This is a genomic window from Roseovarius carneus, from assembly GCF_020141465.1.
Classification (GTDB): Bacteria; Pseudomonadota; Alphaproteobacteria; order Rhodobacterales; family Rhodobacteraceae; genus Roseovarius; species Roseovarius carneus.
Map to the genome: position 1 here is coordinate 1 of NZ_JAHSPD010000001.1, position 56,445 is coordinate 56,445.

The following is a 56,445-nucleotide window of genomic DNA, read 5'->3' on the forward strand; positions in this document are numbered from 1 at the left end:
TATCTTCGTCGTTATGCCACCACGAGAACGCCCCCTCGCGGGCAATGGATGGCCTGGCAAAGAGTCCCCCTTTTGCGCCCTGACCCGAGCGGTGAACCTTCACAATCGCTCCGTCAATCATCGCGTATTCCAAGTCTGCGTCTGAAGTCATCTCTTTGAACAGGCAATGAAAAGCGCCCGCTTTGACCCACCGTTGCTGACAGGTGAATGGGACATTCACCGAGAGGGACGGAACCGCTTGAACACGCTGTTCCATTTTCCGAATTCGTCCGGCAACTCACGGTTGCCCATCGTGGCGCCATTGGTTCGAGCCCAATGGGCGACGCGCCCCGGTGCGGACAATCCACAGGACCGCTTCAATGAACAAGCGGGGATCACGCCCGGTTTGTCCCGGATCGGATAACTTCCCAAGGCAATACGGTTCGTATGATGGTCCACTGCGCATCGGTCAAAACTCTTCCGGTCAAGGCTGCTCTCCTCTGTTTGCAACCTTGAAGCAGAACTCAAATGCGTTGGGAATCCTGAACGTCAACAGTCCCTAATCTGATGCTCAGATTTCATGCAAAATGCTCGTAACAGTCCCGGACGGCGGGCGCTTTAGCAGTCATTCATCTACGCTGCGGCGGATGTCTTGTTCGGGCCGATATATCAACTGCTGCAAACTGCGCAGGCGGCCGCGGCGGGCACGAACAAGACATTCGTAACGTGCATCAAGGACTGCACTCCGCGTTCTAGTTTTCGGTGTCCAAATAGTCTTCCATCGGTGGGCATGTGCAGGTCAGGTTCCTGTCACCCCAGACATTGTCTACTCGGTTAACCGACGGCCAATATTTATCAATGCGAAATGCACCGGGGGGAAAGCAAGCCGTTTCTCTAGAATATGGCCTGTCCCAGTCCTTAACGAGATCTTCCATCGTATGCGGTGCATTCTTCAACGGACTGTTTTCAGCATCGACGCTGCCGTTTTCAATGTCTGCGATCTCAGCTCGGATGGCTAACATCGCATCACAAAAACGGTCAAGCTCGGCTTTGGTCTCGGACTCCGTTGGCTCAATCATCAGCGTGCCTGCCACTGGCCAGCTCATTGTCGGCGCGTGGAAGCCGCAATCAATCAGGCGTTTTGCGATATCGTCCACTGTGACGTGGGCGGTCTCGGCAAAAGGACGCGTATCAATGATACACTCATGCGCAACGCGTCCAGTGGGGCCTTTGTAAAGGACGTCAAACGCCCCTTCGAGCCGTTTGGCTATATAGTTGGCGTTGAGGATCGCAACGCGTGTCGCCTGTGTCAGCCCTTCGCCCCCCATCATCAAGCAATATGCCCAGGAAATCGGCAGGAGCGAAGGCGATCCGAAAGCGGCGGCAGAAACAGCGCCCTCACCCGATGTAGGATCGCCCGGAAGATGCGGGATGAGGTGGGTCTTGACTCCAATCGGCCCCATGCCGGGGCCGCCACCGCCGTGAGGAATACAAAACGTCTTGTGCAAGTTCAGATGGCTCACGTCCCCTCCCAGATCACCGGGACGCGACAGTCCGACCATTGCATTCATATTTGCCCCGTCGATGTAAACTTGACCGCCGTGATCATGAACGATCTTGCAGATATCAATCACGGTCTCCTCAAAAACGCCGTGGGTGGAGGGATAAGTGATCATACAGCCAGCAAGGTTGTCGGCATGCATCTGCGCCTTTGCGCGAAAATCATCGACGTCAATGTCGCCATTGAGTGCCGATTTTACCGGGACGACTTGCCAGCCGACCATATGGGCCGAGGCCGGATTGGTGCCATGCGCGGACATCGGGATCAGGCAGATGTTGCGATGCCCTTGACCATTCGCACGGTGATAGCCCGCAATCGACAAGAGGCCTGCATATTCACCTTGCGCACCGGAATTGGGCTGCATCGAGATTGCGTCATACCCTGTCACATCACAAAGCTTCGCAGAAAGATCATCGATCATTTCGATGTAACCTACGGCTTGATCGCGGGGGATATAGGGGTGCAGCAGCGAAAATTCATCCCATGACACCGGCATCATTTCAGCGGCGGAGTTCAGCTTCATCGTGCATGACCCCAGCGGGATCATCGCACGATCAAGTGCGAGGTCGCGGTCCGCAAGACGGCGCATATAGCGCATCATCTCGGTCTCAGCGCGGTTCATATGGAAGACGGGATGGGTCAGGTATTCGGAGGTTCGGATCAGGTTTTCCGGCACATGATAGTGCGGCGTATAATCCTTGTCTTCGCGGTCTATGCCGAATGCACGCCAGACAGCTTCAATCGTTTCGGCACGCGTGCGCTCGTCCAGAGTGATGCCCACTTGTGTCGTGCCGACTGCACGCAAGTTAATACCTTCATCTACTGCTGATTTGAGCACCGCAGCCTGAAGGGGCCCAACCTCAACAGTAATCGTGTCAAAAAATGTCGCAGGACGGACGTCAAAGCCTGCGCTTTTGATCCCCTCAGCCAGTCGTGCTGTCTTGCGATGTATCCGTTGGGCAATCGCCTTAAGCCCTTCGGGTCCATGAAAGACGGCATAGAACCCCGCCATAACAGCCAACAAGGCCTGTGCTGTACAAACGTTCGAAGTCGCCTTTTCACGCCGGATATGCTGTTCGCGGGTTTGCAGCGACAGTCGGTAGGCCCGATTGCCGTGGCTGTCGATGGAGACGCCAACAAGGCGGCCCGGCATGGAGCGTGCGTAGTTTTGCTTGGTCGCCATATAGGCAGCATGAGGCCCCCCATAGCCAACAGGCACACCAAACCTTTGCGTGCTGCCAACCGCAATATCTGCGCCCATCGCCCCTGGCTCCTTGAGCAAGGTCAGCGATAGCGGGTCCGCTGCGACAATGCCGATGGCGTGTGCCTCGTGTAGCTTCGCAATCAGCGGCGTGAAATCGCGCAGATGTCCATATGACCCCGGATACTGAAAGATCGCCCCGAAAACGGTGGCGGCATCCATGTCATCGGGCTTGCCTATAACGATCTCGATCCCCAAAGGCGCGGCGCGCGTTTTCATCACCGCAATGTTCTGCGGATGGCAATTTTCGTCGATGAAAAAGCCTTTAACTTTCGTTTTGGCCACGCGCTGCGCCATTGTCATCGCCTCAGCGCAGGCCGTCGCCTCATCCAGCAAAGATGCGTTTGCGATTTCCAGCCCCGTCAGGTCAGACACCATGGTCTGGAAATTCAAGAGAGCCTCAAGCCTGCCCTGAGAAATCTCGGGTTGATACGGCGTATAGGCCGTGTACCACGCAGGGTTCTCAAAGATATTACGCTGGATCGCAGGCGGCGTGACTGTACCGTGATAGCCCTGCCCGATCAGCGAGGTCAGAACCTTATTTTTGGACGCGGTGGCTTTCATATGGTGGAGGAGTTCGCGCTCTGACATCGGCTTGCCAAAATCAAGCGGCTTGGCCTGTCTGATTTTTGCGGGAAGCGTATCAGAGATGAGCGCCTCCAGATCGTCAGCCTCCACCACTTTCAGCATCTCCGCCATTTCATGAGGCGATGGTCCGATGTGACGCCGATTGGCGAAGTCATAGGGCAGATAGTCGGTGGGGGTGAAGGTCATGTCAGGCTCCGAAATTTCAAGCGATGAAGGCGTTATAGGCAGCTTCGTCCATCAAGCCGTCTATCTGCGATACGTCCGACGGCCTGATCTTGAAAAACCAGCCCGCGCCAGTCGCATCTTCATTTGCGAGTGCGGGGGTGTCTGCCAAATCTGTGTTCACTTCGACTATTTCGCCATCAATAGGGGCCAAGATATCCGAGGCTGCTTTGACGCTTTCGATAACCACCACCTCTTCATTTTTGGCGACTTTGGTACCCACCTCGGGCAGCTCGACAAAAACGATATCGCCCAATTGCGTCGTTGCATGCGCGGTGATGCCAACCACAATAACGTCTGCTTCAGGGCGCAGCCATTCATGCTCTTCAGTATATTTCATGTGTTTTCTCCGTGTGTTAGCGTTTGAAGTTTGCAGGTGTGAAGGGAAGCGATGTAATCGTCAGCGGCAGGCGTTTTCCGCGCAGCTCGCCGAAAACCCTGGTGCCGGTCACGGCTTGTGCTGTGGGAACATAGCCCATCGCAATCGGGGCACCGACTGTAGGCCCAAAACCGCCAGATGTGATCATTCCGATGGGTATCTCATCATCGACTTGGGCAAACAGTGGCACACCCTCACGCATCGGCGCACGGCCCTCAGGCAGCAAGCCAACCCGCTTGCGCGCAGCACCATTGCCGAGTTCAGCCAAAATGACATCTGCACCGGGAAAGCCACCCGCACGGTCGCCGCCATTGCGCCGGACCTTTTGGATTGCCCAGCCAAGTCCCGCCTGAACAGGCGTCGTATCTGTATCAATATCGTGGCCGTAAAGACAAAGTCCTGCCTCCAAACGCAGGCTGTCTCGTGCGCCCAAACCAATCGGTGCAACATCCGGGTGGGCAAGCAAGTCTCGCGCAAACGCTTCGGCCTGCGCAGAAGGCACAGATATCTCATAGCCGTCTTCGCCGGTATATCCTGACCGCGACACCCAGCACTCAACCCCCGCAAGCGACAGGGACGCGACATCCATAAACCGCATGCTGCCGGCTTTTGCATTCAGCGTGGACAAGACGGTCTCGGCGGCAGGTCCCTGAAGCGCCAGCAGCGCACGATCGGTGATCTCAGTGACGGCAACCCCGCTCAAACGAGCCTTCAGATAAGCGATATCATTGGCCTTGCAGCCCGCATTGACGACCAGAAAGATATGATCGCCACGGTTGGATATCATCAGATCATCCTGGATACCGCCTGCGTCATTCGTGAAAAACCCGTAGCGTTGCCGATCCGGCTCAAGCCCGAGAATATCAACCGGGATCAACGTCTCCAGCGCGGTTGCCGCTGTTATATAATCGGCACCCTCGACCCTCACCTGCCCCATATGGCTGACATCAAACAGGCCCGCTTTGCTGCGGGTGTGCAAATGCTCGTGCAAGACACCACTCGGGTACTGAACCGGCATGGCATAGCCCGCAAAGCTGACCATCTTGGCGCCAAGTTCAACGTGAAGTGCATGTAGCGGAGTATGGAAAAGTTCGTTCATCGGAGGCCCCTACTGACAACGAGGCGTCCGGATATTACAGATATCCTGAAGCACCACTTTTGTTCGAAAGCAAATGCTTTCTCGCGTGATGCCCCCTCTGTACCTTGGCCTGAGATTGCTATCCCTTCGGCGGGCACGATCTACGTACCACTCTCCAGAGTCTTCGTATCGGCGTCGGTCCTTTTGCCTGAGAGTTTCCGGGGCGGTTGCTCCTTCGGCACCAACTTAGTTGGTTCTCCCGACGTCGATTTGAGGGATAATCGCGCTTTAAGCGTAGGTACGCAAGAGGTTTTTTTATCGATGACAGGGCACTTTTTCGAGCGTTCCTACGCCCTTTTAGACCGCCTGCGCGACTAGTGCTCGGCATCACATTGACCCGCGCCGGGTTTTCCGGAGGCTGATCTTTCTTAGGTATGCGGCTTTTACAAATGGCGCCCCAAGCACAACGGGATAAAAGAGGCTCATGCGAAAACCAAATAACTGTCGCTGAATGAGACGGACGAAAATGCGCCGCTGGCAGCAAAAAAACCAAAGCAACAATGAATCTCAGACTTCGTATCGGGCAGCCTGCGACACGCCCATGATCTCATCGCTGCGTGGCGGCGGGCTGACACCACCCACCAGCGCCCATACGCCAGTCTCGCGGGCCTGACACAGTAGAATATGATGACAGGTCAAATATGGCGTTTTATCCCATGGTTTGATGGTGACGTCCTTTCTCAGGAATGGACGGAAGCATTATGGGACAAATTCGTCATGGGAGCACCACGACCACGCACACAGTCACTCCGCTGGAGCTGCGGCCTTCATCTCCTCTTCAAGCGCTTGTGCGGTTGACGCCCGCGAGGTGGTCAAGCCAGCCACAAGCGCATAAGCGGCAGGCGTCAGAAACAACGTGAACACCGCAGCCAGACCCAATCCACCGACGATGACCCAACCAATTGCGGCACGCGCCTCCGCCCCCGGTCCACTGCCCAAAATCAACGGCAGGCCGGACATAACCGTGCAGATCAATGTCATCGAAATCGGGCGCAGGCGGGCCTTGGCCGCATTGAGGGCGGCATCCGTCGCGGATTGGCCCTGATCGCGCAATTGGTTGGCAAACTCGACCAGCAGAATACCGTTTTTGGCCATTACCCCTATAAGCATGAGCACGCCAATCTGACTGTAGATATTGATCGTGGTTCCCGTCAGAAGCATCGCGTAGATTGCAGCGCAGACGCCAAAGGGCACAGTGATCATGACGACCAGCGCGCTCGAAAAGCTCTCAAACTGTGCCAGAAGCACAAGAAAAACGACCAACAAAGCGATGATATAGGTCGCGGTCAGCGCCGAGGACGTCTCGTCCAGTGAGGCTGCTTCTCCCAGAAAGATCAGGCCGATACCGTCGGGCAGTGTTTCCTGCGCCAGCGCGCGCACATCCTCGATCACTTCGCGCAGGGTGACTTCGGCTCCAATCGACGCATCCACTTCGATGGCGCGGCGTTGGGCATGGCGGTCAAGCTCGGCTGCAACCCCCTTTTCCTCCAGCGTAACAATCTGGCTCAGCGGGATCAGCTCTCCCACATCAGAGCGCACATAGAGGCTCATGAGATCAACGGGATCACGCACCGATCCTGCGGCGGATTGCAATATCACCGGGATGGCCTGATCGTTGATGGTCAGCTCGGCAATCTCATCCTCGTCAATCAGGGCGCGCAGCGTCGTCGAAAGGGTCGACATCGGCACCGACAGGTCCGACGCGCGAGCGCGGTCTACGGTGATGCTCAGCTGCGGTTGTGTTGCCTGATACTGCACACGCACACCCGACAGCCCCTCGACACTCGCGAGCGCACGGGCGAAATCATCGGCAGCAGCGGCAATCTCAGGGTAACTCGCCCCCGTCAACGCGATGCTCAGACCTCCGCCTGATCCGCCGCGCAGGCCGAGACTATTGCCGCTGCGGATGCGGCTCTGCGCGCCCGGAATCATCGTGAGTTGGTCGTCAATCTCGGCCTGAATATCGGCCTGAGACACGGTGCGCTCGCCCCATGGGATCAGGCGCATGCCGATGGCGCCGCGGTTGAGATCGTAGCGCCCCGTTATGGAATAAAGCCCCTGTGCAATCCCCTGATCGACGTAGGGGCGCAAGATATCTTCGACCTGAATGACCTGCCGGTCGGTGTAATCAAGGCTGGTGCCATCCGGCCCCTGTATCCAGACCGAGATCAGGCCCCGATCCTCGGGCGGCACCAGCTCTTCGCCCAGATCATCATACACAAGGGCCGCACCCCCTGCGAGCAGGCTGGCGGCGACAATCGTGATCAGCGGCGCGCGGATCATCGGGCGCACCATGGCCGAATAGAGCGCTGAAAGGCCCGCGCCGATCCCATGAAACAGCGCGTTATTCTTGCCCAGCGGATCACCAAGAGAGGCGAGCATCGGGCAGACTGTGAGGGCCACGAAGGATGAAATCATGACCGTAATCGCAAGCGCAAAACCGAATTCGGTGAAAAGACGCCCCGCATCACCAGGCAGGAACGAGATTGGCACAAACACAGCGATCAACGTTATGGTCGTGGCGATAACGGCAAAGAAGACCTGCGACGATCCGACAACCGCCGCTGCCTTTGGCCCCATGCCTTCTTGCCTGCGCCGCTGGATATTTTCGGTCACGACAATGGCATCATCCACGACCAGACCCGTGGCCAAAACCATCGCCAGAAGCGTGATCAGGTTGATCGAAAACCCCATCAGCCAAATGGCCGCGATGGAGCCGACAAGGGCGATGGGGATGGTGATGGCAGGGATCAATGTGGCGCTCAGCCGGCCAAAAAAGAGCCACATGACCGCGATCACAATCACCAAAGCCAAAGCCAGCGTTTTCATCACCTCCACGATGGAGCCTTTGATAAACACCGCCGCATCATTGGTCACCTGAAACCCCAAATCAGGAAAGCGCAGTTTCAGCCCTGCAATCGCTTCGTTCATCTGATCCGATATGCGCACCGTGTTCGATTGCGCCTGCCGCACGATCCCGAGGCTGACGATCATGCGCCCGTCAAGCCGCGCAACACTCTGCGGCGAGGCCAGCCCGAAATAGACCGCTGCGACATCGCCCAAACGGACGTTGTCGCGCAGCTTCAGATCCTCAATCCGCTCAGGGTCAGAGACGGTCGCATCCGCGCGCACCAACACCTCCAGTGCGCCAGCACCAAAGCTGCCGACAGGCACGTCAAATTGCGCCGCACGCAGAACATCCGCCACTTCGCCAATCGAAAGCTCGAACGCGGCAAGACGGCCCGGCTGCACCTCGACCCGCAAAACACGTGACCGGTCGCCGAAGAGGACCACTTCGGCCACACCGTCCACGGCGGTGAATTCCGTGGCTATCGCGTCCTCGACCAGTTGGGTCAGCTCGTCGATGGGGCGGGTATCGCTCCAGACGGCGATATCAACGATGGGATCGGCATCTTGCTCAGACTTCACCACAAAGAGGTCAGTGACACCGCTGGGCAGGCGGTTTTCAATGCGCGAGACGGCCTCGCGGACATCATTGGACGCGTTTGCCAGATCAACGCCGGGGCTAAACTCAACCCGCATGCGAAAATTGCCTTCCTCGGAGGAGGTCCGCACAGAGCGCACGCCCGCCACGCGCGCAACCGCCCCTTCGACAAGCGAGGCAACCTCGGCATCGACCGTCGTGGGCGAGGCACCGGGGTAATTGGCGCGCACCGAGACAATGGGGCGGTCCACATCGGGCAATTCGCGCACCTCGATCCCCCAGAGCGCGCCGATACCTGCGATCATGATCATCAGGCTCATCACAGCTGCGAGATACGGGCGGCGCACGCTGAGCGCGCTGATCCCCTGCCCGCCAATCATCATGAGCTTGTTCCCTCAGGCGCGTTCAGCACCACGACCGCCGCACCGGGGCGTAACCTTTGGGTGCCCTCGACGACAATCCTGTCGCCCTCGCTCAATGGCCCATCGACAATCACATTGCCGCCGCGGCGCCGGACAAGACGCACCTCAACCCTTTCCACCACATCGTCCACCACGCGCCAGACATGCAGCGTGCCATCGGCAAATTGCAGCGCCAATTCCGGAACCCCCGGGAACATCTGCCCCGGCAGATCCAGCGTTAGGGAGAAAGACGCACCCGGGCGCAGCAAGTCCGCGTCGTTGTTGATGGCGGCACGCACCCGCGCCGTGCGCGTGGCCGCGTTGATCCGGCTGTCGATCACGGCGATTTCGCCGTCGAATGCGCGCCCTTCCGCCGATGGCGTGCTGGCCTTCAACGGTAGCCCAAGCGAAACGCGGCCCAAGAGGGCTTCGGGGAGGTCAAACTCGACCAATATAACGCTGCGATCATCAAAGCTGGCTACGGGATCATCCACCGCGATCCTGTCGCCCACTTCGACAGGGGACAGGCCTGCAATCCCGTCAAAAGGCGCACGCAGCACCCGCTCGTCAAGCTCCGCGCGGGCGCGGTCCACCTCAATCTGGGCGACCGTAAATTCGGTTTGGGTTTCCTCATAGCGCACGGTGGCGGCAGTCCCTGCATTTTGCAGTTGGCGGAACCTGTCGCGGTCAGACGTCGCACGCTCCAAGCGGGCTTGGGCCAAGGACAGCTCAAACTCTTGGTCGGTGTCATCAAGCCGCATCACTATATCGCCCTGCGCAAATCGCGTGCCCGCCGAGATGCCAAGTGCTGTGATTTGCCCACCGGACGGGGCGCGCAGCGTGACGGAGCGGGACGCGAATCCCGTGCCGATTGCGGTGAACGAAAGATCATCTGCAACAATACTGGTCGTGGCTATGATGACGGGCGTGCCTGTTGCCTGTTGGGTCGGTGCAGGGGCGGATTGAACCATGCTGCCTGGCGCGCCCAAAAGCGCGGACAATTCGGCGCGGTACTGCCACGCGCCACCTGCGCAGGCTAATATCACAGCGCAAACAACCAGTTGTTTCCAGAAGGACGTACGTGTCATGTCTTGGATCCCACCTACATTCTCATGGCCTTAACATATAGCGTCATTGGCCCCTGCGTCATCCATCCTCTGAGACGCACCGTCCTCATAGGTGTTATCCCCACGCGAGGGGGAAAGCTCTACATAAATTCCTGACTGAGATTTTTGTGGCATCAGTCCACCTGCATCCACAGAATTTGGAGGCCCACTATGCCGAGCAATATGACCCGCATGTCTTTCAATGTTGTCTCTGGCGCGGTCTCACCACGCGCGGGCAGACACGGTCGCGGTTTTTGGGCCTCAAATATGGGTGTGGACGGTTTCTGGGCCGTGCGGGCGGTGCCGAATATACTTTGGTGCGCGGTCATGACGGGCTTGTTATTGGCGCCTTCAATCAAGCCACCCCCCCTGAGGACGGCGTTGGTGTCTTGAAGCACTTTCATGGCCCCGCAAACCATGCGCCGGTCTTCCCCTGAGTTGATTGGCGGAATGCCCAGATCTTCGGCTTGCTCTGCAATCCAGCGGCACATATTGCCCATGGCAAACGATGTAATTGCCGTGACTGTTTATCAGGAGCGGCATCACGATATTCGGCAACCATATCTTGCCCGCCTCGCCCAACATATAAAAAATGCCCACCTTGACAGGCTCCGTGACTGGCGCGCCCTTGCCCTTCCAATCCGGGCTCAGTGTATCAAGCTCAGAAGGGGCAAGCACAGCCCCCGACAAGATATACGCCCCAACCTTACCCCTTTTTTCAAGGGCCACCACACGATGCAATTGGCGTCCAATTTCTTCGGCCGGATCGCCTGCGACAGGCCAGCAGGCCTCGTCACGCCAAAGATCACCACATCATATTACATCGCGTCGCATATCATGTCTGACATCACAAAATGCCCTCTTCAGGTTGAGCTTTAGCGCAGCCCATCCTCCCCCTTTGCGTCTTCGTGCTTTAGCCCACCAACCCGTGGCAATGGCCTGCCGCTGTCAGTGACGGCAATGGCGACCAGAATCTCTTTTGGCCGGGGTGCATCATTAAAGCGGATTTCAATGCCGTCGAAATGCGACCGCACATAAGCTGCATCTTTGTGGCCCAGCGGTATATCAAGATCCTGACCAAGCCCGCCACGTTTCTTGGAGGACGGGACAAGGGCCGTCCCCTTTTCCACCGCCACGCGCAAAGGCGCGCCCATCTTGGGATGCAAAAGTGCGGCGGCATGTTCCAGTTCGCCATCCTCTCCAACCATCGCAGCCTTGCCATAGCTTTCGACATCAGCGGGCTTGATCCCGAGCGCGGCCACAGCTTTCTCGCCCAGCATCCCGCCCAGCTCTGCGCCAATCTCCATCAGCGGCTCAAGGTCCTCGACATATTGTCCTGCAAAAGGGTTCTCGATGACCGCACAGGCCACGGCCTTGCGGGTTGGTGGCCCGATTGGTTTACCGCCCTCAATATGCGTTTCTTCGACCCAAACGCCAATTTTTCTGATACGCGCTTTCATTTCAAACCATCCTCCCCTTTGATATCCGATGCGTCCAATCCGCCGGAGCGGGAATGGATACGCGGCCCAGTCATCATGACCAACGCAAACAGCAGTTCATTTGTACGGGGCGCATCGTTGAGGCCAACTTCCATACTGTCAAAATGGCTGCGCACGTAGGACGCGTTGATATGGGCAATTGGCACATCAAGGCGGCTGCCGGTGCCGCCAACCTTTTTAGCGGACGGCACAATCGCCTTGGTCCCGCCAATAACTTCGCGCATGGCATAACCACCGGGCGCGTGCCAAAGCGCGCCATGCTCCAGCTCTCCCGCCGCACCAACAAGCGAGCCTTTGCCGTATCCTGAGACCTTGTCGGCCCCGCCGACAGCGGCGGCAAGACGCTGCGCCAATTGCAGGCCAAGTGGGCGAAGATCGTCCATGAACCACTGGATATCCGGCTCAAAACGGCCAGCAAACGGGTTGGTAATCACGGCAAAACAGGCACCGCGCAGCAATGGCACATCAACTGGGGGACCGCCTTCGTGGTAAATCTCTTCGACACTCAAGACGATTTTGCGCACTTCCAACTCTGACATCTTCTAACTCCGTTATGTATTGAGATTGGCTAAACCCCTGGCCAACCGTGATATTTTGACCCTGCAAAAACAGCGCGGCCCCTTTGATCTGGTCCAAGAAAAGCATTGATTGTGCTTGCGTGTGCCCAGCTTCAAGGGCCGCTTTACAGTCTGCCGCCTTCAAGAGAGGGACGCCAGTGACGACAAGCCGCGCGCCAAGATCGCTGTCGGGTGACAAATCACTGGCGGGTTCGCGTATAATATCCGGACAATCGGGCAGATCGACCGCATTGGCGATCAGCGTTGCCGCAACATCGGCTTGCGCTGCGGTCGCGGCAAGCACTGTAACACTATCTGCAACACCAAGCGAATGACTGCGGCCCAGCCGACCGCTAGTGGCGATCCCGCGAATGCCGTCTGCGGATGTGAACCGGATGCGCCCCAGATCGCTGCCATCGACTTGGGCCATTGCAACCAAATACTCTGTGTCCTCTGACAGATGCACAGCAATGTCCCCGCCATTATTCACATAGGCCCGCTGCAACGGGACCGCAGAACACATTGCCGCAAGGATTTCGTCTGCAACGGCACCTGCGACAGCGATCATCGGTGTCACAAAGGACTGTTCACACGAAGGGCCCGCAGCTTGGTACATTCTTTGTGCGACCGGATCAGCAGGCGCAGGCGTCCGGGGCGTCAATTGGCTCCGATGCTGCACGAGCCCCTCTACCAGCCCCTCAAGGATCGTCTGAAACCGCTGATGAGCCGCCTCGAACGCCACCTGACGCGCGCCGGGTTTCTCTGCATCCGCACCTATGATCAGATCAATCGGCCCGTGGTGCAGATGCAGGCGGTCACCTGCACCCAGAATAGCGGCTTGAGGCCCCTGCATGGTGCTCAGCTACCCTTTTTCCATCGGTAATTGTGTTTTGCCGTCGGATCCGCTTCGGGATCAATCCGGCCCACCCGGCGCACAGAACCCAAAATGACGTCTTCGATTGGTCTGACATGATCAGCATGCCCGCCCAATGCCACATAGTCCGATAGGCGCATCGTGAATTCAATGGGCGCCACAAGCGCAGGCGTCGGCACATAGCCAAAGGAATTCGATGGCATATCCAACACATCAGCCATCACAGTAATCCCGCCGCCCGGCCAGACATAGGCATTGGCACCGCCACACGACACATGCGTCAGAGCATCCTTAACCGAATTGGTAAGTTTCACCGGGTTTTCTGTAACCCCCGCCCGCAAAGACCCCCCAGCCCCCCCCATGAACAGGACGGAACAGATCGAGGGTTCGCAATTCTCTGCGATCCGGTCCACTGAAAATTGCAAGGCTTCGGTCAATGGAACCGGCTGCGGCTCAAGGTCCGCGTCTAGCTGAAAATATGCGTATTGCTCGCCCGTTGTGGACACCATCAAAAGTCGGAGCCCCTGCCACGCGACATTTTTATCGGCTGGTTTCAAAATGGTCAGCGGGTCTTCGACATCCGTCCCACCCCAGCCGGTGCCGGGTTGTGCCACCTGAAAATAGCGCCCCGGCGTTGATCGCCGGCCACGGATCTTGATACCCGAAGGCGGCACGTTCAGCATCTTGCCTGCCTGATGCTCCGAGAGGACCCCTGTGATGTGATCATCGACAACAATCACCTCATCCACATGCTGCACCCATTGCGATGCAAACATCCCGATGGCCGCAGAGCCACAGCCCACCCGCATCAGTTTTTCGGCCTGACCATTGACTATAGGGGCCTTGCCCGCCTGCACCACAACACAAGCGCCACCTTCCACAGTGAGCTCAACCGCTTCACCGTTGCACAGCTTCAGCAACGTGTCACAGGTGACGCGGCCTTCCTTCTTGGTCCCACCCGTCAGGTGCTCAACACCGCCCAGCGACAACATTTTTGAGCCGTATTCGCTGGTCATCACATGGCCGACCGGCTCGCCTTGACACAGCACAATGTCACGCTCGTGACCAATGAAGCGGTCGGTGTCGATTTTTACCTTCACACCGCAATAGCTAAAGATACCCTCAGTCACGATGGTGACCATGTCAGTGTCATCAACCTTCTGGCTAACAATGAACGGCGCGGGTTTGTAATCAGGGTATGTCGTCCCTGCCCCAACGGCCGTGATGAACGGCCGGTTGCTTTGAACCAGGTCGCCGTCCCAATCATTGCCGCTATTACCCTTCATAAAGGGCACAGCCTTTGCACCGCTTTCGATGGAATTTGAAATGATCGTCAATGGGTCAAGCCGGACAAGCTCGCCCGCGTGGTTGCCATAGCGATCGCAGGCACCGGATTTCCCATCCGCGATATAGCACAGGACCGGGCAGGCATCGCAGCGTATTTTCTCGGATTTTACGTGAGCTTTGTCAGTCATTTTCTCTACCTTTTAGGGCCGTACCTCCCCAAGGGGGATCACGAAAATAGTGCGGCACCAGAACCCTCACCCGGCACGGTAATCACGCGCCCCCAAACAGCCTCGCCGCTCTGCTTCAAACCAACGCTTGCGCCCAGATTTCTCTTACTCAAACACCCGTCGCCGCAGCCAAAACAAGATGGGCAGCAACAATCCGCAGCTGGCAAGGCATCGTGGGTCTTCCAGCTCAAATCGCTTGCATACTAACATTATTAGTGGACTGTGGGATGTGTCAAATACTAATTGTGGAGCCGATGAAATAGCCAATTAAAGTCAGGTATAGCTGGCGCTTAACTCAGCAGCGACTGACGTAGACATGTGGGATCACACGGCCCCCTCAGCCCAGCCGAAGTTATCCAAGCTTCTTGAGCAATCGCAAAAGCGTGTTTCGCTCAGACGTGGTCAGAGGTGATAATGTCAGGTCCGAGATTTGTCGACCTGCGTCATGCAGGTCCGGCACAATCTCGATCTTTTTGTCAGGTATCGACAGGATTGTACGCCGTTTGTCATTGGGATCAGAATTGACTTCAACCAATCCTTTTTTGCGCAACCTTTCAATCACACCTTTGATCGTAGCAACATCCATGGCTGTGCGCCGCCCCAGTTCGTTCTGGGAGCACTCACCGAGATCAGCCAATCTGACCAGAGCCGCAAACTGGGTTGGCGTCAGGCCAAGCGGGATGACATTCTGAAACAAGGATGAGTGGCGCTGGTTGGCCAAGCGCAGAAGGTAGCCAACTTGTTGGTCAAGAATGTATTTGCCTTCGTTCTCTTCCAAATCTCCGCCACTCCGCTCCTGGTTTCAATCACTGAAAACCGGTGACACCCCGTCTTTTCGGTAAGCGACTTGAGATAAGTTTACAACCCGAGCCCCACGCGGGACGTAGGAGGCAAAGGCGCACAGCTTTTGATCCTCCGCCACGCAAACCGGTGCCAAGTGCCTGTCAAAGATCAGAGAAAAAAGTGGACAGCCGCGCCTCTGTCGTTAGCATACAAACACAAATGCAACACTGGAGACCCCAATGGCGAAGTCAACACGCAAGCTGGTGATCAGGAATATCGGCCTGATCTTGACGGGAAAGATGGAGGCGCCGATCGCCGACGGAGACTGTGTGATTGCGATAGACGGCAAGATTTCAGAATTCGGGTATGAAAAAGATCTCGACACCGAAGATGCGACCACAAAGATTAATGCCCACGGATCGACCCTGGCACCCGGTCTGATTGACAGCCATGTGCATCCCGTCGTGGGCGATTACACCCCACGCCAACAGCAATTGGGGTGGATCGATTCAACATTGCACGGTGGTGTCACCACGATGATATCGGCGGGTGAGGTTCATATGCCTGGTCGCCCGAAAGACATTGTCGGACTAAAGGCGATGTCGATTGCCGCTCAACGGTTTTACGAAAATTTCCGCCCGTCCGGCGTCAAGGTGTTGGCAGGTGCGCCCGTCATTGAGCACGGGATGGAGGAGCACGACTTCAAGGAACTGGCCAATGCTGGCGTAAAATTCTTGGGCGAAGTGGGGTTGGGCTCTGTCAAAGACGGCAAGACCGCCAATCAGATGGTCAATTGGGCTCGTAAATATGGCATTCAATCCACCATTCATACGGGCGGTCCGTCCATCCCCGGTTCGGGTCTGATCGATGCTGATATGGTGCTGGAAACAGGCACCGATGTGGTGGGCCATATCAACGGTGGCCACTCGGCGCTGCCCGACGATCAGATCATTTGTTTGTGCGAAAACTGCGGCAAGGGCTTGGAGATTGTCCACAATGGCAACGAACGCGCCGCCCTGCTGACGCTGAACACCACGCGCGAGTTGAACAAGCTCGATCAGATCATTCTTGGCACTGACGGTCCGGCAGGTTCGGGCGTACAACCCTTGGGCATCATGCGTATGGTTGCAATGCTATCCAGCCTTGGAAATGTCCCTGCTGAAATCGCGTTCTGTTTCGCAACCGGCAACACCGCACGCCAGCGCGAGTTGGACGTTGGACTGCTGGAGCCCGGCTTTTCCGCCGATTTTGTGCTGATGGATCAAGCCCAACACGCGCCCGGCAAGAACATCCTTGAATCCGTCCAGCTTGGCAACCTGCCCGGCATTGGCATGATGATCATTGATGGCGAGATTTGCAGCCGTCGCAGTCGAAATACCCCTCCGGCACAAAACCTTCCCGAAGAGGAAAGCTGACGGTCTCCCTGAGATCTGGCCAAAAGAGCAATCTTACGGCGTTTTCGGGGTTCTTTACTGTGCGGTTTTCGGCCTGAAATTTGCGTCTCGTTAAGGCACCGCTGCTACCCGCCCCGCGCAGATGCGAGCAGACCCGTTCAAGCAATAGGCCCTCTAAGTATCAACATAAAAGCGGGCAACGGACCTACGAAATCCCTTCTAGAGCGTGATACATAGCTATTATCGCCCAGCTTATTTAGGAGCTTGCGAAACCGCCCTGCTTTGCTCGAAGTCAGCTTTTCGATGATTAACTCATCCATCGCCTGCTCTGCGATGAGCTGTTCATCTTCGGCTGCCTTTGCATTGCCCATATCTTCGCTCTTTCAAAATCGATCAGTAATTCAAAAGCAAGAGGGGTAGCACTTCACGTATCGCTCACACCCAAGCGCTTCGGATGCACGAACTGATGTCGATCTAAGGCAAGCCACCGCCCTCTCCTGAAGGGGCTGCCCCATCTTGTGAGAGAGGAAATCACGCTGCCCGCAACATCGCTCAGGCAGACGCTCAGACGCTTGCGGCGGATATCGGTATGAGCTGGGATTTGCGCTGCGGATTTTGAGGTTGGGTATGGCCCGTTGGCCAAGATATCCACGCTCAATTATCAGCGCACGTCTCAATGGCCGGATTTTCCACCGGCCATGTATCAGGCTTTCTCACAACAGGTGCTAAAACCACCCACTGCACGGCAGCAACACCACCCATCGGGCATATCCCTCATTCATAACGGAGGTCGAATTCTATAACCGTACCGTCGGCGCGGGTCAGGCTGCGTGCGTAGATCTCGCGCGGGCCAACCAGATCGTCATCGACAAATCCGTTGACGATCACGAGTTCACCAACATCTGCGGGCACCCAGTTTGGCCCGACATAGACCCGTATGTCGCCACTGGCATCGGCAAGACGGAATTCGTCTTCATCAGTGATCCGCTCAACAGTGCCTTGCACGGTAACCATCGCACCGCGTTGCGCATCGGCAATGGCAGTGATCGTCTGGGCCAGCGCGAAGGGCGTGCTGAGTGAAAAAATGAGGGCGGCAGTTGCAATAATTTTCATTGTTTTGATCCTATGGACAAAAGGGGGCCGGTTAGCGGGTGATGTCTTCAATTGAATTCATCTACTGTGGCGAACGCCGCCCTCGCATCGATGGATGCGAGGGCTGAATGCGTTTTGCGACAACAGACCCTAGTCGAGCGCGATGATTATCAAAACGGCAACCACCGCCGCACCGGCAACGAGCCATTTCTTTTTCACGCGAATTTCGACTTCGCTCGACAGCCATGCGCCGGCCTGCTTGAGGTCAAATTTCTGAACGTGGTCCATATCTGTCTCCTGTATGACTGTGGATCACCCATTGATCCGATGACACAGGTATCCACCACTTGTCTGACGACAGCCTGACGGGACGTATTTATTTTTGCCTGAGCCGTATTTATTTTTCAGCTTGTCTGTAGGTCAGCACGAAAATGCATCCACCGCCTTCGGGTGTATGGGCTTCGATTTTTCCACCCTGACCGCGTTGCACCCGCTCAACAATGGCAAGGCCCAGCCCTGCCCCCCCAGGAACCGCATTCGGCCCGCGCCAGAAGGGTCTGAACATCTCTGCCCCGGCATTCTGCGGCAGGCCTGGGCCGTGATCGCGCACCGTTATGGTCGGGCCGTGATCCACGGTGACCTCCACCGCGCTCGACCCGCCATGCAAGATCGCATTCTCGATCAGATTGGACAGGGCGATCTCCACCCCTTCTGCGTCCGCATGGGCCAAGACCGGATCACCCGGCTGATCGAGTGACAAAACCACCCCCTTTACATGGGCGAAAGGCACGAGAGCGGCCACAACGGTCTGCGCCACATTGCGCAGGTCCAGCCCAGCCCCGTCCGCCACCTCCAGCCGATCGGCGCGCGTTGAGGCCAGCACCTGCGCCACTGTACGCGAAAGTGCGGCCAGATCCGCGCGCAGGCGGTCTGTCGTCTCACCCGGAGGAAGGGCATCGAGACGTGCTACAAGAACAGCGACCGGCGTGCGCAAAGCATGCGCGGCCTCGGCCGCGTTGCGTGTTTCAGCCTCCAATGCCTCGTTCAGGCGATCCAGCGAGCGTTGTGTGGCCTCGACAAGGTCGGCTACCTCGGTCGGAAGCCCGTCTGATGGCAAGAGTGGGATGGACCGGCCCGGATGCAGGCCACGCGCCCAAGCGGCGGCGGCAGCAAGCGGGGTCAGGCCGCGCCGGATCAGCCAGGCATTGGCGCCAAGCAGCAGCAATACCACCGGCAGGATCGGCACTGCGACATGCAGATAAAGCTCCGCCAGAAGCGCCTGCTGCAACAGGCCTGCGGGGTCACCCGCCATAACGAACACCATACGTAGCCCGTCCGTGCGGCCCGCAAACTCGTGTCCTGCTACAATCAGCGGCCCGCTGGGGGTGTTCAGCCGCGTGACCCAATTATCAGCAAAGATATCCGTGGCCACAGGCGGGATCAGGTCTGGGTTCACCTCTTCAAGAACAACGCCCCCGCGATTGACCAACGCAAAGGCGTAAGCTTGCGGGTGTTCAGCGTAAAGATCGCGGACGGCGGCATCCGCTGGCAGCATGCTGCCCTCCAGCGCGGCCTCCATCCTTGCTATCTGACGGGAAATCGCCTCGTCCTCGATCGCACGGCGATCCGACCCATAATAGACCCCGACGGCGATCAAATTCACCAGCACAATAAGAGATGCCATCAGCACCAGCCGCAGGGTCAGGATCTGTGCCAGTGGACGCGCGATCATTCTAGCACCTCGCCCGCCAGCATCCAGCCAATCCCGCGTACAGTCACGATGGGAAAGGGGCAACCGGCCCCGTCAAGCGCGCGGCGCAGGCGCGAGACCGCCGCATCAAGCGCGTTCGGCGTGACCTCATCGTCCAGCGTGTAAATAGCCTCTTCCATCACAGCGCGCGGGGCGACGCGCCCAGCGCTGCGCATCAATTGTTCCAATACGCCCAACTCACGACGGCTAAGCATCACCGGGATGTCATATACGCTGGCGCTACGCGCAACCGTGTCAAAGGTCAGCGGACCAACCCTCAGCACTGTTGCAGAGCGACCGCCCGGCCTGCGCAGGACGGCGCGGCACCGCGAGATCAGTTCAGGCATCTCAACCGGTTTGACAACATAGTCATCCGCACCACCGTCAAGCCCCGCGAGCCGGTCTTCCAACTGATCCCGTGCGGTCAGGACAATGACGGGCACGCGGCCTCCCTGGCGCAGCTGTGGCAGAATTTTCAGCCCATCCCCGTCAGGTAATCCCAGATCCAGCAGGATCAAGGCGATATCCGCGATCCCGGCAGCCTCAATCGCCTCCGCAGCAGTCCTTGCATAATCAACCGTGAATCCCGCACGCCTCAGGGCATCCATGATGGCCTCAGCCAGCGGCGGGTGATCTTCGACAAGCAAAACGCGCATGGATTGAAAGCCCTGTATTTCGATCCCAAGCGTGAACGCTCTGCTCTTTGCCCGCAAGCGAACAATTCTGCTAAATCGCCTTCTGCTTCACCCGCTCTGAAAGCTCGGCTGTGCTTTCTTTGCGTTCGCTGTAGCGGTCCAACAGGTAGTCTTTGGTATCACGGGTCAGTAGCGTGAACTTCATCAGTTCCTCCATAACATCGACCATCCTGTCGTAAAACGGTGACGGCGTCATACGGCCCGCGTCGTCAAATTCCAGAAACGCCTTGGGAGTAGAGGATTGGTTCGGGATGGTCAGCAAACGCATCCACCGGCCCAAGATGCGGAGCTGATTGACGGTATTGAAGCTCTGCGAGCCGCCGCTTACCTGCATGACGGCAAGTGTTTTGCCCTGCGTCGGTCGCACCCCGCCGAGCGATAGTGGTATCCAGTCGATCTGGGTTTTCAGGATGCCGGTCATGGCCCCGTGCCGCTCGGGCGAGCACCAGACCATGCCTTCGGACCATGTGACCAGATCGCGCAATTCCTGCACCTTGGGGTGATCCGCCTCCGGATCATCCGGCAGCGGAAGGCCGGAGGGATGGTAGGTGCGCACATCAGCCCCCAGCCGCGTGAGGATGCGGGCGGCTTCTTCGGTCATGAGCCGGCTGAACGAGCGGTCCCGGAGCGAGCCGTAGAGCAGCAAGATGCGCGGAGCGTGTTTCGCACGTTCCGGCATCAGCAGGCGTTCGGTGTCGATTGTGTGGAAATGCGCCTCTTTGAGGTTTGGGGTATCAGCCAACGCGGTGTCCCTCCGCATCGATCAACAGCGTGCCATCCTCTTTCGACATCTGGCCGGGAGGCAGCCGGTCAAGAAGATCCAACACCGTCTCGCTTGGGCGGCAGAGCCGAACGCCTCTGGACGTGCAGACGATAGGGCGATTGACCAGAACAGGATACTCTAACATCGCGTCAATCAACGTATCGTCATCCACGGATGGATCGAGCAGACCCAACGCTTCTGCCGGGGATTTTGTCACCCGCAGGGCGGTACGGGGCGTCAGCCCCGCTGCGGCGAAGAGCGCCAACACGTTGCGCGAAGTTCCGCAATCTGGGTTGTGATGGATTACGATGCTCATGCCGCATCTTTTTCCGATGGGAACCAGTGCTGCGTCTTGTTGGCAAAGGCGACCAGCGACAGCATCACAGGCACTTCGACCAGCACCCCAACGACCGTGGCAAGTGCTGCGCCGGAGCCAAGCCCAAACAGGCTGATCGCAACGGCGACGGCCAGCTCAAAGAAATTCGATGTGCCGATCAATGCGCAGGGGGCAGCGACGTTGAACGGGATTTTCCACGCGCGCGCCGCTAAATACGCAACAAAGAAGATGCCGTAGGATTGGAGGATCAACGGCACCGCGATCAGGGCGATGACAAGGGGGCGATCAAGAATAACCTCGCCCTGAAACCCGAAGAGCAGAACAACCGTCACCAGCAATCCGAAGATGGAGAAGGGCTGCATGCGGGATTTGAACGCATCTACCGTAACCTCACCGCCTTTGGTCACGAGGGCGCGGCGCGTAAAGTAGCCCGCGATCAGTGGCAACATGACATAGAGGCCAACCGACAGCAGCAGCGTATTCCATGGCACGATAATATCCGTCACGCCCAACAAAAGGGCCACGATGGGCGCGAAGGCAAAGACCATGATCACGTCATTCACACTGACCTGCACCAGCGTATAGGTTGGGTCGCCGCGCGTTAGGTTGGACCAGACAAACACCATCGCGGTGCAGGGCGCTGCCCCCAGCAGGATAACGCCCGCAAGATACGCCTGGGCATCGTCCGGTGGGATCAGGTCCGCGAACACCACCTCAAAAAACAGCACACCCAAGGCGGCCATCGTGAAGGGCTTGATCAGCCAATTCACCACCAACGTCACGACCAAACCTTTCGGCTTGTCGCCGACCTGCCTGAGCGCCCCGAAATCCACGCCCACCATCATCGGATAGACCATCGCCCAGATCAGCACGGCCACGGGCAGGTTGACCGAAGCGACCTCCAGCGCGGCCAGTGCGGCAAAGAGGCCCGGAAACAGATTACCCAAGAGCAGCCCCGCCCCGATGGCAAGGGCCACCCAAACGGATAGCCAGCGCTCAAACGTCCCAAGACCCGCCGCAGCACGAAGCGATGTATCAGTCATGGCAGCCTCCTAACAGTCACAAGCGAGTTCATTGATCACGGGTCGGCACAGATCGGGATTTCCGCCGCAGCAGTCCTCCATCAGGAAAGCAAGCAAGCCGCGCATCCCGTCCATATCGGCGAAGTAGCGGATGCTGCGGCCTTCTCGCGCGCTACGGATCAGACCCGAGCGCGCAAGGATCGACAAGTTTGCCGACATCGTGTTCTGGCGCACGCCAAGCGCGTCGCTGATACCACCGGCAGACATGCCTGCCTCCCCTGCCCTGATGAGCAGACGGAACACATCAAGTCGGGTGGGCTGGCTGAGGGCAGCAAAGGCGTCGAGTGCAGTATTTGTATCCATATTTCATGAAATATAGATACATTGAGCAAGGTCAAGTTCTTTCCTGACTTCAAGAGTGTTTGGCAAAGGGTGGGCAATGCTCCAGCGCCCCACAATGGCTAGGATGTGCCTAGGTCATGGTCCATGCCTAGCGCGCGATGAACCCGGCACGACCACCATCGCAATCAGGCCCGCAAGATCGTCCCACATCTTCATACGCAGCAACAGGCCTCAGACAAGACCGTTCAGACCCGACGCTCTTTCAGCGCGGCAAACACAGCTCTGCCGATGACCACAGCCGTCACGATCACGATCAGAACCACCGATATGGCCGCGATGGCCGGGTCGATATTGTCCCGCAGCCCCTGCCACATGAGGCGCGGAAGGGTGACGGCCTCGACCGAGGTGATGAAGATCGTCACGGCGATCTCCTCCCATGACAGAACGAAGGTCAGGAAGAAGGCGGTGATCACGCCGAACTTGATATTGGGCAGGATCACCTTGAAAACGCGGGTGCCAAGCCCGGCGCCCATGGCCCGCGCCGCCAGATCCATGCGCCGGTCCACCTGCGCCAGAGACACGCTGACCAGAACCACGGCAAAGGGCACGATCATCACCGAATGGGCCAGCGCGACGCCCATCATCGTGTCATATGCAAACACGCCGTTCATCTGGGTCAGGGTGATCAGGAAGAAATAGAGCGTCAGCGCAGAGACCACCGGCGGCGCCACCATCGGCAGCAAGGCGATGCCCATCAACACCCCGGCAAAACGGGGCCGGAACATCCAGATGCCGAGGCTGAAGAACGTGGCCAACGCCGTGGCAAACCCAGCCGACATCAGCCCAACGCGCAGCGACAGCCATATCCCCTCAAGCCATTCGCGATCCTCGTAAAGCGTGCGGTAGTGGCGCAACGAAAGCTCGCCCTCGGGGACCGACAGGAACCGCTTGGGCGTGAACGAGACCGGAATGACAGCAAGCAGAGGCAAAAGCATGAACACCCCGACCAGCACGGCAAGGAGTATGGCGAGCAGTCCGGGGCGCAGGCGGATCATCTGTCACCCCCTTTGGGGCTGAGTTGCTTCAAAAGCAGCGCCAGCAGCGCCGAGATAGCCACCATCAAGATCACGCTCACCGCCGCCGCCAGCCCCCAATCAGGGCTTTGAAAGATGCGCAGGTAGATCAGCTCGGCCACCATCACGCTGCGCCCGCCGCCAAGGATGGCGGGGGTGATGAAAAACCCGATCGCGAAGACAAAGACCAGCAATGCCGCCCCCATCAAGCCCGCTGCCGTCATTGGCACAAAGACCTGCCAGAAGACGCGCGTGCGGCTCGCGCCCATGCCGCGCGCGGCCATCAGGACCCGCTCGTCCACGGTGCGCATGGCCGAGGCCAGCGGGAACACCGCAAAGGGGATCATGAAATGCACCATGCCCACGATCACGCCAAACTCATTGCGCACCAGACGCAATGGATCCTCGATCACGCCCATCCCCTCCAGCCAGCCATTCAGCAGGCCGCGGCTGGACAAAAGCGCCAGCCAGCCAAACGCGCGGGTCAGGACGGAAATCCAGAACGGAATGAGGATGCACAGCTCGGTCAGGGTCCGCACAAGCGGCGAGCCGCGCACCCACAGGAGCGCGAGGATATAGCCCATGATCACCGAAATCACCGTGACCATCACGCAGATGCGCAAGGTGCGCCAAAAGACCGACAGGATCAGCGGATCCGTGAGGGCCGCAGTGTAGTTTTGCAACCCTGGCTCAGGGCGCGTGAAGCTCCAGCCGATGACGCCTGCAAAGGGCAGCATATAGGCGAGCGCAAGAAATATGAGCAGCGGTGCCAGCAGGATCATGGGGCGGAAATAGCGGGTCATGTTCGCGGTCTCGCTGCGGGTCGTTGAGAAGGAGCCGCCCCTGCCCAAATGAGCGGGCAGAGGCGGCAAAGGCGTTGTCAGGCAGAGATGATCGCGAGATACTCATCAAGCGCTGCACCGTAGTTTTCCTCATACCACGCCACATCAATCGCGATCTGCTTGGCGAAGTTATCGGGAGCTACGGGGTTATACTTGCGCTGATCCTCGGGGATCAGATCGTCTGTGGCCGGGTTTGCCGGGCCTTGGGACAGCATGTCGAACATGACCAGCTGCCGTGCGGGGTCTTGCGCGGAGGCGATGAATTTCATCGCGTTTTCCGTGCCGCCCGGATTGCCCTTGACCACGGCCATGGCACCCGGAGACAGAAGCCCGTCCTGCCATGTGAAGCTGACCTCGCCGTCTGTGTCCTGATCCATCAGGCGCGCGCGTGTAGACCAGGCCAGCCCCATTGAGGCCTCGCCATCCAGCATCACGGTCTGGCTTTCGGCACCATTGCCCCAGAAGCTGATCACGTGCTCCTTGAAGCCCTCCAGCTTGGCATGCGCCCGCTCTATATCCAGCGGGTAAAGGTCTGCGGCGGCAACGCCATCCCCCAAGAGCAGCGCCTCCCACATACCGGTGCCCCATTTATACATGGCGCGCTTGCCGGGGAATGCTTCAACATCAAAGAAATCGGCCATCGAGGTTGGAGGGTTATCCCCGAACTTGGTTGCATCATAGACGATGATATAGCTGAAGAAATACGACGAGGCCGAATATTCCCAGCCAAAGCCATCACGCATCTTGGCGCGGTCCACCACGGAATAGTCGATAGGCTCAATCATGCCCTTCTTGCCGAGCGTTTCTGCCGAGAACGCATCCGCATCGACGATGTCCCAGGTCGGGCTGCCGCTTTCAAACTGGGCCTGAATAGAGCCTTCGGTCGGGCCGGAGCCATCTTGGCGCACACGCACGCCTGTCGCCTCCTCAAACGGCTTGCCATAGGCCGCGTCATAGGCGTCCATCGCGTCACCGCCCCAGTTGACGAAGACAAGCTGGCCATCATCGGCAAGTGCGGGAACCCCGTGCGTGGCCAAAGCTGTGGTGCCCAGAAGGGCCGCGCCCAGCTGCGTGAACTTGCGGCGGCTGATCTTGCCCTGACGGGCCTTGTCGGCCAGCAGCTCAAGTTGGTCTTGGGTGAATGCATCGTTACGTTTCATTATGTCTCTCCTTTGTTGGTTATCTTTATGTTAATTGGTTTTGGCCTGCGCTGGGGACGGTCACAGAAGAAATCCCTTTTGCTCGGGCCAACTGGCCCAGATATCGCTACCAGGGGCAAGGCCGCCGGGCAGCTTGTCTGTGGGATGGGTGAGGGTGATCGCTGTCCCCTCGGGCCCCGCCAGATCAATGCGCGTATCCGCCCCGAGATACGTCAGATCGGTAACGGTTGCGGGGATCGCATTGCCAGTCTTGGGCGCGCCCGTGCTGATGGCCATGTATTCGGGCCGCACGGCAAGCGTATGGCCGTCCGCATGGCCCGCCGCGCGCAGGGTGCGCCCGCCGAACTGTCCAGTATGTATGTCGCCGTCGCGGACAAGGCCCGTCAGCGGCAGAAGGTTGATATCGCCCAGAAACTCCGCAACAAAACGGTTTTCCGGCTGCTCATACACCACGCGCGGCGGGGCGAGCTGTTGCAGGCGTCCACGCTCGAATATGGCGACGCGGCTCGACAGGGCCAGCGCCTCGGATTGATCATGGGTGACAAAGACAAATGTGGTGCCGGTCTCGCGGTGCAGGCGGCGCACCTCGTCCTGCATCTGGCCGCGCAGGTTCTTGTCGAGCGCCGAAAACGGCTCGTCCAGAAGCATCACGGGCGGCTCGCAGGCCAAGGCCCGCGCAAGGGCCACACGTTGTTGTTGCCCGCCTGAGAGGGCATCGGGGCGCTTGTGCGCGTGCCCGCCAAGCCCGACCATCTCGATGATATCAGCCACACGCGCATTAATCTGGCTCGCGCTGCGTTTCTGAACCTTGAGCGGAAAGGCGATGTTTTGCTCGACACTCATATGCGGGAAAAGGGCATAGCCTTGGAATACCATGCCAAAGCCGCGCTGCTCGGCGGGCACGGCGGTCATGTCAATGCCATCGAGCGTCATCGCGCCGCGCGTCGGCTCCTCAAAGCCTGCCAGCACCATCAGGAAGGTCGTCTTTCCAGACCCCGAAGGACCGAGCAGCGTCAGAAACTCGCCCCGTCCGATGGTCAGCGAGATATCCTGCAAAGCAGTGAAGCCGCCAAAATCTTTGCCAATGCCCTCAACACCAATCTCAGCTGCGCGGATTTTTGTCGTCATTGAGCATCCCCCTTTGAAGGAAAAGCGTAGAGGGCGGGCACGCACGGGCGCAAACGAATTCTTTTAGTCTATTCGGCAAATTTCATTTGTCGCCTGTCGATTTCTAGCGTTTCGCCCCCGGCAGGACGGAGCTGATCCAGCGGCGAAAGGCGCAGGCCGGCTCCAGCGCCTGTTTTTGAGGCGGAATTCCCAAAAAATAGGAGCTGGATGATTTGATCTGAATGTCGGTGACACGGATCAACTGCCCCGATGCCATCGCGCTGTTGCAGATGAACGCGTCGCCCATCGACACGCCCTGCCCCGCGACCGTCGCGGCATAGACAAGATTCATATCAGCAAAGACCGGCCCTGTGGCTGCGGTGCGCGGCAGGCCTGCCGCCTGCATCCAGCGCCGCCAATCATCTGTGTCGCCCAGATGCAGTAGATCGGCGCGCAGGATATCGGCGGGGGATTTTATACCGCCCAGCCGGTTGGCCAGTATAGGGCTGAGCAGGGGCGCAAACTCGACTTCCTGAAGCAGCTCCACATCGACGCCGGGCATCGCGCCATCGCCAAAGGAAATAAAGATATCGGCCTCGGGGTTCGACACATCGTCAAGGCGGCGCGGCGTGACGATGCGCAGCTCCACCTCGGGGCAGATCGTGCGAAACTCTCCGATGCGGGGTGCCAGCCAGAAGGCGGCAAAGCCCGGCGTGCAACTCACGGTGAGCGTGCCCGACAGGCCGTGGCCCGCATTGCGCACCGCCGATCCGGCAATGGCCGACAGCGCGCCGCGCACATCGCCCGCATAGGCCCGACCGCGCGGCGTCAGCTCGATGCGCGTGCCCACCCGGTTGAAGAGCACAAAGCCAAGATCCCGCTCCAGAAGGCGCAACTGGTGGCTGACCGCGCTTCGGGTCAGGTTCAGCTCATCCGCCGCCGCCCAAACGGTGCCATGGCGCGCAAAACATTCCAGCGCACGTAGGGCTTGGGTGGACGGGATGCGAGACATGGGCGGATTCCTCAGGATCTTTACGAGGTTGGAGAGACCCCTACAATTAGGTGAGTAAATTTTGCCGATGCAAGGAAAAGGTTTCACTATCATGCGGCGGGCGGCGCTGGCTAACTTTGATCACAGGAGAACCGCCATGACACTGACCGACGCCCAGACCCACGCCCTTGCCACCGTTGAGGCCCGTATGCCGGAGCTGTCGGAGTGGTGTGCCACGATATTCGAGCATGGCGAGACCGCGTGGCGCGAGTATCGCTCTGCCGAATGGTATGTGGCGCGGCTGCGCGCCGAGGGGTTCACCGTCGAGGAAGGCAGTGCAGGCATGCCCACTGCGTTCTGCGCCGAATGGTCCAATGGGGATGGGCCGATCATTGGCATGTATGGCGAATACGACGCCATTCCCGGCAATTGTCAGGCCGCCGCCACCCACCGCGCGCCGCGTGCGGGCCTAGGATATCAGGCAGGCGGGCATACCGACCCGCATTCGGGCTTGGGCATCGGCGCGCTTGGCGGGCTGCTTGCGACCAAGGCGGCGATGGAGGCCAAGGGCATCAAGGGCGGTCTGCGGTTCACTGGCGAGCCTGCGGAAAAGGTGCGCGGCTCCAAGCCCATTCACGCGGCCAAGGGATATTATGACGGGCTGGCGGCGATGCTGTCGTTTCATCCGTTCTACATGCTGCCCATGTGCAACACCGTGCGCTGGGATACCCACTGCGGCGCGGCCTATTCGATGATTTATCGCTTCATCTGTGACGCGCCCGAGGCTTGGGGCATCGGGGACGGCGCGCCGATCCCGCAATCGCATTCCGCCATCCGCGCGCCCGGCGCGTCCGAGGCGCTGGTAACGATGTATTCCATGTCCAAATCCCTGCGCGATTCGATGCTGCCACATCAAGGCGGCTGGTCGATCTCCGAGGCCATCCTGACCGCCGGACAGGCAACAGCCGACAATCAGCCCGCAGGTCTGGCAGAGCTGCAATACATGATGCGCACGCCCACAATTGAAATGGCAGAGCAGGTCACGGCAGCGCTGGATCGCAATGCCGCCGCCGTGGCCGCGATGACCGGCTGCCGGTGGGAGCGGCACTGGGTCTGCAAATCACGCCCCGGTCTGGCCAATCACGCCATGGCGGGCGTGGTCTGGGACGCGCTGCAAGCCGCCGGTGCGCCGGAATGGGGTGACGCGGCGATCAAGGTTGCTCAGGAGATCCAGAGCAATCTGGGGCAGCCCCCTCTGGCCGCGCCGTTCATCGACGAGATGAGCCGCTTGATATCGCCGCAAGAGGCCGAAGCGATCCTCCGGCGTGATCTGCCGCCCAGCCAGCTCAACAGCACCAGCGATGATTACACCGACATGAGCTGGCACACGCCGCTGGCGCGGTTCTACATCGCGCGGCCTACCTTGAAGGCGAACGGCGCGCCCTACCCCGCTTGGGTGATGAACGCGTTGGGAGGCATCCCCGCGACAATTGATCCGATGGTGCGTACCGCCGCGCGGGTCTGCGCGTTGTCGGCGCTGCGCCTGCTGGAGGACAAAGAGGCGCGCGATGCCGCGATGGACGAATTCAACGACCGCACCGGCGGCGGCGTGGGCGGCACAAAATGGCTGGCCCCACTGTGTGATTACGACCCGCCAATAAATTTCAGATGGCCCGAATATACCCAAACCCCGCGTGGGCGTGATTGGTGGATCCCCTCCGCCATGCCTGACGCATAAAGAGGAGAGACCGAGATGCTCGACAAAACCACAAGCGAATTCACCCTCCAACGGCGCAAGCGCGGCGGCGGCACCGCCCCGATGCAAGGCTGGAACCTCCCAAACGAGACAGACGCGCTCAGCCATGTCCTGCTCGGCTCGCCCGCGCATCTCAAGCACCTGTCCACCTCCAGCCTGTCGTCCAAGCATTTGCGCGAGAACCCGTGCAACATTCAGGTGGCGCAAAGCCAGCACGCGGAAATGGTCGCCGCCTACGAGCATTTTGGCGTCAAGGTTCACATGCACGCGCCGGAGCCAGAGCTGCCAATGCAGGTCTATGCGCGTGACAGCGCGGTCATGACACCCTACGGCGCGATCATCACGGCAATGTCGCAGTGGTGGCGCCGGGGCGAAAATTACGCGGCCATCCGCACGTTTGAGAGCCTTGGCATCCCAATCTACGACATGGTCACGGCAGGCACGTTTGAGGGCGGCGATTTCAACGTCATCGAAGAGGGCTGCGTCCTTATCGGCTGCGGCGGCGCGCGCACCAATGAGGCAGGTGCAAAGCAGGTCGTCGGGTGGTTCGAGGATGAGGGCTGGGAGGTGAAGCTCGCCTTTATCGACGAATATTACGTGCATATCGACCTGATGGTGGTGCCGATTGCCGAAAAGCTGACGGCAGTCTGCCTTGATTGCACCGATCCATGGATCGTGGATTGGCTGAAGGGCAAGGGGCATGAGATCATTGATGTGCCGTTCCGGGACACGATGAACCTTGGCTGCAACGTGATGAGCCTTGGCAATGACAAAGTGATCGCACCGGCCAAGTCCACGGTGCTTGTTGATGCCCTGCGCGCGCGCGGATTTGAGGTGGCGGCCATTGACACGGCTGAGATTTCAAAAACGGGCGGCGGCATTCACTGCATGGCGCAGGCGCTCAACCGGGGCTGAGCCATCGTTTAGGAAAAATCCGCAAGAGGGCATAGGCTTGGCCTCTTGCGGGCCTCTCAGGCGTCCGCTCGGCACAGGGCTTGGCTGAGGCAATGCACGCCGCCACCCCCAAGGGTGAACATCGACATATCCGGGTCATAGACCTCAAACCCCATGCTGCGCATTTTCGCGTTCAATTCGGTTGCGCCCGCCATCGACAGAACCTTGCCATCGCCCAGCGCGACCAGATTGACCCCAAGGTTTTTTGCCTCACGGTAGGACACATCAACGATCTCGATGCCCCAGCCTCGCACGATATCGACCAGCCATGGCTCCATCGCATCGATGCAGGCAACGGCCAGATTATCGGCCAAAGGCACGATCAGACCGTCCATATGAACAAATTCGCGGCTGATCGGGGCCGTCACGGCCTCCCACCCTTCGGCGCGGACAAATTCCGCAACCTGTTCGCTGCCCGCTTGCTCGGAGCGTTCGCCACAATACCCGATCAGCACCTTGCCCGGCGCGATGATGTTGAAATCACCGCCTTCGAAATGCCCGGCTGTGGCGAATTTCCAGATCGGGATGTCATTCTCAAGGTAAAATTTTATCACCGTCGCATAATCGGCACGGCGGCATTTCAATTGCATATGACAGATCAGCGGCCCCCACGGCGTCATCGCCGAACTGTCGCGAGCAAAGAAATTCCGATGCAGCGCCTCATCCGCGTCAAGATAATGACAGGTTACTCCGTTCTCTTCATAGATCGACACCATTTCCGAGTGCTGCCGCATCGCAAGCTGGCGATCAAAGACCACGCCGGTCCTGTCTGCATTGGCAAGGGTCCTGCCGATCAGCGGCCCGGCCTCGACCCATTTGTAAAACTCAGGCTTACCCAACAGAACATGCGTCAGCTTTGCATGATCATTGTTGATACCCCATTTCACACCACCGCCTGATCCGTCCATCATGTCGAAACCTCTTTGGTTGCATCCACGCGCCAAGGCGCAGATTTACAGGAAAGAAGGTTACGATGAACTACAAGTAGGGAAATCGAAATTTCACTTTCATCAGACAATTAAGATAGCGACAACGCCTCAAATCAAAAGCACCCGCCGGGGCCGTTCCGCGCGCCTTCAGCCAGCTGATCTAAAACTTCTCACGACGCTGGAGCTCAGAAAGGTCATCGCCGCCACGCAGACGATGGAGGGCCCGGCGGGGGTATCAAACACATATGCTGCGCGCAGACCGACCACGACCGACAGCGTACCGATGATACCTGCGGCGAGGGCCATGCCCTCGGGCGTGCGTGACAGGGGCCGGGCCGCCGCCGCGGGAATGATCAGCATCGCCGCGATCAGCAGCACACCCACCACCTTGATCGCCACCGCCACTGTGATCGCCAGCGCCAGCGTCAGAACCAGTTGTTCGCGCCTCGGGTCGATCCCGTTGGCATAGGCCAAATCCTCATTAAGTGTCGCGGTCAGAAGCGCCGACCAGCGCCACCCAATCAGCACCACAACCAGCGCAGCCCCACCCCAGATCACCGCCAGATCGCCGCGCGAGACGGCAAGAATATCGCCAAAGAGATAGGCCATCAGGTCAATCCGGATACCAGACAGAAACGACACCGCCACCAGCCCGAAGGCCAGCGCGGAATGTGCCAGCACCCCCAAAAGCGTGTCCATCGCATAGCCGCGCCCGGACAGGATGCTCACAGTGAGCGCCATCAACAATGCAACCGCCATAGCGCCTGCGAAAACCGACACAGACAGGGCCAGCGAGAGGGCAACCCCAAGGATCGCCGCATGGGCCGTGGCATCGCCGAAATAGGCCATCCGCCGCCACACCACGAAACAGCCCAGAGGGGCGGCGGCCAAGGCCACACCAATTCCGGCCAACGTGGCGCGGACCATGAAATCATCCAGCATTATTGCGCGGCCTCTTTGTGATCGTGATGGTCATGGGCAAGGTCGTCGTGATCATGGCCATGATCATGCTCGTGCCGATAAAGTGCGAGCGCGCCGCCCGTGCCTGTGCCAAAGAGCGCGCGGTATTCCGGGGCCGAGGCGACCACGGCGGGCGTGCCTTCGCAACAGACATGGCCATTGAGGCAGATCACCCGGTCCGAGGCGCTCATAACCACGTGCAATTCGTGGCTGATCATCAAAACGGCGCAGCCTGTCTTTTTGCGCACCGTCTCGATCTGTCGATAGAAGGAGGCCGAGCCGCGCTGATCAAGCCCCTGCGTGGCCTCGTCCAGAAGCAAAATATCCGGCTTGCCGATCAGGGCGCGCGCCAAGAGAACGCGCTGAAACTGCCCACCAGAGAGTTGCGACATCTGCGCCTTGTACAGGTCTGGCACCCCGGCCTGTGCAAGTGCGGCGTCGATCGCGGCAGGTGTGATCCCACCCGGTAGCTTCAAAAACCGCGACACGGTCATCGGCAAGGTCTGGTCGATATGCAGCCGCTGCGGCACATAGCCCAGCCGCACATTGCGCCCGCGCGTTACGCGCCCTTGGGCGGGCTTCACCGCGCCGATGATCGCGCGCAGCAGACTGGTTTTGCCCGAACCGTTAGGGCCGACAATGGTGACAATCTCGCCCGGTGTCACAGTGAGCGAGACATGCGACAACACGGTCTTGGCACCATACCGGATGGTCACATCCTCTACTTGGACAAGGCTCATGCATCCGCCTTTTCGGCACAGGCGGGGCAGACGCCCTCCGCCTCGACCACCGTGCGCTCGATGCGAAACCCGGTGGCGCGCGCCGCCGCGCCGAGCGCGCCACGCGCCGGGGTTGACTGCGCCTCGGCCACGGCATCGCATAACCTGCAGATCATGAAGGCAGGCGCATGGGACGCGCCCGGATGGGCGCAGGCTATGAACGCGTTGAGCCGCTCGATCTTGTGGACCAGCCCATGCAGGACAAGAAAATCGAGCGCGCGGTAGGCCACGGGGGGTTGCGATCCGAACCCGTCCTCGCGCAGCCGGTCAAGGATCGCATAGGCCCCCAGCGCGCGGTGCTCTTGCAGCAAAATCTCCAGCACCTTGCGGCGCACGGGCGTAAAGCGCAGGCCATCGCTGGTGCAGCGCGCCTCGGCAGCGCTGAGCGCATCGGCAACGCAGACCGCATGATCATGTCGGGCGAACCCAACAGGGACGGCGCTGTCGGGCTCTGTCCGCCCGGAATCACTTGTCATGTTATTACGTTTCCACTACACCCTCTATAATGTTATATAATCACATGGGGAACCTAATGTCCAGAAAGCTACTCTCACTCTCTTTGACAGCAACATTGATGGGCGGGACAGCCTTTGCTGACGCGCCCAATGTCGCTGTTGATATCGCTCCGGTGCACTCGTTGGTCGCGCGAGTGATGGAGGGTGTGGGTACGCCCGATCTTATCATTCAGCCCGGAGCCAGCCCGCATGAATACAGCCTGCGCCCGTCCGAGGCGACAGCCATGCAAGAGGCTGATATCGTGTTCTGGATCGGTCCCGACCTGACGCCATGGCTTTCCGGCGCTATCGAAACCCTCGCCACAAATGCTGCTACGACCACGCTTTTGGAGGCAGAAGGAACCATCGAGCTGGAGTTCCGCGAAAGCGCTCTGTTTGAGGCCCATGCACATAATGATCACAGCGGTGATCACAGCGAAAGCCACGATGAGGATCATGAAGGACATGACCACGCGGAGAAAGACCACGATCACGCAGAGCATGACGAGGCGAAGCATGACCACGACGAACACGATCATGGGCATGACGAAGCCAAGCATGACCACGGTGAACATGAACATGATCATGATGACCACGCCAAAGCAGATGATCACAGCGGCCATGCCCATGGCGAACATGACCCCCATGCCTGGCTCTCGCCACAAAATGCGGCCACATGGCTCAATGTGATCGCAGCCAAGCTTTCCGTGGCGGACCCTGACAATGCCGGCGCGTATTTTGCCAATGCCGCCGCGGGCCAAGGTGAGATCGACGCGCTGATTGCTGAGATCGGCACGCAACTGGACCCTGTGCGTGGCGGTCAGTTCATCGTCTTCCACGACGCCTATCAGTATTTTGAGACCGCCTTCGATTTTCCCGCCTCCGGTGCGATCTCGCTGGGCGACGCATCCGATCCAAGCCCGGCCCGAATCGCCGAGATTCAGGCGCGGATTGCAGAGCAGGGCATCAGCTGTGTTCTGACCGAGCCGCAGTTCAATCCCGGCCTTGTCGCAACCGTGCTTGACGGCACAGACGCAAACACAAGTGTTCTTGATCCGCTTGGGTCTGATCTACAGCCCGGATCGGCGCTTTACCCCCAACTTTTGCGCAATCTCGCATCAGCCCTTGCGGAATGTCTCTAGGCACCTGATCTTGGTTAAGATCTGAAACCAAGACCAAGGATTGAGCGCACCCCGTGTCACGTATTTTTCTGAATGTGACTCTCTGCGCCCTTGGTCTTGGCTTGGGCCTGAACACAGCGGCGAAGGCGCACCCACATGTCTTCGTCGATGCCAGCACCGGATTTGTGGTCTCAGACGATGGCGCGCTTCAGGCTTTGCGTATTTCATGGACGTATGATGCCTTCACAACGCTTTTTTTATTCGATGCGCTCGATCTCGATAAGGACCGTGATGGCGCACTGGACGAGGCTGATTACGCGGTGATTGTCCAAGGGGAAACCGATTGGCCACCAGAGTATAAAGGCGATGTCTATCTTGAGGTCGCAGGACAGGACCATCCGCTGGGGCGGCCCGAAAATGCGGTGGCCAGCATGGCGGATAACAAAATCACCGTGGCATTTGATCTGCCCTTGGCCGCGCCCGCGACGCTTGGGGAGGCAGAGGTCATCCTGCGGCTTTATGATCCGGGGTTTTATTATGACTATACGATCCTCCCGGCGTCAGAGGATGAGGGCCTACCGACGGGCTGCAAATCCGAGCTGGTCTCGTTTAAGCCCGACAGCATGAGCAGCGACATGCTGATCATGCTTGGAACCCTGTCGCGTGACGAAATGCCTGCGCAGGATAACGTGGGGCGCTTGTTCACGGATGAGGTGATTTTGACATGCGGGTAAAGGGGATCATCCTTTTTGCAGGCCTGCTTTTGCTTGGTGCGGCCGCGTGGATGCTGCTGCCTTGGGCCGAGATTCAGGCTTGGGCCGCCACCCAGCAGCGCAGCTTTCAAAACGCAATGGCCACGGCTTTGCGCGGTATTCAGGCAGGCGAGCCGCTGGCGGTCTGGACGCTGTGCGCCGCCACGACTGCCTACGGCTTTGTCCACGCACTCGGGCCGGGCCATGGAAAGGTGCTGATCGGTGGTGCGGCTTTGGCCAGTGGCGCCACCTTGCGCCGATTGATGGCGTTGACCGTGCTTTCAAGCCTTGCGCAAGCCGCCACTGCAATCGTGCTGGTGGGCGGTCTTGTCTTTCTATTTCAACTTCGATCGGGTGATCTGACCGAAGTGACAGAGGCATGGCTTGCGCCAGCAAGCTATCTCGCGATTGCTGCCATTGGCGCGGTTTTGATTTTTCGGGGCACCCGGACATGGCGCAATATGAGCCGCCATAAGTCTCATGCCGACGGATGTTGCGGCCATGCCCATGGCCCCAGCGTAGATGAGGTCAGCACGCTCACCTCCACCCGTGACGCCGCCGCCCTTGTGGCCAGCATCGCAATCAGGCCCTGCACAGGGGCGCTCTTCGTTCTGGTGATCGCCGCGCGGTTTGACGCGTTTGCCATCGGCTGCCTCGCGGTGATCACCATGGGCCTCGGGACGGCGGCGTTCACCGTGATCGTGGCAGGCTCGGGCGTGGCGGCACGTGGCCTTGCGGGCTTGGGTGCGCGCGACCACAATGGCGTGCAGGCCCTCTCGGCGGCCCTACACGTCACCGGGGGTACGCTGATCACAGCCATCAGCATCACGATGCTACTTCACTACTTGAGATAGCTTGTTCTTTTTACGATCTAAATGTTATGTCATAACATATTAATGGATTCGAACATGACGGACCCCAAGCCCAATGACCCTTATTGTCGATCGACGCGTGCCCGTGACCCTGCTGACCGGGTTTCTCGGGGCTGGAAAGACCACATTGCTCAACGCTGTGCTGCGCGCGGGGTCCGGTCCCAAGATCGCCGTGATCGTGAACGAGTTTGGCGAGGCGGGTCTGGATCATGACCTGATCGCAGCCGTGGACGAGGAGGTGGTGCTGATGCAATCAGGCTGCCTTTGCTGCTCAATCCGGGGGGATTTGTCACGCACCATGCGCGATCTGATCGAGCGGCGGCAATCAGGGCGTATCGCCTTTGATCGTGTGGTGATCGAAACCACAGGCCTTGCCGATCCCGCGCCTATTCTTCAGACCCTGCTGGTCGATTCCTATCTGGCGCAAAATCTGCGCATGGATGGGGTTGTGACCATCGCGGATGCGGCCACAGGGCCGGGTACGCTGGACCGACAGTTTGAAGCCGTGTCGCAGGTGGCGATGGCAGACCTTCTGGTGCTGAGCAAATCCGATCTGGTTCCCACCACAGAGCGTGACGCGTTCGAGGCACGGCTAAGAGCACTCAACCCGACGGCCCCCATACTGATCGCCGAAAAAGGCGAGGTGCCCACAGACAGGCTCTGGAACCTCAGTGCCCTTACCCAAGATGCAAACGCCGCGCAGGTCCATGCGTGGCTGATGCCGCAAGACACTCCAGTCAGCGCAGCCCCCCTGAGCAACCTTTCCGGGTTGGCCCCACCGCGCGCGCCGGGCGCGGCTGCCCTCTCGCCGCATGATGCGCGGATCGGGTCAGCCTCCATCGTGCTGGACGACCCCATTCCTGAGGTGGTGTTCGATCTCTGGCTGGATACGCTCATCGGCCTGCGCGGGCCCGACATTCTGCGCGTGAAAGGCATCGCCTTTATCGAAGGGATCGAGACGCCGTTTGTCTTTCACGGGGTCCAGCATGTGTTTGACCCACCCGTCCCGATGCAGGGCTGGCCCGGCGGCGACCGACGCTCACGTATCGTGGTCATCGCCCGCGACATGACCAACCCCGACCTCGTTTGCAGCCTCGACATGCTGCGCGCACTCCCGCGCAGCGATGCCGCTCCCACACCTACAAAGGATCTCGTTTCATGACCGATCAACGCCTCCCCGTCACCGTCCTCTCCGGCTTTCTCGGCGCGGGCAAAACCACGCTGCTGAACCGCGTGCTGAACAACCGCGAAGGGCGCCGCGTGGCCGTTATTGTCAACGATATGTCCGAGGTGAATATCGACGCCGATCTGGTGCGCGCCGATACCGAGCTGAGCCGCACCGACGAGACGCTGGTGGAGATGTCGAACGGCTGTATCTGCTGCACGCTGCGGGATGATCTGCTGGACGAGGTGTGCCGCCTGGCCGCCGAGGGGCGGTTTGACTATCTGCTGATCGAATCCACCGGCATATCCGAGCCATTGCCCGTCGCGGCCACCTTTGATTTTCGCGATGCAGAAGGCCATAGCCTGTCGGATGTGTCGCGATTGGATACGATGGTCACGGTCGTGGATGCGGTGAACCTGCTCAAGGATTATTCCAGCCATGATTTCCTGCGCGACCGTGGCGAGACCATGGGCGAAGATGATGAGCGCACGCTGGTTGATCTGTTGGTCGAGCAGATCGAGTTCGCCGATGTTGTGATCCTAAACAAAGTGGCCGATGCCATGCCAGATCAGGTGGACAGCGCGCGCAAGATTATCCGCAGCCTGAATGCCGACGCACGCATCATCGAGACATCCCATTCGGACGTGCCGGCGGACGCAATCCTCAACACTGGCCTCTTTGATTTTGAGAAGGCCCATGAGCATCCGATGTGGGCCAAGGAGCTTTACGGCTTTGCCGATCATGTGCCCGAAACCGAGGAATACGGTGTGGCGTCCTATGTCTACCGCGCGCGCCAACCGTTTGACCCTGCAAAAATCATGGCGGTGCTGAATGGCGATCTGCCCGGTGTGATCCGTGCCAAGGGGCATTTCTGGATCGCGACACGGCCCGAATGGGTGGCCGAATTTTCGCTTGCCGGGGCGCTCTCGTCGGTCAAACCCTTGGGCACATGGTGGGCGTCGGTGCCGCAGGATCGCTGGCCGGATCACGAAGGGGCCCGCGCGTATATGTCCCAACACTGGCAAGAGCCCTGGGGCGACAGACGGCAGGAGATTGTCTTCATCGGGGCCGGCATTGACTGGACCGCGATCAAGGCCCGGCTGGATGCGGCACTGGTACCCGAACATCTGGCCCCCTCGCCCGACGCGTTGCCGGATCTACCCGATCCCTTCCCGCTCTGGCGGCGGGCGGAGGAGGCCGCATGAACATGATCCGCGAGGTTTTGAAAGACGCCACCGCGGGCGTGACCATTGTAGAAACACCACAGGAGCTGACTGCAATCGCCAAACCGGGATGCGCCGCCGCGATCTGGCAGCGCCACCCCATCCCCGGACTTCAGCCATGGATTGACGGGCTGGAGTCGTGCGCTCTTCCCTCGGCTCGGCTGATCCTGAGGCCCGACATGGTACGCGATGCCGCGAGCGAGGCGTGCACCCACGCTGGCATGCCCGACAGCGCCGAACGCGCGCAGCTTCTGGCCGATATTGCGGCCTTAGCCGACAGGTTTGCACGCATTATGCAGGCGCCGTTCCTGCGTCTGCGCCTTGACCGGGTGAGCACAAATGCCTGCCGCCGGTTCCATGTTGATGCGCTGACAGCGCGCCTGATCTGCACCTATCGTGGCACCGGCACGCAATATGGCACCTCAACAAACGGGGCCGATCCGGCCCGCGTTTTTACCGTGCCCACCGGGATGCCAATCCTGCTGCGCGGCACGCTTTGGCCCGAGCAGCCAAGCGCGGGCCTTTTGCACCGCTCACCCCCGATTGAAGGGTCGGGCGAAACACGGCTGTTGCTTGTGCTGGACCCGATCTTCGACCCAGAGGAAGACGCATGAACGGCAATCTGGGCACAACGACGCTCAAACGTCGTCGCCGGGCAAGAGATCCGATGCGCGCCTATGACGGGTTGCCAAAGCCTTTGCGGCACTGGTTGGCCGATGCGGCATTGCCCTGGTCACCGGCATCATGCCTGCGCATCTGGAACCGGGGGCGCCAGAGGGGCCTGAGCCATGAGGATATTCTGGCGCGTCTGGTGCAGGCAGAACAACAGGCCTTAACCCGCGATCAGGTCAGTGCGGTAAGCGCGGTCGGAAGCTCCGTAGCACTCTGACCCGCTCATCTCGACCCGAGCGCAAGACATGCACAGACCTCAGACCGATATGTAGGCTATCCCCTCACCGCCTTCAGATAGGCGGCGCGCAGTCGCAGGGTGAATGGGCCAGGCCGCCCGTCACCCAAAACCTGCCCGTCTATTTTCACAACCGGCTCCAGATAAGTCGATGAGCCGCTCACAAAGGCCTCATCCGCGGCAAGCGCATCTTCAAGGCGTATCTTGGAGGTCCGCACCTCATAGCCAAGCTCGCCTGCCACGCTGAGCATCGTCTGACGCGTGATCCCGTGCAGGATATCATTGCTGACGGGGCGGGCTGTGATGATCTTGTCTTTGATGGTGAAAAAGCTGGTGGAGCCGCCTTCGGTGATGAACCCCACGTCATCAATCATCAGCGCCTCATCCGCCCCGTGACTGGCCCCTGCAACCTTGACCAACACCTGCCCCAGCAGATTGGTGGTTTTGATATCACGCCGTTTCCAGCGCAGATCGACATGCGACCGCATGGAAATACCCTCAGGCAAACTGTCTGCAAGAGGTTTTGTGTGTGGCTGAAGGAACGCGAAGACGTTGGGCTTGAGACCTTCTGGATAGATGTAATCCCGATCCGCCTCACCGCGTGTGATCTGGAGGTAGAGAAATCCCTCGGCCACATCATTGGTCTCAATAAGTGTCTGAAGAATTTTAGTATATTCTTCGTCGCTATGTGGGTTGGGAATACTCAGCTTTTCAAGCGACGCCTTCAAGCGCCCAAGATGTTTGGGCAGATCAGTGATCCGACCATCCAATATCCCCAAGCCTTCATACACTGAATCCGCGAACAAGACGCCACGATCAAAGATGGATAGCTTGGCCTCGCCGCCGGGCATGAACGCGCCGTTCAGATAGACCGCGCGCGTCAGGTGATCATGTTGCTCGGGGGATGCCATCTGGGAGATACCTCTTGGTCGAATGAAAAGATCGGGGGTAGTTGCGGTGCTGTAAGCGTGCGTGTCACGCAGACACTCATTGGGCTCCAGAGACGGGCGGATTTCAAGGCGACTGTGGCCTTATCATCGGGGATAATGTCAACCTCTTTGAGGTCTTGCGAGCCGAGTGTTTGGCCGCTTTCCGCATCGAAAAAGATATGGGCACCGTCCGCCCAAAAACCGCCATGGGCCTGATCGAGCGCGGCTAAAGATCGGACCGTCTCCGACAAAGTTTCAGATGACGCAAGAACAGCACTCTACCGAGCAACGCAGACAAAGATGCGGGCCGCACCTCCAGCCTAACACTTCAAAAAGATCAGACCGCCACGGCGTGGCGTGCGGTGGTGGCGACAAAATACGCGTCGAAAACGGCGGCCACGACACGCACGACAGGCGCGCCTTTTTGCGTCACCGTGATCCGTGCGCCGCGGCGCGTGATCAGGCCATCGGCTTGCAGAATAGCCAGCGCGCCCTCATGCGCGCGGTACCAATCGCGCGCAGCACCAGTGCGCAGCGCGGCCTCATCAAGGTCAACCTCGCCCGCGCACATGATCCGCTCGATCACATGGCCACGCAGGGTGTCGTCCTTGGTGAAGGGCACGCCCTTGCCCACGGGCAGCTCGCCCGCCTCAACCGCACGCGCCCACGCGCCGGTCTCCGACAGGTTCTGGATATAGCCCGACGGCGTGCGCCCGATGGAGGTGGAGCCGACCCCGAGCATCGTCTCGGCGCGGTCAGTGGTGTAGCCTTGGAAATTGCGACGCAGCGTGCCTGCTTGGGCCGCCTTGGCCATTGCATCCGAGGGAAGCGCGAAGTGATCAAGCCCGATCGCCACATAGCCCGCCGCAACCAGAGCCGCCGCCGCGGCTTGCGATTGCGCAAGGCGCGCCTCCACACCCGGCAAAGCAGCCTCATCAATGAGGCGTTGTTTCTTCGCCATCCACGGCACATGCGCATAACCGAAAAGTGCGATCCGGTCCGGCAGCATCTCCACACAGAGGCGGATCGTCTCCAAAAGCGTGTCCACCGTCTGATGCGGCAGGCCATAGATCAGATCAAAGTTGATCCCCGCCACCCCTGCCCCACGCAGACCATCCACCGCCCAGCGCACCATTTCGGGCGGCTGAATCCGGTTGATCGCCTTTTGAACCTTGGGATTGAACTCCTGCACACCAAAGCTCGCGCGGGTGAAGCCCAGCTGGCCAATCCGCGCAATCATCTCATCGGTGAGGGTGCGTGGGTCGCTCTCAATCGCCAACTCCGCATCGGGTGTGACGTAAAAATTGGCGCGTACCGCATCCATCGCACGTTCCAGATCATCCGGCACTAGTGCGGTCGGCGTGCCACCACCCCAATGCAGGTGGGAGATTTCCATCGGCTCCGGCAGGTGCGCGGCCAGAACTGCGATTTCACGGTTCAGCGTTTGGGCGTATTGCGCGACCGGCGCGTCCTTTTTGGCAAGCTTCATATTGCACCCGCAATACCAGCAAAGCTCGCGGCAGAAGGGCACATGCAGGTAAAGCGACACAGGGTCCTTGGGCGGCAAGGCCCGTAGCCAAGCCGCATAGTCCTTCGCGCCCACGTCTTTGGAGAAATGGGGCGCGGTCGGATAGCTGGTGTATCGCGGCACGTTGCGACGCATGTAGGACTTCAGCGTGTCGGTCATAATCGCCCCGTTTTTAGCCTGCCAGTGTCACGGCCGATCAAGGCCTATCCGGTTCACTGTCCTATGCAGATTGGGGGCTGTCTTTGATTTAGATCAGAGATGCGCGACCGCCAGTGTCAGGCGAAAGCGGTCTCGCTGAGGGGCGCTGTTCCTAGCCGTGATGATGGGTCTGCGCCGCGCGGGTCGCGTCTACTGAGGCACGGATGTCTTCGATCTGCGCCGCAATCGCCTCCGCCTTGATCAACCCTTCGGCGCTCAACGTTTCTTCTACCGCGCGCAACCAACAGTCGAAATAGCGCGTCTCGACAGCTGCGGCATCACACGAGTCCGCGCCCCTCTCAGCCTCGGTGATATGGGCCGCAAGCCGCGTCTGAAACGCGCTCCACGGGAAATGTCCGGCTTGCACCAACGCGACGATCAGCGCGAATATCCGCGTCTGCCATGGGGCTTGAAAGAGCGGGCCTGCACCCGCGCCTCCCTGCAACTTTTGCATCTCGGCCAGCATCATCTCAGGCGTGTCAGGGGTATTCAATGTAGGGCTCCCACAGGTCAGCGGCCAGCGTGTCGCTCCCCTCCCCCCAAAGCTCGGCGGCGTCAAAAACCACCGTATAACAATGCTGCGGATCAGGCCCGCGCCCGGCGGCAATCGCATCAGCAAATTGAAACGCGCCCAGTTGCGCCTCGATCCGGCCCAGCCGACCGCGCAGGTATCGCGGCACGCGGGTATGCCCTGCAGGGCCATGGGTGACGATACGCACCTGCGCGCCGACCTTGAACCGCGGTTTTTCGGGATGGTCGGGGAAGGTCATGTCGGCCCCCGCCTTGCAGGCCGCAAGAAAGTCCGCCGCGCCGATGGCGGTGTGCTTGGTTCGATCAATATCGAAGGCTTTGCGTCCCGTGGCCACCTCATCGGCGCTCACCAGCCCCGCGCCTGTCACCAGAGAGGTCGCCGCCAGCATCCATTTCTCGAAATAATCGCGGGTCAGATACTCCGCCGGGGCCAGCCGCTCGATCGCCTGACGGTGTTCGTCCGAGCCATACGGCACGGCAAAGCCCAGTATCTCACACAGCGCAAAGGCGCGCCCCTGCCACGGGTGGTCAAACGTGCCTTCGGCGTTGACCGGCACAGGCCCGAACCCGTGCATCCAGCCCATATCGTGAATCCCGTCCATGCCGTTCTCCTAAAGCGTTTCGTGCAAAACCTGACTCACAACCATTCGCGAAACGCCCACTCCCTTTGAACGTTGCGCGCGCCTCACCTTGACTGAGTGCCTCAAGTTCAAGGAGAGGCGCTTTAGATCAATGCTGTGCCGATCATACCATTGCGCGTTACATGCGCGGCGAGAGCCTCTGGCGTCTCGCCCTCGCTTCCCTCGGGGCGCTGAGGCAGCACCAGATACCGGATCTCGGCGGTGCTGTCCCAGACCTGCACGCGCTGCCCCTCGGGCACGGTCACGCCAAATTCGGCTAAAACCGCGCGCGGCTCGCGCACTACGCGAGCGCGGTAGGCAAGGCTTTTGTACCATGTGGGCGGCAGGCCCAGCACGGGCCACGGATAGCATGAACAGAGCGTACAAACGACGACATTATGCACGGCGTCGGTGTTCTCGACCACGCGCATATGCTCGCCCTGAAACCCGGTGAAGCCCATGAAAGCAATCGCGGCGGAGCCATCGCTGAGAAGCCATTCCTTGAACTCCGGATCGCTCCACGCGCGGGCCACAACCATCGCACCATTACGCGGGCCTGTCTCGGTCTCGTAATATTCCACAATGGCGTCCATCGTGGCGGGGTCGACCAGACCTTTGGCCACCATCAGCTCTTCCAGCGCCCGCACGCGCAGGGCCGCGCCCTGCTCCAGCGGGTCGTGATCGTGGTCCTGATCGTGGTTGTCATGCGGCATCTTGCGTTCCTTCTTACTCCATCGCGCCAAGGATACGGCGCAAATTGGAGAACCGCGCGATCAGCGCGAAGATCAAAATATTTACCGTTACAAACAGCACCGCGATAGACGCGATCACAGGGGTGTAGCCATAGCGCAGCGCGTTGAAGATCTTGATCGGCAGCGTCTCGACCGTGGCCCCCACGGTCATCAACGCGATGATATATTCATTAAGGCTGAGCACGAAGCAAAACGCGAAGCCCGCAAAAGCGAAAGGCGCAGCAATGGGCAGGATGATTGTGCGAAACACAGTGCGCTCGTTGGCGCCCATGGTCTGGCTGGCCTCAATCAGCGCGCGGTCAATACTCTCCAACCCAAGCGATATGGTGACAAGCGGCAGCGCCAGAAGAAAGATCGCATGGGCGATGATGACCGTAATGAGATTGCCATAGAGATTACCCACCGAGGTAAAGAGGATGAGAAAGGCCAGCGCCATGATAACCGGCGGCAAGATAAACGGGGCCACGCCCATCGCCAAAAGCGCCTTTGCGTAGCGCAACCCGTGCCGCCACGCACCGTAGGCGATGGGTAGGGCAATCGCCACCGCAAGCGTGGCCGAGCAGAGCGCTATAAGCAGCGAATTGGTGAGCGCCGCGAACCAGTCGGATGCGACGAATATCTCGGAATACCACCGCAGCGAGACGCCACGCGGCGGAAAGGCCATGAACCGCTTTTCATTCAGCGACACGGCCGCGATCACCAAAATCGGGCCGATCAGGTAAAGCGCGAAGATACTGAGATAAAGCCAGCGCAGCACTTTCATGGCTTATTCCCCCCGGTCAGCTTGGTGACCGCGAAGATCACACTCGCGCTAAGCACCAAAAGCACCATCGCAAGCGCCGAGGCGAAGGACATGTTGAAGTTGAAGATCGCCTGATCCGTGATGAGCACCGAGAGGGTCCAGTGCTGCCGGCGGCCAAGGACCTGCGGGACGATGATCGCGCCTAGCGTCAGCACGAAGATCGTAACGCCCGAGGAGATGATCGCAGAGCGCGTGACGGGAATGACCACCGTAAAGAACGTGCGCAGCGGCGAGGCACCAAGAGTGCGCGCGGCCTCAATGAGGCTTTTGTCCAGACGGCTGAGTGCGGGGAAGAGCAAGAGCACCGAGAAGGGCACGGCAAGATAGACCAATGCGGCCAGCACAGCCCCCGCCGAAGGGGCCATCGAAAAGCTCTTCTCCGCGAGGCCCAGCCAGACAAGGATATTGGCCAGTCCCGACGTGCGCGACAAAAGGATTTGCCATGAGAAGGCGATCAGTACCTCCGACAGCGATAGCTGCGCGAGGATGTAAATGAGCCATGTATTCTGCGCGCGCGGGCCAAACCCGGTGAGCATATAGGTGAACGGGAAGGCGATGAGCAGGCTCAGCACCGCAATGAGCGCGCACAGCCCAGCGGAGAAAAGCGCCCGTTCGATATAGAACCACGTCGCGAACCGCTCAAAATGTTGCAGATCAAAGGCGTAGACGTAATCCAGCGCATCATCCGGTGTGGAGACGGAGGTGAGCAGGATCAGCGCGAAGGGCACCGCGAAGAACGTGCCGATCATCACCGACGATGGCACCAGCGTGAGATATCGCGCAAGCCCACCCATCAGGGGGCCAGCACCGAGCAGGCCGCCTCGGGCATATCCACATGAACGTCCTGCCCAATCTCAACCTCGGGCCAGTCCTTGGGCGTGAGGACAGAGACAACCTCGTGCCCCGCACAATCAACGAGGATTTCAATGGTGGCACCAATATCGCGGACGAAGGTCACGCGGCCCGACACGCTGTTCTTAGTGGGTTTGTGGCCGACAAAAACCTCCTCGGGGCGGCTCATCAAAAGCACATCCGCCCCTGCCCCGTGCCACCCCCCCGCATTGGCCCCGACACTCAGGGTCGCGCCGCAGGTCTCGACAGTCTTCGCGCCGGTCATTTTTGCGGGCAGAAGGTTGGATGTGCCGATGAAATTGGCCACAAAGCGGTCAACAGGGGTTTTGTAGATATCCATCGGCGTGCCGGTTTGCAGCACGCGTGCGCGGCCCATGACAACGATCTGATCGGCCATTGTCATCGCCTCGGTCTGGTCGTAGGTGACGACCACGGTGGTGATCCCAAGCTCCTGTTGCAGCTTGCGCAGCTTGATCTGCATCGCCTCGCGCAGGTTGGCATCCAGCGCCGACATAGGCTCGTCCAGCAGGAACACCGAGGGGCTAAGCGCCAGCGCGCGGGCAATTGCAACACGCTGCTGTTGCCCGCCCGAAAGCTGGCCGATGCGGCGATCCTCCACCCCCGGCAGGCGCATCATATCGAGAAGCTCCTTGGCGCGCGCCTGACAGTCGGAGCGGGACGCGCCGCGGATGCGCATGGCATAGGTGATATTCTCACCCAAAGTGCGGCCCGCCCGTGCGCATAAAACGCCGGACGGACCAGAGACGTTAACCCGCGATCATCTTGTTCCACGTATCCGAAATGTAATCGGCGTGGTCCTTGTAGATGTCGTAGCGCGGGATAATCGGCGCACCAGCGCTCGACACGGCGGCAAGCTCATCCGCCGAAAGGTCCGTCTGCGCGGGATCAATGACGGGGGCCGTGCCCACATTGCGCGACAGCGACGCCTGCGTTTCGGGGGTGGACATGAAATTGATGAATTCATGCACCTCGTCCAGCGGCTCCACATGCTGCGGCACGATCCAATAGCCTGAATCGAGGATGCCCCCCTCTTTGGGGAAGGCCGGCACGACCGGGAAACCCTCGGCGGCAGCAAGGCCCGCGACGTCATGGTGATACTGCCCCATAGGGATCTCGCCCTCGGTATTGCGATCCTGAAACGTGTCCGATAGGTTACCAAGGTTGCTCAGCTTGCTTTCATCCAACGTCTGAAAGACGCCTTGCGCGGCCTCCTCGCTGCGCGGTGTTGGCGCGCGCGGCGTTCTTGAGTTGCACCAGCCACGTCTCGCCCGTGGGCACCGCGATGGATTGCACCTCGATGCCGGTGGCGGCGGTGAATTCGGGGAAGATGAACTGTTTGAAGCTCTCCTCGAAAAAGCCCCCGCAGGTGCCCATACGGATGGGTCCGCCAGCCGCACGCAGAATGCTTGGCGCAGCCATGGCAGCGGCGCCCGTTGCGGCAGTCGTCGCCATGAAACGGCGGCGGGTCAGGTTGGTTTTTATGTCAGATTTCTCCCTAAGGTTTAAGTCTCAAGCCCATGTTTTTGGCAAAACACAGAGCATTTCATAAAGCAAGTTAGAGCCGATGAGAGCTGTGCATCCGCTCACATCATATTGTGGCGACACTTCCACCAGATCGCACCCCACGAGGTTCAGCCCCTTGCAACCGCGCACGATCTCAAGCGCTTGAATAGTGGTCAGCCCACCCATCTCGACCGTGCCAGTGCCCGGCGCGAAGGCGGGATCAAGGCTGTCGATATCATAGGTGAGGTAAACCGGCGCATCGCCGATCTGCGCCCGAATATCGGCCATGAGGGGCGTCAGCGACTTGTGCCAGCACTCCTCGGCAGGGATCACGCTAAAGCCCTGCTCGCGGCCCCAGTCGAAATCGCCCGGCGCGTAGCCCGTGCCACGCAGGCCGATCTGGAACACCTTGTCATTGATCAGCAAGCCGTCCTCAAACGCGCGGCGGAAGGGCGTACCATGGGCAATCGCCTCGCCGAACATATGCTCGTTCGTATCCGCATGGGCGTCGATATGGATGAGGGCCACGGGGCCATGCTTGGCGCGGATCGCGCGCAAAACCGGGTAGGTCAGCGTATGATCCCCGCCCAGTGTCAGAGGCACGCAATCATGGCTGAGGATCTCGTGATAAGCTTGGGTGATGATATCGGCGGTTTTTTTCAGATCAAACGTATTGATCGCCACATCGCCAATGTCAGCCACCTGCATCTTGGCAAAGGGGCCCGCGCCTGTGGCCATGTTATAGGGTCGCAACATGCAGCTTTCGGCGCGGATGGCGCGAGGGCCATGGCGCGTGCCGCTACGGTTGGAGGCCCCGATATCCATCGGCACGCCTACGAAACAGGCATCAAGGCCCGCGGCGGTGTCCTGCGTGGGCAGGCGCATCATCGTGGTCGCGCCTCCGAAACGAGGCATGTCATTGCCGCCCAGCGGCTGATTGAATCGGGGCGTGGTCATTGGCAGTCTCTCATTGATATTGGGCGCACGTTAGGTCCGCAAGCGCAGGCGCAACAATAGCGATGCACAAAATGATACATTTGAACATCCAAATCTAAGGCGCTTGATGGGCCGTGTGAACCATCTCAAGAAAGAGCGCGTTGACCTTGGGCAGCGCCCCCGCGCGTGTCACCGTCTGCATGGTGCAGGCAAAATTTCGCGCTTCAAAAGCAAGCTTTCTCAAGCGTCCCGCCGCCACAAAACTTGCAGCCTGGTGCTCCGGTAAAAGCCCAAGATACGCTCCACTGAGAACCAGCAGGATCTGCGCCTCAATCTCGTGCACGAACCGATCCAGATCCGAAGGGGTGTATGATTTTTGCCTCCGGCGACTCCAATAGCCACGATGCGCCCAAGGATGGCGCTCAACCTCATCTTGGCTGATCGACCCAGACCGTGAGGCAAGCGGGTGCGACGGCGCGGCATAAAGTGCATGCGGCTCGCTATAGAGATCCTTGAAGGCGAGGCCATTCACGGCGTTGTCGAAACTCCCTATTCCGATATGCCATGTGCCGTTGAGTATCCCGTTCAGAATGTCCTGCGGCCCTGCGATACCTAGCTCGATCCGCACCGCTGGCGCTTTGCTGGCCAGTTCCGCAATCGCGGCGGGCAGACGGAACTGCGCATCGCTTGCCACGCAATCGACAACCACCACTTTGAGCGGGCCAACCAGATTGCCCTTGAGTGCTGCAAGATGCGCCGAATGTGTCTGCATATTCGCAATCACCGCCATGCCAATCTTATGCACCATACGGCCTTTTTCGGTCAGCAAAAAACCCCGCCGCCCCCGCTGGCAAAGCTTCACGCCCAGCCGCTCCTCAAGTGCCCTGATGTGGTTGGAAATGGTGGGTTGGCTCAGCCCAAGCTCGACCTGAGCGGCGGAGAATCCGTTGCTGCGCACAACGGCGTCGAAAACACCAAGGAGATGAATGTCCGATCCCGTCAACTTCATGAGCACCTCAGGTCTGCGCTAAATATCCCTTCATTCATTGAGATGCGTAAATGTATGGAATTGCAATGTGCTATTTCCAGTCTTGGGTAACGCCTCTAAATTGGGCGCACCGAATTGGAGTGCAACATGCCGACACCCCTGCCCGACACGATGCGCGCCGCGATCTGCCGCACGCCCGGTGGCAAGCTTGAGTTGACCAAGATGTCCGTGCCGAAGCCCGGACCAAGCCAGATTCTGGTCAAGATAGAGGCCTGTGGCGTGTGTCACTCAGACCTGCATCTGCGCGATGGGGATGAGGATTTGCCTGATGATCTCTATCCGCTGGTGCTGGGCCATGAGGGATCGGGCGGGTGGTCGTAACCTGCGAGGGCGGGCCGGAGGTTGGTGCGCGTGTCGGGCTGCCGTGGCTTTATGATACGTGTCTGGCCTGCAAACCCTGCCGCAGCGGGGCCGAGACGTTTTGTCAGGCCAACACAGCGCGCGGCGTGCAGCATCACGGCGCGTTTGCCGAATACGCGCTGGCCGAGGCGGCGTTTGCGGCCCCTATCCCCGAGGGGCTCGATCCGGTTCTGGCCGCGCCGCTTCTTTGCGCAGGGCTGACCGCGTGGTCCGCTTTGGGCAAGACGCGCGCGGGGCCGGGATCGCGGGTGTTGATCATCGGCGCGGGCGGGCTTGGGCAATACGCCATCCTGATCGCCAAGGCGCGTGGGGCAGAGGTCGTGGTGATTGATACCGACCCGGCCAAGCTCGACACGGCGCGCGCCCTTGGGGCGGATCACGGGGTGCTTGCAAGCCCGGAGGCCGGTGCAGAGGTGCAGGCGATGGGCGGCGCGGATGTCACGCTCAATTTCGCGCCCAGCGCCGCCGTCTGGGGCACGATCGAGGCCGCCGCCGCCCCGATGAGCGAGATTGTCGCCGTGGCCCTCATCCATGATCCGGTGCCACTTTCGCTGATGTGGCTCCTTGATGGCGGGCACAAACTGTTCGGCTCATCGGTCGGCACGCGACAGGAAATGGTGGATTTTCTAAGCTTTGCCGCCAAGCACCCAATGCCCGTCGATGTGGAGCGGGTAGCTTTTGCAGATGTGGACCGCGCGCTCGATCGGCTCAAGTCCGGGGATGTGACGGGCCGTCTTTGTGTGGATTTTAGCCTTTAACCTTCGGGAGCACCTCATGAAACTTGCCGCTTTTCAGATGTCCGCCGCCACCCCCCATCCCGAGCGCTTGCCCAAACTTGAGGCCGCGATACGCGAAGCCGCAAGCGCGGGCGCAGGCGCGGATCTGATCATCGCGCCAGAGCTGTGCCTGTCGGGCTATGGGCGTGGACCGGAGATGGCCGGGTTGGCGCAAGGCTTGGACGGCGAATGGGCCACACGGATCGGCACGTTGTCGGACACGCTGGGCATCGCCGTGATCGCCGGGTTTCCTGAGCGCGCAGGCGAGACGCGTTATATCAGCGCGCTGATCAAACTCCCCGGTGCAGCACCGCAGGCCTATCGCAAAGGCACGCTTTATGGCGATTACGAGCGCAGCATTTTCACCTCCGCCGGGCCCTCCACCGTGATCGTGGAGATTGCGGGGCTGAAGGTCGGTGTGCTCATTTGCTATGATGTGGAATTTCCCGAAAACACGCGCCGGTTGGCCATGGCGGGGGCCGATCTCATTGCGGTGCCGACCGCCCTGCCATGGGGCGGGATGGGCGAGGCCAGCGGCACGGGCAGCTTCGTCGTGGAGCATCTTGTGCCCACGCGGGCTTGCGAGAACGTCAATTTCGTGGCCTATGTCAACAATTCAGACAGCGATGAGCGGTTCGAGTTTCAGGGCGAAAGCGTGATCTGCGCGCCCAATGGTGGCGTGCTCGCCAAAGCGCCAAGGGCGGGCGATACGCTCATGTTTGCCGATATCGACCCGCGTGCCTATGACGCCGTGCGGGCCTACCTGCCCTACCCTGAGGACGTAGGGCCGCTGCTTTAGCCCAGCACCTCGCGCACCGCTTCTGCTGCGGATTTGGCCACGATATCGGCCTCGTCGTGGCTCAGGCAGAAGGGCGGCGCGAAGCCAAGGATATCGCCTTGCGGCATGGCCCGCCCAATGACGCCGCGCTTGGCCAGTGCCGCCGTGACCTTGGCGCCCATCGTGGCCTTGGGATCAAAAAAGCGCCGCTCTGCTTTGTCTTCCACGAACTCAACCGCGGCCATCATGCCAACGCCGCGGATCTCGCCCACATTCGGGTGATCGCCCAGATGCTCGGTCAGACGCGCGCGCAGATGCGGGCCGACCTCGCTGTTGTTAGCAATCAGGTTCTCGCGGTCAATCAGCTCAAGGTTCGCGATCCCCGCCGCCGCGCCAATGGGGTGCGCGGCATAGGTCCAGCCGTGGCCGATGGGGCCGTTTTCGTCCGTGCCGTCTTCCAGCACTTTCCACATCCGCTCGGACACGATGGAGCCCGACAGCGGCGCATAGGCCGAGGTCAGCCCCTTGGCGATCGTCATCAGGTCCGCCTTCATCCCGTAATGATCGCACCCCATCATGGAGCCCGTACGCCCGAACCCTGTCACCACCTCATCGGCAATGAGCAGGATATCGTGCCGCTCCAGCACCTCTTGGATCGCCGCCCAATACCCTTCGGGCGGCGGCACGAGGCCCCCGGTGCCCAGAACGGGCTCCCCGATGAAGGCCGCAATCGTCTCCGGGCCTTCGCGCGCGATCAGCGCCTCAAGTGAGGCCACGCATTGCGCCGTGAACTCCACCTCGGACATATCGCTGTCCTCGCGGCGATAATAATAGGGTGCGTCGGTGTGCACGACCTGAGACAGGGGCAGATCGAATTTGCGGTGAAAAAGCTCCAGCCCAGTCAGCGATCCGGTCATCAGGCCCGATCCGTGATAGCCCCGCCAGCGGCTGATGATCTTCTTCTTCTCGGGCCGCCCGAGGATGTTGTTGTAATACCAGACCAGCTTGATGTTGGTCTCATTCGCGTCCGAACCGCCAAGCCCAAAATAGACCTTGGACATATGCGCGGGCGAGCGGTCCAGTACCATCTTCGAGAGCGTGATGCTGGCCTCCGTGCCGTGGCCGACATAGGCGTGATAATAGCTGAGCTTATGGGCCTGTGCTGCAATCGCCTCGGCAATTTCCGTGCGCCCATAGCCCACGTTGACGCAGTAAAGCCCAGCAAAGGCATCCAGCATCCGGTTGCCATCGCGGTCCTCGATATAGACGCCCGCGCCCCCTTCGATCACGCGGCTGGGCGTGTCGCCGCGCGCATGGGCGGCGAGATGGGTGGAGGGGTGAAAGAAATTCTCACGGTCCCAAAGGGCGAGTTGGTCATTGGTCAGCATGGCGGATCTCCTGAAAGCGCTTTGCGACAGCTTAGCGGAGCCGCGCCGCCCCTGCCACCCCATGCAGGGCGCGGGAGCGTGCAAAAACGGGGTCTTATTTCTGCGACTTATCCGTCCCAAAGACCTGCGCCACGATCATCAGGACGGTCGTGACCAGAACCATGATCGTGGAGATTGCCGCAATTGTCGGATCAATCTGGTCGCGCAGCGCGTTGAACATATTGCGCGTGAGCGTTGAGTTATCCCCGCCGGAGATGAACATCGCGACGATCACCTCGTCAAAGGAGGTCAGGAACGCGAGCAAAGCAGAGGTGACGACCGCGAACCGGATCTGCGGCAGGGTGATCGTCATGAACGCCTTCCAGCGCGGCGCACCGAGCGACCGTGCGGCATTCTCCTGATTCATATCATAGCTTTTGAGCGCGGAGCCGATGACGATCACCACCAGCGGGATCGCCAGCAGCGCATGCGCGAGGACAAGCCCGGTCATCGTGTAGAGGATTTGCAGCTTCACATAGGCATAGAACGCGCCAATGGCGATTAGCACCACAGGGACCATCATCGGCGTGATGAGAAGCACGAAAGTGGCGCGGATGAACGGGATCTTGGACGCGTGAAGCCCATAGGCCGCCAGCACCCCAATGGGCGTGGCCACGATCGTCGTGAGGATCGCCGCCTTGAAGGAGGTGGCCGTGGCCCCCATCCATTCGGGTGAGCTGAAATAGTTGTGATACCAGCGGAGCGACCAATCCTCGGGTGGGAACTCCAGATACTGACTGTCCGAGAAGGACATCGGGATCACGATCAGCGTGGGCACGACCAGCAGGGTCATGGTGATGCCCGCAAAGATATAGAGCCAGAGCCGCTGGCCATGGGTCACTTGCGTCTCGGAGGCGGGGCGGGAGAACCAGCTCATGTCAGTGCCCTCCTTTAGATACGGTATCGAGGTTGAGGAACTTTGACGCGATCCAGAGGATACCGACGGTCAAGGTCAGCAGGACCACGCCCAGCGCGCTCGCCGCCCCCCAGTTCACGAAAAGCTCGATGTTGGAGACGATCTTCATCGACACCATGATCACCTTGCCACCGCCCAAAACCGCCGGGGTCACAAAAAAGCCAAGGCAAAGCACAAACACCATCAGCGCGCCCGCAAAAAGGCCTGGTGTGGAGAGCGGAAAGAACACCGTCCAAAAGGCACGGCGCGGGCTTGCGCCAAGATTTGCAGCGGCCTTGAGATAGTCGCGGTCGATCTGGCGCATGGCGCTGTAGACCGGCAGGATCAGGAACGGCAGCATGATATGCACCATCCCGATCAGCGTCCCGCTCATGTTATGAACCAGCCTCAAAGGCTCTTCCCAAAGGCCCAGAGACATGCCCCATTCATTCACCAGCCCGCTTTTTTGCAACAGGACCAGCCACGCATAGGTCCGCACCAACAGCGATGTCCAGAACGGCAAAAGCACGGTGACAAGACAGATATTGGCCCATTTATTGGGTAGCTGTGACATGAAATAGGCCAAAGGATAGCCGATCACGATGCACAGGATTGTGGTCAGGATGCTGACCTCAAACGTGGTATAGAAGATGCGCGCATAGGATTTACGCTCAATCATCCGCTCGTAATTCTCAAGGCTGAAGCTGCCATCTGCACCAAGGAACGACACGTAGAAAAGCCAGCCCACCGGGATCACGAGGATCACCATCACCAGCAAGATGGCCGGGGAGGCAAGGCCAAAAAGCCTCAGCCGTTCCAGCCGCTCGTCGCGGGCAAGCCCATCGGAGTTAAGCGTCGCGGCGGCGCTCATGCGTCCTCTCCGGCGAGGAGTACGGTATCATCCACGCCAAGGCCAAGCTGCACGGTGTCGCCCTGTTTGGGCAGCGCGTCGAACGTGCCCGCGCGCATCGCGCCACGCACGGCCACTTCAGTGCCATCGGTAAGGTGCGCATAAAGAAGATAGCTCTCACCCTGATAGACAAGCTCGCTCACCTTGGCCTCAAAAACGTTCTCGTCTTTGGCGGGTTTGCCGCTGATCAGATGCAGCCGCTCGGGCCGCATCATCAGGCTCAGCCCGTCACCATCAGGCACGTGGCGCGTGGTTTTCAATGTCGTGCCCGCCGCACCAAGGGCGCTGCCCGAGCGCGTCACGTCAAGGAAGGTGGAATCGCCAATGAAGTCGGCCACAAAACGGTTCGCGGGCTGCTCATAGAGTTCCTGCGGGGTGGCCAGTTGCATGATCCGGCCATGGTTCACGACCGCGATCCGGTCGGACATGGTAAGCGCCTCGCGCTGATCATGGGTGACGTAGACCGTGGTCATGCCCAGCTTCTCGTGCAGGTGGCGCAGCTCGATCTGCATCCGGTCGCGCAGCTTTTTGTCCAGCGCCGACAAAGGCTCATCCATCAGCAGAATACGCGGAGCAAACACGATGGAGCGCGCCAGCGCCACGCGCTGTTTTTGCCCGCCCGAAAGCTGGGTAATCCCGCGCTCGCCATAGCCGCCCAGTTGCACCGTCTCCAGCGCCGCCTCGACGCGGCGGTCCATCTCATCCTTGGGGGTTTTTCGCAGCTTGAGAGGGTAGCCCACATTGGCCGCCACGCTCATATGCGGGAAAAGCGCGTAGTTCTGAAACACCATGCCCACATCGCGCAGATGCGGTGCGGTGCGGATCATCTCATCCTCACCAAATTTGAGGCTGCCGCTATCGGGGCGCGTGAACCCGGCCAGCACCATCAAAAGCGTGGTCTTGCCCGATCCAGAGGGGCCAAGAAGCGTGAGAAACTCGCCGCTTTTGACGTCCAGCGACACATCGTTCAGCGCGAAGACATCGCCATAGGTCTTGGTTACGTTTCGCACTGTAATTGGCAGCGCGCCCTGGCCCGTATCACTCATATCATCCCCGCCCATATCAGTCATTGGTGTCTGCGGGCAGGACGCGCCTGCCCGCAGCTTTAGGTGCCGCCGATTATTCGGTCAGCATTTCCTGATACATTTCCTCTGCGATGGTTTCCCATTTCGCATACCATTCGGTCTTGATCAGCAGCTGCTTGGCCGCATTTTCAGGCGCGGATGGCAGCAGTGCCGCGACTTCGGGCGTGATCGTGCCGGTCTCATAGGCCAGAAGGTTTGGCGGGCCATACATGATGTAGGTGGGCAGATCGTCCTGATACTCCGCCTTGGAAATCTCCGCGAGGAATTCCATCGCCGCTTCCTTGTTGGGCGCACCTTTTGGCACTGCAAAACAGTCGAAATCCATCAAGGCACCCTCGAAGGTAAAGTTCAGCTGTCCGCCATCCTTCTGCGCATTGTCGAACCGGCCGTTCCAGCCCGTGGACATGTCCACCTCGCCGTCTTTCATCAGCTGCGCATGCTGTGCACCCGAAGACCAGAACACGGAGATATTCGGCTTCAGCTCGCGGATTTTGTTGATCGCGCGCTCGATGCCTTCTTCGCTGTCGAGAACGGTATAGACGTCTTCTTTCGCCACACCATCGGCCAGCAGGGCAGGCTCAAGCGCGCCGGACACCTTGCTACGGTAGGCACGGCTGCCGGGAAACGCCTCGGTGTCGAAGAAATCAGCCCATGTTTGCGGGCCGTTATCGCCGTAAGTCTCCGTATTATAGGCAAACACTACCGAG

The 56,445-nt window shown here is 59.7% G+C and carries 58 protein-coding genes, 2 pseudogenes and 1 riboswitch (1 of these 61 only partly in view); of the genes and pseudogenes, 14 read left to right on the forward strand and 46 right to left on the reverse strand.

Going from position 1 to position 56,445, the window contains the following annotated elements; translation table 11 throughout:
• The 6 genes and pseudogenes from KUD11_RS00005 to KUD11_RS00030 form a co-directional block, all read right to left on the reverse strand.
• Positions 1-397 (reverse strand): annotated as a pseudogene (locus KUD11_RS00005) (hypothetical protein); the annotation flags it as partial.
• 334 nt (positions 398-731) lie between these two features.
• Positions 732-3,575 (reverse strand): aminomethyl-transferring glycine dehydrogenase, encoded by a 2,844-nt coding sequence (gcvP, locus tag KUD11_RS00010; protein ID WP_109387725.1) that lies wholly within the window; start codon positions 3,573-3,575, stop codon positions 732-734.
• A gap of 16 nt (positions 3,576-3,591) precedes the next feature.
• Entirely contained in the window at positions 3,592-3,951 is a 360-nt protein-coding gene (gene gcvH / locus KUD11_RS00015) for a glycine cleavage system protein GcvH (RefSeq protein ID WP_109387723.1), read from the reverse strand.
• Between the two features lie 16 nt (positions 3,952-3,967).
• The gene (gene gcvT / locus KUD11_RS00020; RefSeq protein WP_109387721.1) at positions 3,968-5,089 is read right to left on the reverse strand and encodes a glycine cleavage system aminomethyltransferase GcvT; all 1,122 of its coding nucleotides are present in this window, start codon (positions 5,087-5,089) and stop codon (positions 3,968-3,970) included.
• A 165-nt stretch (positions 5,090-5,254) separates the two neighbouring features.
• Positions 5,255-5,340, reverse strand: a riboswitch (glycine riboswitch).
• 532 nt (positions 5,341-5,872) lie between these two features.
• Positions 5,873-8,956, reverse strand: coding sequence for an efflux RND transporter permease subunit (locus KUD11_RS00025; protein ID WP_109387719.1), 3,084 nt, complete (start codon positions 8,954-8,956; stop codon positions 5,873-5,875).
• Positions 8,953-10,062 carry an efflux RND transporter periplasmic adaptor subunit gene (locus KUD11_RS00030; RefSeq protein WP_109387717.1) on the reverse strand — a complete coding sequence of 370 codons (1,110 nt, stop codon included), beginning with the start codon at positions 10,060-10,062 and terminating at the stop codon, positions 8,953-8,955. Before KUD11_RS00030 ends, KUD11_RS00025 begins: the two co-directional genes overlap by 4 nt.
• A 146-nt stretch (positions 10,063-10,208) precedes the next feature.
• On the opposite strand from KUD11_RS00030, the gene KUD11_RS00035 reads away from it, so the two are divergent.
• Entirely contained in the window at positions 10,209-10,517 is a 309-nt protein-coding gene (locus KUD11_RS00035) for a hypothetical protein (protein WP_224380311.1), read from the forward strand.
• Between the two features lie 438 nt (positions 10,518-10,955).
• On the opposite strand, the gene KUD11_RS00045 is transcribed toward KUD11_RS00035, so the two are convergent.
• The 5 genes from KUD11_RS00045 to KUD11_RS00065 all read right to left on the reverse strand — a co-directional run bounded on the left by KUD11_RS00045 (position 10,956) and on the right by KUD11_RS00065 (position 15,302).
• Positions 10,956-11,540: an amino acid synthesis family protein gene (locus tag KUD11_RS00045; RefSeq protein ID WP_109387713.1), complete on the reverse strand. Its 585-nt coding sequence runs from the start codon at positions 11,538-11,540 to the stop codon at positions 10,956-10,958.
• Positions 11,537-12,118, reverse strand: a complete 582-nt coding sequence (locus KUD11_RS00050; protein ID WP_109387711.1) for an amino acid synthesis family protein — start codon at positions 12,116-12,118, stop codon at positions 11,537-11,539. Before KUD11_RS00050 ends, KUD11_RS00045 begins: the two co-directional genes overlap by 4 nt.
• On the reverse strand, positions 12,045-12,989 hold the full coding sequence (locus KUD11_RS00055) for a UPF0280 family protein (RefSeq protein ID WP_109387709.1): 945 nt from the start codon (positions 12,987-12,989) through the stop codon (positions 12,045-12,047). The genes KUD11_RS00050 and KUD11_RS00055 overlap by 74 nt, the downstream gene beginning before the upstream one ends.
• Before the next feature lie 5 nt (positions 12,990-12,994).
• Positions 12,995-14,485: a 6-hydroxynicotinate reductase gene (locus KUD11_RS00060; RefSeq protein ID WP_109387707.1), complete on the reverse strand. Its 1,491-nt coding sequence runs from the start codon at positions 14,483-14,485 to the stop codon at positions 12,995-12,997.
• Between the two features lie 391 nt (positions 14,486-14,876).
• Positions 14,877-15,302, reverse strand: a complete 426-nt coding sequence (locus KUD11_RS00065) for a MarR family winged helix-turn-helix transcriptional regulator (RefSeq protein ID WP_109387705.1) — start codon at positions 15,300-15,302, stop codon at positions 14,877-14,879.
• A gap of 244 nt (positions 15,303-15,546) precedes the next feature.
• Here KUD11_RS00065 and KUD11_RS00070 point away from each other — a divergent pair, with 244 nt between their 5' ends.
• Positions 15,547-16,722, forward strand: coding sequence for an amidohydrolase family protein (locus tag KUD11_RS00070; RefSeq protein ID WP_109387703.1), 1,176 nt, complete (start codon positions 15,547-15,549; stop codon positions 16,720-16,722).
• 137 nt (positions 16,723-16,859) lie between these two features.
• Here the strand turns inward: KUD11_RS00070 and KUD11_RS00075 are convergent, their stop codons facing one another.
• The 14 genes from KUD11_RS00075 to KUD11_RS00140 all read right to left on the reverse strand — a co-directional run bounded on the left by KUD11_RS00075 (position 16,860) and on the right by KUD11_RS00140 (position 27,896).
• Entirely contained in the window at positions 16,860-17,072 is a 213-nt protein-coding gene (locus KUD11_RS00075) for a hypothetical protein (RefSeq protein WP_109387701.1), read from the reverse strand.
• A gap of 403 nt (positions 17,073-17,475) precedes the next feature.
• Positions 17,476-17,814: a hypothetical protein gene (locus tag KUD11_RS00080; protein WP_109387699.1), complete on the reverse strand. Its 339-nt coding sequence runs from the start codon at positions 17,812-17,814 to the stop codon at positions 17,476-17,478.
• Between the two features lie 129 nt (positions 17,815-17,943).
• Positions 17,944-18,081, reverse strand: coding sequence for a hypothetical protein (locus KUD11_RS00085; RefSeq protein ID WP_181375336.1), 138 nt, complete (start codon positions 18,079-18,081; stop codon positions 17,944-17,946).
• Between the two features lie 109 nt (positions 18,082-18,190).
• A complete protein-coding gene (locus KUD11_RS00090) occupies positions 18,191-19,525 on the reverse strand; it encodes a sensor histidine kinase (RefSeq protein WP_109387697.1) in 1,335 nt (444 codons plus the stop codon).
• Positions 19,522-20,199, reverse strand: a complete 678-nt coding sequence (locus KUD11_RS00095) for a response regulator transcription factor (RefSeq protein WP_109387695.1) — start codon at positions 20,197-20,199, stop codon at positions 19,522-19,524. Before KUD11_RS00095 ends, KUD11_RS00090 begins: the two co-directional genes overlap by 4 nt.
• Positions 20,200-20,269: 70 nt before the next feature.
• Positions 20,270-20,980: an arsenical resistance protein ArsH gene (arsH, locus tag KUD11_RS00100; RefSeq protein ID WP_109388444.1), complete on the reverse strand. Its 711-nt coding sequence runs from the start codon at positions 20,978-20,980 to the stop codon at positions 20,270-20,272.
• Positions 20,973-21,317 (reverse strand): ArsC/Spx/MgsR family protein, encoded by a 345-nt coding sequence (locus KUD11_RS00105; protein WP_109387693.1) that lies wholly within the window; start codon positions 21,315-21,317, stop codon positions 20,973-20,975. The genes arsH and KUD11_RS00105 overlap by 8 nt, the downstream gene beginning before the upstream one ends.
• Positions 21,314-22,381, reverse strand: a complete 1,068-nt coding sequence (gene arsB, locus KUD11_RS00110) for an ACR3 family arsenite efflux transporter (RefSeq protein ID WP_109387691.1) — start codon at positions 22,379-22,381, stop codon at positions 21,314-21,316. The genes KUD11_RS00105 and arsB overlap by 4 nt, the downstream gene beginning before the upstream one ends.
• A gap of 9 nt (positions 22,382-22,390) precedes the next feature.
• On the reverse strand, positions 22,391-22,723 hold the full coding sequence (locus tag KUD11_RS00115; RefSeq protein WP_109387689.1) for an ArsR/SmtB family transcription factor: 333 nt from the start codon (positions 22,721-22,723) through the stop codon (positions 22,391-22,393).
• A 224-nt stretch (positions 22,724-22,947) separates the two neighbouring features.
• A complete protein-coding gene (locus tag KUD11_RS00120) occupies positions 22,948-23,757 on the reverse strand; it encodes an ABC transporter permease (RefSeq protein ID WP_109387687.1) in 810 nt (269 codons plus the stop codon).
• Positions 23,754-24,578 (reverse strand): ABC transporter permease, encoded by an 825-nt coding sequence (locus tag KUD11_RS00125; RefSeq protein WP_109388442.1) that lies wholly within the window; start codon positions 24,576-24,578, stop codon positions 23,754-23,756. Before KUD11_RS00125 ends, KUD11_RS00120 begins: the two co-directional genes overlap by 4 nt.
• A gap of 77 nt (positions 24,579-24,655) precedes the next feature.
• Positions 24,656-25,777, reverse strand: coding sequence for an ABC transporter substrate-binding protein (locus tag KUD11_RS00130; RefSeq protein ID WP_109387685.1), 1,122 nt, complete (start codon positions 25,775-25,777; stop codon positions 24,656-24,658).
• A 60-nt stretch (positions 25,778-25,837) separates the two neighbouring features.
• A complete protein-coding gene (locus KUD11_RS00135; RefSeq protein ID WP_109387683.1) occupies positions 25,838-26,905 on the reverse strand; it encodes an ABC transporter ATP-binding protein in 1,068 nt (355 codons plus the stop codon).
• Positions 26,906-27,008: 103 nt separating this feature from the next.
• A complete protein-coding gene (locus tag KUD11_RS00140; RefSeq protein ID WP_109387681.1) occupies positions 27,009-27,896 on the reverse strand; it encodes a LysR substrate-binding domain-containing protein in 888 nt (295 codons plus the stop codon).
• 136 nt (positions 27,897-28,032) lie between these two features.
• Here KUD11_RS00140 and KUD11_RS00145 point away from each other — a divergent pair, with 136 nt between their 5' ends.
• A complete protein-coding gene (locus tag KUD11_RS00145; RefSeq protein ID WP_109387679.1) occupies positions 28,033-29,613 on the forward strand; it encodes a zinc-binding metallopeptidase family protein in 1,581 nt (526 codons plus the stop codon).
• A 15-nt stretch (positions 29,614-29,628) separates the two neighbouring features.
• Positions 29,629-30,546: a dimethylarginine dimethylaminohydrolase family protein gene (locus KUD11_RS00150; protein WP_109387677.1), complete on the forward strand. Its 918-nt coding sequence runs from the start codon at positions 29,629-29,631 to the stop codon at positions 30,544-30,546.
• Between the two features lie 56 nt (positions 30,547-30,602).
• Here KUD11_RS00150 and KUD11_RS00155 read toward each other — a convergent pair whose 3' ends face one another.
• From KUD11_RS00155 to KUD11_RS00170, 4 genes are all read right to left on the reverse strand, one after another.
• The gene (locus KUD11_RS00155) at positions 30,603-31,496 is read right to left on the reverse strand and encodes a dimethylarginine dimethylaminohydrolase family protein (RefSeq protein ID WP_109387675.1); all 894 of its coding nucleotides are present in this window, start codon (positions 31,494-31,496) and stop codon (positions 30,603-30,605) included.
• A 165-nt stretch (positions 31,497-31,661) separates the two neighbouring features.
• Positions 31,662-32,456, reverse strand: coding sequence for a metal ABC transporter permease (locus KUD11_RS00160; protein WP_109387673.1), 795 nt, complete (start codon positions 32,454-32,456; stop codon positions 31,662-31,664).
• Positions 32,456-33,214: an ATP-binding cassette domain-containing protein gene (locus KUD11_RS00165; RefSeq protein ID WP_109387671.1), complete on the reverse strand. Its 759-nt coding sequence runs from the start codon at positions 33,212-33,214 to the stop codon at positions 32,456-32,458. The genes KUD11_RS00160 and KUD11_RS00165 overlap by 1 nt, the downstream gene beginning before the upstream one ends.
• On the reverse strand, positions 33,211-33,729 hold the full coding sequence (locus KUD11_RS00170; protein ID WP_109387669.1) for a Fur family transcriptional regulator: 519 nt from the start codon (positions 33,727-33,729) through the stop codon (positions 33,211-33,213). The genes KUD11_RS00165 and KUD11_RS00170 overlap by 4 nt, the downstream gene beginning before the upstream one ends.
• A gap of 56 nt (positions 33,730-33,785) precedes the next feature.
• On the opposite strand from KUD11_RS00170, the gene KUD11_RS00175 reads away from it, so the two are divergent.
• The 7 genes from KUD11_RS00175 (at position 33,786) to KUD11_RS00205 (ending at position 39,769) form a co-directional block, all read left to right on the forward strand.
• Entirely contained in the window at positions 33,786-34,889 is a 1,104-nt protein-coding gene (locus KUD11_RS00175; protein WP_109387667.1) for a zinc ABC transporter substrate-binding protein, read from the forward strand.
• A 53-nt stretch (positions 34,890-34,942) separates the two neighbouring features.
• On the forward strand, positions 34,943-35,602 hold the full coding sequence (locus KUD11_RS00180) for a DUF1007 family protein (RefSeq protein ID WP_109387665.1): 660 nt from the start codon (positions 34,943-34,945) through the stop codon (positions 35,600-35,602).
• The gene (locus tag KUD11_RS00185) at positions 35,593-36,474 is read left to right on the forward strand and encodes a nickel/cobalt transporter (RefSeq protein ID WP_109387664.1); all 882 of its coding nucleotides are present in this window, start codon (positions 35,593-35,595) and stop codon (positions 36,472-36,474) included. The genes KUD11_RS00180 and KUD11_RS00185 overlap by 10 nt, the downstream gene beginning before the upstream one ends.
• 73 nt (positions 36,475-36,547) lie before the next feature.
• Entirely contained in the window at positions 36,548-37,654 is a 1,107-nt protein-coding gene (locus tag KUD11_RS00190; protein WP_109387662.1) for a CobW family GTP-binding protein, read from the forward strand.
• Positions 37,651-38,862 carry a GTP-binding protein gene (locus KUD11_RS00195; protein ID WP_109387660.1) on the forward strand — a complete coding sequence of 404 codons (1,212 nt, stop codon included), beginning with the start codon at positions 37,651-37,653 and terminating at the stop codon, positions 38,860-38,862. Before KUD11_RS00190 ends, KUD11_RS00195 begins: the two co-directional genes overlap by 4 nt.
• Positions 38,859-39,494 (forward strand): DUF1826 domain-containing protein, encoded by a 636-nt coding sequence (locus KUD11_RS00200; RefSeq protein ID WP_109387658.1) that lies wholly within the window; start codon positions 38,859-38,861, stop codon positions 39,492-39,494. Before KUD11_RS00195 ends, KUD11_RS00200 begins: the two co-directional genes overlap by 4 nt.
• A complete protein-coding gene (locus tag KUD11_RS00205) occupies positions 39,491-39,769 on the forward strand; it encodes a DUF6525 family protein (protein ID WP_109387656.1) in 279 nt (92 codons plus the stop codon). The genes KUD11_RS00200 and KUD11_RS00205 overlap by 4 nt, the downstream gene beginning before the upstream one ends.
• 56 nt (positions 39,770-39,825) lie before the next feature.
• On the opposite strand, the gene KUD11_RS00210 is transcribed toward KUD11_RS00205, so the two are convergent.
• The 12 genes from KUD11_RS00210 to KUD11_RS00265 all read right to left on the reverse strand — a co-directional run bounded on the left by KUD11_RS00210 (position 39,826) and on the right by KUD11_RS00265 (position 49,468).
• The gene (locus KUD11_RS00210) at positions 39,826-40,698 is read right to left on the reverse strand and encodes a D-amino acid aminotransferase (RefSeq protein ID WP_109387654.1); all 873 of its coding nucleotides are present in this window, start codon (positions 40,696-40,698) and stop codon (positions 39,826-39,828) included.
• A gap of 355 nt (positions 40,699-41,053) precedes the next feature.
• Positions 41,054-42,403, reverse strand: coding sequence for an oxygen-independent coproporphyrinogen III oxidase (hemN, locus tag KUD11_RS00215; protein ID WP_109387652.1), 1,350 nt, complete (start codon positions 42,401-42,403; stop codon positions 41,054-41,056).
• Positions 42,404-42,554: 151 nt separating this feature from the next.
• Positions 42,555-42,935, reverse strand: a complete 381-nt coding sequence (locus tag KUD11_RS00220; protein ID WP_146190875.1) for a nitrile hydratase accessory protein — start codon at positions 42,933-42,935, stop codon at positions 42,555-42,557.
• Positions 42,922-43,575 carry a nitrile hydratase subunit beta gene (nthB, locus tag KUD11_RS00225; RefSeq protein WP_109387648.1) on the reverse strand — a complete coding sequence of 218 codons (654 nt, stop codon included), beginning with the start codon at positions 43,573-43,575 and terminating at the stop codon, positions 42,922-42,924. The genes KUD11_RS00220 and nthB overlap by 14 nt, the downstream gene beginning before the upstream one ends.
• A 122-nt stretch (positions 43,576-43,697) precedes the next feature.
• Positions 43,698-44,306, reverse strand: coding sequence for a nitrile hydratase subunit alpha (gene nthA / locus KUD11_RS00230; RefSeq protein ID WP_109387646.1), 609 nt, complete (start codon positions 44,304-44,306; stop codon positions 43,698-43,700).
• A gap of 13 nt (positions 44,307-44,319) precedes the next feature.
• Positions 44,320-45,108: an ABC transporter permease gene (locus tag KUD11_RS00235; RefSeq protein WP_109387644.1), complete on the reverse strand. Its 789-nt coding sequence runs from the start codon at positions 45,106-45,108 to the stop codon at positions 44,320-44,322.
• Positions 45,105-45,941 carry an ABC transporter permease gene (locus KUD11_RS00240; RefSeq protein ID WP_109387642.1) on the reverse strand — a complete coding sequence of 279 codons (837 nt, stop codon included), beginning with the start codon at positions 45,939-45,941 and terminating at the stop codon, positions 45,105-45,107. Before KUD11_RS00240 ends, KUD11_RS00235 begins: the two co-directional genes overlap by 4 nt.
• Positions 45,941-46,720, reverse strand: a complete 780-nt coding sequence (locus KUD11_RS00245; protein WP_109387640.1) for an ABC transporter ATP-binding protein — start codon at positions 46,718-46,720, stop codon at positions 45,941-45,943. The genes KUD11_RS00240 and KUD11_RS00245 overlap by 1 nt, the downstream gene beginning before the upstream one ends.
• A 46-nt stretch (positions 46,721-46,766) precedes the next feature.
• The gene (locus KUD11_RS00250; protein ID WP_219930183.1) at positions 46,767-47,204 is read right to left on the reverse strand and encodes an extracellular solute-binding protein; all 438 of its coding nucleotides are present in this window, start codon (positions 47,202-47,204) and stop codon (positions 46,767-46,769) included.
• Positions 47,197-47,439 (reverse strand): hypothetical protein, encoded by a 243-nt coding sequence (locus KUD11_RS00255; protein WP_224380116.1) that lies wholly within the window; start codon positions 47,437-47,439, stop codon positions 47,197-47,199. The genes KUD11_RS00250 and KUD11_RS00255 overlap by 8 nt, the downstream gene beginning before the upstream one ends.
• Before the next feature lie 90 nt (positions 47,440-47,529).
• Positions 47,530-48,480 (reverse strand): agmatinase, encoded by a 951-nt coding sequence (speB, locus tag KUD11_RS00260; RefSeq protein WP_109387638.1) that lies wholly within the window; start codon positions 48,478-48,480, stop codon positions 47,530-47,532.
• 94 nt (positions 48,481-48,574) lie between these two features.
• Complete coding sequence (locus KUD11_RS00265; RefSeq protein WP_109387636.1) at positions 48,575-49,468, reverse strand: LysR family transcriptional regulator; 894 nt, start codon at positions 49,466-49,468, stop codon at positions 48,575-48,577.
• Positions 49,469-49,669: 201 nt separating this feature from the next.
• Here KUD11_RS00265 and KUD11_RS15300 point away from each other — a divergent pair.
• The 3 genes and pseudogenes from KUD11_RS15300 to KUD11_RS00280 all read left to right on the forward strand — a co-directional run.
• Positions 49,670-49,962 (forward strand): annotated as a pseudogene (locus tag KUD11_RS15300) (alcohol dehydrogenase catalytic domain-containing protein); the annotation flags it as partial.
• Positions 49,954-50,625: an alcohol dehydrogenase catalytic domain-containing protein gene (locus tag KUD11_RS00275; RefSeq protein ID WP_397545230.1), complete on the forward strand. Its 672-nt coding sequence runs from the start codon at positions 49,954-49,956 to the stop codon at positions 50,623-50,625. The pseudogene KUD11_RS15300 and the gene KUD11_RS00275, both read left to right, overlap by 9 nt.
• Before the next feature lie 16 nt (positions 50,626-50,641).
• Entirely contained in the window at positions 50,642-51,442 is an 801-nt protein-coding gene (locus KUD11_RS00280) for a nitrilase-related carbon-nitrogen hydrolase (RefSeq protein ID WP_109387630.1), read from the forward strand.
• Here KUD11_RS00280 and KUD11_RS00285 read toward each other — a convergent pair.
• The 5 genes from KUD11_RS00285 to KUD11_RS00305 all read right to left on the reverse strand — a co-directional run.
• Positions 51,439-52,809 (reverse strand): aminotransferase, encoded by a 1,371-nt coding sequence (locus KUD11_RS00285; protein ID WP_109387628.1) that lies wholly within the window; start codon positions 52,807-52,809, stop codon positions 51,439-51,441. The two genes, KUD11_RS00280 and KUD11_RS00285, sit on opposite strands and share 4 nt — an antisense overlap.
• A gap of 94 nt (positions 52,810-52,903) precedes the next feature.
• On the reverse strand, positions 52,904-53,725 hold the full coding sequence (locus KUD11_RS00290) for an ABC transporter permease (protein ID WP_109387626.1): 822 nt from the start codon (positions 53,723-53,725) through the stop codon (positions 52,904-52,906).
• Position 53,726: 1 nt separating this feature from the next.
• On the reverse strand, positions 53,727-54,614 hold the full coding sequence (locus KUD11_RS00295; protein ID WP_109387624.1) for an ABC transporter permease: 888 nt from the start codon (positions 54,612-54,614) through the stop codon (positions 53,727-53,729).
• The gene (locus KUD11_RS00300; protein WP_397545231.1) at positions 54,611-55,714 is read right to left on the reverse strand and encodes an ABC transporter ATP-binding protein; all 1,104 of its coding nucleotides are present in this window, start codon (positions 55,712-55,714) and stop codon (positions 54,611-54,613) included. The genes KUD11_RS00295 and KUD11_RS00300 overlap by 4 nt, the downstream gene beginning before the upstream one ends.
• Before the next feature lie 58 nt (positions 55,715-55,772).
• Positions 55,773-56,445, reverse strand: the 3' portion of a protein-coding gene (locus KUD11_RS00305) for an ABC transporter substrate-binding protein (protein ID WP_109387622.1). The gene runs 368 nt beyond the window's last position; only the last 673 of its 1,041 coding nucleotides appear in the window; its start codon lies off the right edge, out of view; it ends in the stop codon at positions 55,773-55,775.

Bases quoted from the DNA above. Each gene is read 5' to 3' on its own strand.
- gcvP (WP_109387725.1), bottom strand. From the start codon at position 3,575: ATGACCTTCACCCCCACCGACTATCTGCCCTATGACTTCGCCAATCGG.
- gcvH (WP_109387723.1), bottom strand. From the start codon at position 3,951: ATGAAATATACTGAAGAGCATGAATGGCTGCGCCCTGAAGCAGACGTT.
- gcvT (WP_109387721.1), bottom strand. From the start codon at position 5,089: ATGAACGAACTTTTCCATACTCCGCTACATGCACTTCACGTTGAACTT.
- KUD11_RS00025 (WP_109387719.1), bottom strand. From the start codon at position 8,956: ATGATGATTGGCGGGCAGGGGATCAGCGCGCTCAGCGTGCGCCGCCCG.
- KUD11_RS00030 (WP_109387717.1), bottom strand. From the start codon at position 10,062: ATGACACGTACGTCCTTCTGGAAACAACTGGTTGTTTGCGCTGTGATA.
- KUD11_RS00045 (WP_109387713.1), bottom strand. From the start codon at position 11,540: ATGAAAGCGCGTATCAGAAAAATTGGCGTTTGGGTCGAAGAAACGCAT.
- KUD11_RS00050 (WP_109387711.1), bottom strand. From the start codon at position 12,118: ATGTCAGAGTTGGAAGTGCGCAAAATCGTCTTGAGTGTCGAAGAGATT.
- KUD11_RS00055 (WP_109387709.1), bottom strand. From the start codon at position 12,989: ATGCAGGGGCCTCAAGCCGCTATTCTGGGTGCAGGTGACCGCCTGCAT.
- KUD11_RS00060 (WP_109387707.1), bottom strand. From the start codon at position 14,485: ATGACTGACAAAGCTCACGTAAAATCCGAGAAAATACGCTGCGATGCC.
- KUD11_RS00070 (WP_109387703.1), top strand. From the start codon at position 15,547: ATGGCGAAGTCAACACGCAAGCTGGTGATCAGGAATATCGGCCTGATC.
- KUD11_RS00075 (WP_109387701.1), bottom strand. From the start codon at position 17,072: ATGGGCAATGCAAAGGCAGCCGAAGATGAACAGCTCATCGCAGAGCAG.
- KUD11_RS00080 (WP_109387699.1), bottom strand. From the start codon at position 17,814: ATGAAAATTATTGCAACTGCCGCCCTCATTTTTTCACTCAGCACGCCC.
- KUD11_RS00085 (WP_181375336.1), bottom strand. From the start codon at position 18,081: ATGGACCACGTTCAGAAATTTGACCTCAAGCAGGCCGGCGCATGGCTG.
- KUD11_RS00090 (WP_109387697.1), bottom strand. From the start codon at position 19,525: ATGATCGCGCGTCCACTGGCACAGATCCTGACCCTGCGGCTGGTGCTG.
- KUD11_RS00095 (WP_109387695.1), bottom strand. From the start codon at position 20,199: ATGCGCGTTTTGCTTGTCGAAGATCACCCGCCGCTGGCTGAGGCCATC.
- KUD11_RS00105 (WP_109387693.1), bottom strand. From the start codon at position 21,317: ATGAGCATCGTAATCCATCACAACCCAGATTGCGGAACTTCGCGCAAC.
- arsB (WP_109387691.1), bottom strand. From the start codon at position 22,381: ATGACTGATACATCGCTTCGTGCTGCGGCGGGTCTTGGGACGTTTGAG.
- KUD11_RS00115 (WP_109387689.1), bottom strand. From the start codon at position 22,723: ATGGATACAAATACTGCACTCGACGCCTTTGCTGCCCTCAGCCAGCCC.
- KUD11_RS00120 (WP_109387687.1), bottom strand. From the start codon at position 23,757: ATGATCCGCCTGCGCCCCGGACTGCTCGCCATACTCCTTGCCGTGCTG.
- KUD11_RS00125 (WP_109388442.1), bottom strand. From the start codon at position 24,578: ATGACCCGCTATTTCCGCCCCATGATCCTGCTGGCACCGCTGCTCATA.
- KUD11_RS00130 (WP_109387685.1), bottom strand. From the start codon at position 25,777: ATGAAACGTAACGATGCATTCACCCAAGACCAACTTGAGCTGCTGGCC.
- KUD11_RS00135 (WP_109387683.1), bottom strand. From the start codon at position 26,905: ATGACGACAAAAATCCGCGCAGCTGAGATTGGTGTTGAGGGCATTGGC.
- KUD11_RS00140 (WP_109387681.1), bottom strand. From the start codon at position 27,896: ATGTCTCGCATCCCGTCCACCCAAGCCCTACGTGCGCTGGAATGTTTT.
- KUD11_RS00145 (WP_109387679.1), top strand. From the start codon at position 28,033: ATGACACTGACCGACGCCCAGACCCACGCCCTTGCCACCGTTGAGGCC.
- KUD11_RS00150 (WP_109387677.1), top strand. From the start codon at position 29,629: ATGCTCGACAAAACCACAAGCGAATTCACCCTCCAACGGCGCAAGCGC.
- KUD11_RS00155 (WP_109387675.1), bottom strand. From the start codon at position 31,496: ATGATGGACGGATCAGGCGGTGGTGTGAAATGGGGTATCAACAATGAT.
- KUD11_RS00160 (WP_109387673.1), bottom strand. From the start codon at position 32,456: ATGCTGGATGATTTCATGGTCCGCGCCACGTTGGCCGGAATTGGTGTG.
- KUD11_RS00165 (WP_109387671.1), bottom strand. From the start codon at position 33,214: ATGAGCCTTGTCCAAGTAGAGGATGTGACCATCCGGTATGGTGCCAAG.
- KUD11_RS00170 (WP_109387669.1), bottom strand. From the start codon at position 33,729: ATGACAAGTGATTCCGGGCGGACAGAGCCCGACAGCGCCGTCCCTGTT.
- KUD11_RS00175 (WP_109387667.1), top strand. From the start codon at position 33,786: ATGTCCAGAAAGCTACTCTCACTCTCTTTGACAGCAACATTGATGGGC.
- KUD11_RS00185 (WP_109387664.1), top strand. From the start codon at position 35,593: ATGCGGGTAAAGGGGATCATCCTTTTTGCAGGCCTGCTTTTGCTTGGT.
- KUD11_RS00190 (WP_109387662.1), top strand. From the start codon at position 36,548: ATGACCCTTATTGTCGATCGACGCGTGCCCGTGACCCTGCTGACCGGG.
- KUD11_RS00195 (WP_109387660.1), top strand. From the start codon at position 37,651: ATGACCGATCAACGCCTCCCCGTCACCGTCCTCTCCGGCTTTCTCGGC.
- KUD11_RS00200 (WP_109387658.1), top strand. From the start codon at position 38,859: ATGAACATGATCCGCGAGGTTTTGAAAGACGCCACCGCGGGCGTGACC.
- KUD11_RS00205 (WP_109387656.1), top strand. From the start codon at position 39,491: ATGAACGGCAATCTGGGCACAACGACGCTCAAACGTCGTCGCCGGGCA.
- KUD11_RS00210 (WP_109387654.1), bottom strand. From the start codon at position 40,698: ATGGCATCCCCCGAGCAACATGATCACCTGACGCGCGCGGTCTATCTG.
- hemN (WP_109387652.1), bottom strand. From the start codon at position 42,403: ATGACCGACACGCTGAAGTCCTACATGCGTCGCAACGTGCCGCGATAC.
- nthB (WP_109387648.1), bottom strand. From the start codon at position 43,575: ATGGACGGGATTCACGATATGGGCTGGATGCACGGGTTCGGGCCTGTG.
- nthA (WP_109387646.1), bottom strand. From the start codon at position 44,306: ATGCCGCATGACAACCACGATCAGGACCACGATCACGACCCGCTGGAG.
- KUD11_RS00235 (WP_109387644.1), bottom strand. From the start codon at position 45,108: ATGAAAGTGCTGCGCTGGCTTTATCTCAGTATCTTCGCGCTTTACCTG.
- KUD11_RS00240 (WP_109387642.1), bottom strand. From the start codon at position 45,941: ATGGGTGGGCTTGCGCGATATCTCACGCTGGTGCCATCGTCGGTGATG.
- KUD11_RS00255 (WP_224380116.1), bottom strand. From the start codon at position 47,439: ATGGCTGCGCCAAGCATTCTGCGTGCGGCTGGCGGACCCATCCGTATG.
- speB (WP_109387638.1), bottom strand. From the start codon at position 48,480: ATGACCACGCCCCGATTCAATCAGCCGCTGGGCGGCAATGACATGCCT.
- KUD11_RS00265 (WP_109387636.1), bottom strand. From the start codon at position 49,468: ATGAAGTTGACGGGATCGGACATTCATCTCCTTGGTGTTTTCGACGCC.
- KUD11_RS00280 (WP_109387630.1), top strand. From the start codon at position 50,642: ATGAAACTTGCCGCTTTTCAGATGTCCGCCGCCACCCCCCATCCCGAG.
- KUD11_RS00285 (WP_109387628.1), bottom strand. From the start codon at position 52,809: ATGCTGACCAATGACCAACTCGCCCTTTGGGACCGTGAGAATTTCTTT.
- KUD11_RS00290 (WP_109387626.1), bottom strand. From the start codon at position 53,725: ATGAGCTGGTTCTCCCGCCCCGCCTCCGAGACGCAAGTGACCCATGGC.
- KUD11_RS00295 (WP_109387624.1), bottom strand. From the start codon at position 54,614: ATGAGCGCCGCCGCGACGCTTAACTCCGATGGGCTTGCCCGCGACGAG.
- KUD11_RS00300 (WP_397545231.1), bottom strand. From the start codon at position 55,714: ATGGGCGGGGATGATATGAGTGATACGGGCCAGGGCGCGCTGCCAATT.